The sequence below is a fragment of the Stenotrophomonas nitritireducens genome, from assembly GCF_001431425.1.
GTDB lineage: Bacteria > Pseudomonadota > Gammaproteobacteria > Xanthomonadales > Xanthomonadaceae > Stenotrophomonas > Stenotrophomonas nitritireducens.
In genome coordinates this window covers 170,375-228,045 of record NZ_LDJG01000005.1, presented here as the reverse complement: position 1 = coordinate 228,045, position 57,671 = coordinate 170,375, and the positions used below count along the sequence as shown (strand labels likewise).

The 57,671-nt window shown below is 68.6% G+C and carries 43 protein-coding genes (2 of these 43 running past the window's edge); 28 read left to right on the top strand and 15 right to left on the bottom strand.

Annotation, left to right across the window (positions count from 1 at the left end):
* The 3 genes from ABB22_RS04750 to ABB22_RS04740 form a co-directional block, all read right to left on the bottom strand.
* Positions 1–1,005, bottom strand: the 5' portion of a protein-coding gene (locus ABB22_RS04750) for a dicarboxylate/amino acid:cation symporter (RefSeq protein ID WP_055770908.1). 264 nt of this gene lie to the left of the window's left edge; only the first 1,005 of its 1,269 coding nucleotides appear in the window; the start codon lies at positions 1,003–1,005; the stop codon falls past the left edge of the window.
* Positions 1,006–1,135: 130 nt separating this feature from the next.
* Complete coding sequence (locus tag ABB22_RS04745; RefSeq protein WP_055770906.1) at positions 1,136–1,912, bottom strand: L,D-transpeptidase family protein; 777 nt, start codon at positions 1,910–1,912, stop codon at positions 1,136–1,138.
* 17 nt (positions 1,913–1,929) lie between these two features.
* Complete coding sequence (locus ABB22_RS04740; protein WP_055770904.1) at positions 1,930–2,784, bottom strand: MurR/RpiR family transcriptional regulator; 855 nt, start codon at positions 2,782–2,784, stop codon at positions 1,930–1,932.
* Between the two features lie 201 nt (positions 2,785–2,985).
* Between ABB22_RS04740 and ABB22_RS18075 the strand changes: the two genes are divergently transcribed.
* On the top strand, positions 2,986–3,180 hold the full coding sequence (locus ABB22_RS18075; protein WP_152984035.1) for a hypothetical protein: 195 nt from the start codon (positions 2,986–2,988) through the stop codon (positions 3,178–3,180).
* A gap of 412 nt (positions 3,181–3,592) precedes the next feature.
* Here ABB22_RS18075 and ABB22_RS04735 read toward each other — a convergent pair whose 3' ends face one another.
* Together ABB22_RS04735 and ABB22_RS04730 are read right to left on the bottom strand one after the other, a co-directional pair.
* Positions 3,593–4,690, bottom strand: coding sequence for a dipeptide epimerase (locus ABB22_RS04735; protein ID WP_055770902.1), 1,098 nt, complete (start codon positions 4,688–4,690; stop codon positions 3,593–3,595).
* Positions 4,687–6,135 (bottom strand): C40 family peptidase, encoded by a 1,449-nt coding sequence (locus ABB22_RS04730; RefSeq protein WP_057505065.1) that lies wholly within the window; start codon positions 6,133–6,135, stop codon positions 4,687–4,689. The genes ABB22_RS04735 and ABB22_RS04730 overlap by 4 nt, the downstream gene beginning before the upstream one ends.
* A gap of 126 nt (positions 6,136–6,261) precedes the next feature.
* Here ABB22_RS04730 and ABB22_RS04725 point away from each other — a divergent pair, with 126 nt between their 5' ends.
* The 14 genes from ABB22_RS04725 (at position 6,262) to hglS (ending at position 26,112) form a co-directional block, all read left to right on the top strand.
* Positions 6,262–7,743 (top strand): transglutaminase-like domain-containing protein, encoded by a 1,482-nt coding sequence (locus tag ABB22_RS04725; protein WP_057505064.1) that lies wholly within the window; start codon positions 6,262–6,264, stop codon positions 7,741–7,743.
* A gap of 49 nt (positions 7,744–7,792) precedes the next feature.
* A complete protein-coding gene (locus tag ABB22_RS04720) occupies positions 7,793–10,837 on the top strand; it encodes a TonB-dependent receptor (RefSeq protein WP_055770893.1) in 3,045 nt (1,014 codons plus the stop codon).
* Between the two features lie 165 nt (positions 10,838–11,002).
* On the top strand, positions 11,003–12,211 hold the full coding sequence (gene lysA, locus ABB22_RS04715) for a diaminopimelate decarboxylase (RefSeq protein ID WP_235504329.1): 1,209 nt from the start codon (positions 11,003–11,005) through the stop codon (positions 12,209–12,211).
* The gene (locus tag ABB22_RS04710) at positions 12,208–13,053 is read left to right on the top strand and encodes an N-acetylmuramoyl-L-alanine amidase (protein ID WP_082443687.1); all 846 of its coding nucleotides are present in this window, start codon (positions 12,208–12,210) and stop codon (positions 13,051–13,053) included. The genes lysA and ABB22_RS04710 overlap by 4 nt, the downstream gene beginning before the upstream one ends.
* A gap of 42 nt (positions 13,054–13,095) precedes the next feature.
* Positions 13,096–14,649 (top strand): serine hydrolase domain-containing protein, encoded by a 1,554-nt coding sequence (locus tag ABB22_RS04705; RefSeq protein WP_055770884.1) that lies wholly within the window; start codon positions 13,096–13,098, stop codon positions 14,647–14,649.
* Between the two features lie 548 nt (positions 14,650–15,197).
* Entirely contained in the window at positions 15,198–18,050 is a 2,853-nt protein-coding gene (locus ABB22_RS04700) for a TonB-dependent receptor domain-containing protein (protein WP_235504328.1), read from the top strand.
* 145 nt (positions 18,051–18,195) lie between these two features.
* On the top strand, positions 18,196–18,954 hold the full coding sequence (locus ABB22_RS04695) for an N-acetylmuramoyl-L-alanine amidase (protein WP_152984033.1): 759 nt from the start codon (positions 18,196–18,198) through the stop codon (positions 18,952–18,954).
* A 58-nt stretch (positions 18,955–19,012) separates the two neighbouring features.
* Positions 19,013–21,052, top strand: coding sequence for an N-acetylmuramic acid 6-phosphate etherase family protein (locus tag ABB22_RS04690; protein ID WP_055770878.1), 2,040 nt, complete (start codon positions 19,013–19,015; stop codon positions 21,050–21,052).
* A gap of 155 nt (positions 21,053–21,207) precedes the next feature.
* A complete protein-coding gene (locus ABB22_RS04685; RefSeq protein ID WP_082443685.1) occupies positions 21,208–21,906 on the top strand; it encodes a M15 family metallopeptidase in 699 nt (232 codons plus the stop codon).
* A 272-nt stretch (positions 21,907–22,178) separates the two neighbouring features.
* A complete protein-coding gene (locus ABB22_RS04680) occupies positions 22,179–22,559 on the top strand; it encodes a hypothetical protein (RefSeq protein ID WP_055770874.1) in 381 nt (126 codons plus the stop codon).
* 223 nt (positions 22,560–22,782) lie between these two features.
* On the top strand, positions 22,783–23,121 hold the full coding sequence (locus ABB22_RS04675; protein WP_055770872.1) for a hypothetical protein: 339 nt from the start codon (positions 22,783–22,785) through the stop codon (positions 23,119–23,121).
* 93 nt (positions 23,122–23,214) lie between these two features.
* The gene (locus tag ABB22_RS04670; RefSeq protein WP_057505063.1) at positions 23,215–23,964 is read left to right on the top strand and encodes an HAD family hydrolase; all 750 of its coding nucleotides are present in this window, start codon (positions 23,215–23,217) and stop codon (positions 23,962–23,964) included.
* The gene (locus ABB22_RS04665) at positions 23,964–24,542 is read left to right on the top strand and encodes a hypothetical protein (protein ID WP_055770867.1); all 579 of its coding nucleotides are present in this window, start codon (positions 23,964–23,966) and stop codon (positions 24,540–24,542) included. The genes ABB22_RS04670 and ABB22_RS04665 overlap by 1 nt, the downstream gene beginning before the upstream one ends.
* A 205-nt stretch (positions 24,543–24,747) precedes the next feature.
* Complete coding sequence (gene hglS / locus ABB22_RS04660; protein WP_055770864.1) at positions 24,748–26,112, top strand: 2-oxoadipate dioxygenase/decarboxylase HglS; 1,365 nt, start codon at positions 24,748–24,750, stop codon at positions 26,110–26,112.
* A 228-nt stretch (positions 26,113–26,340) separates the two neighbouring features.
* On the opposite strand, the gene ABB22_RS04655 is transcribed toward hglS, so the two are convergent.
* The 8 genes from ABB22_RS04655 to ABB22_RS04620 all read right to left on the bottom strand — a co-directional run bounded on the left by ABB22_RS04655 (position 26,341) and on the right by ABB22_RS04620 (position 40,082).
* On the bottom strand, positions 26,341–27,591 hold the full coding sequence (locus ABB22_RS04655; RefSeq protein ID WP_057505062.1) for an ABC transporter permease: 1,251 nt from the start codon (positions 27,589–27,591) through the stop codon (positions 26,341–26,343).
* Positions 27,588–28,844: an efflux RND transporter periplasmic adaptor subunit gene (locus ABB22_RS04650; RefSeq protein ID WP_057505061.1), complete on the bottom strand. Its 1,257-nt coding sequence runs from the start codon at positions 28,842–28,844 to the stop codon at positions 27,588–27,590. Before ABB22_RS04650 ends, ABB22_RS04655 begins: the two co-directional genes overlap by 4 nt.
* Complete coding sequence (locus ABB22_RS04645) at positions 28,841–29,827, bottom strand: HlyD family secretion protein (RefSeq protein WP_057505060.1); 987 nt, start codon at positions 29,825–29,827, stop codon at positions 28,841–28,843. Before ABB22_RS04645 ends, ABB22_RS04650 begins: the two co-directional genes overlap by 4 nt.
* A complete protein-coding gene (locus ABB22_RS04640) occupies positions 29,824–30,810 on the bottom strand; it encodes an HlyD family secretion protein (RefSeq protein WP_082592145.1) in 987 nt (328 codons plus the stop codon). The genes ABB22_RS04645 and ABB22_RS04640 overlap by 4 nt, the downstream gene beginning before the upstream one ends.
* Positions 30,791–31,432 carry an ABC transporter ATP-binding protein gene (locus ABB22_RS04635; protein ID WP_055770848.1) on the bottom strand — a complete coding sequence of 214 codons (642 nt, stop codon included), beginning with the start codon at positions 31,430–31,432 and terminating at the stop codon, positions 30,791–30,793. Before ABB22_RS04635 ends, ABB22_RS04640 begins: the two co-directional genes overlap by 20 nt.
* Positions 31,433–32,293: 861 nt before the next feature.
* A complete protein-coding gene (locus tag ABB22_RS04630) occupies positions 32,294–35,416 on the bottom strand; it encodes an efflux RND transporter permease subunit (RefSeq protein WP_055771029.1) in 3,123 nt (1,040 codons plus the stop codon).
* On the bottom strand, positions 35,413–38,649 hold the full coding sequence (locus tag ABB22_RS04625) for an efflux RND transporter permease subunit (RefSeq protein WP_055770845.1): 3,237 nt from the start codon (positions 38,647–38,649) through the stop codon (positions 35,413–35,415). Before ABB22_RS04625 ends, ABB22_RS04630 begins: the two co-directional genes overlap by 4 nt.
* Positions 38,650–38,828: 179 nt before the next feature.
* Positions 38,829–40,082 (bottom strand): efflux RND transporter periplasmic adaptor subunit, encoded by a 1,254-nt coding sequence (locus tag ABB22_RS04620; RefSeq protein ID WP_055770843.1) that lies wholly within the window; start codon positions 40,080–40,082, stop codon positions 38,829–38,831.
* Positions 40,083–40,277: 195 nt separating this feature from the next.
* Between ABB22_RS04620 and ABB22_RS04615 the strand changes: the two genes are divergently transcribed.
* The 7 genes from ABB22_RS04615 to ABB22_RS04585 all read left to right on the top strand — a co-directional run bounded on the left by ABB22_RS04615 (position 40,278) and on the right by ABB22_RS04585 (position 49,165).
* The gene (locus tag ABB22_RS04615; protein WP_200911391.1) at positions 40,278–41,609 is read left to right on the top strand and encodes an amidohydrolase; all 1,332 of its coding nucleotides are present in this window, start codon (positions 40,278–40,280) and stop codon (positions 41,607–41,609) included.
* Between the two features lie 393 nt (positions 41,610–42,002).
* Positions 42,003–42,815, top strand: a complete 813-nt coding sequence (gene queF / locus ABB22_RS04610; RefSeq protein WP_055770837.1) for an NADPH-dependent 7-cyano-7-deazaguanine reductase QueF — start codon at positions 42,003–42,005, stop codon at positions 42,813–42,815.
* 104 nt (positions 42,816–42,919) lie between these two features.
* Positions 42,920–43,219 carry a LysM peptidoglycan-binding domain-containing protein gene (locus ABB22_RS04605; protein WP_055770834.1) on the top strand — a complete coding sequence of 100 codons (300 nt, stop codon included), beginning with the start codon at positions 42,920–42,922 and terminating at the stop codon, positions 43,217–43,219.
* A 52-nt stretch (positions 43,220–43,271) separates the two neighbouring features.
* A complete protein-coding gene (locus ABB22_RS04600; RefSeq protein ID WP_055770830.1) occupies positions 43,272–43,748 on the top strand; it encodes a hypothetical protein in 477 nt (158 codons plus the stop codon).
* A 324-nt stretch (positions 43,749–44,072) separates the two neighbouring features.
* Positions 44,073–46,298 carry an NADP-dependent isocitrate dehydrogenase gene (locus ABB22_RS04595; RefSeq protein ID WP_055770828.1) on the top strand — a complete coding sequence of 742 codons (2,226 nt, stop codon included), beginning with the start codon at positions 44,073–44,075 and terminating at the stop codon, positions 46,296–46,298.
* A gap of 214 nt (positions 46,299–46,512) precedes the next feature.
* Complete coding sequence (gene aceK / locus ABB22_RS04590; RefSeq protein ID WP_055770825.1) at positions 46,513–48,234, top strand: bifunctional isocitrate dehydrogenase kinase/phosphatase; 1,722 nt, start codon at positions 46,513–46,515, stop codon at positions 48,232–48,234.
* A 58-nt stretch (positions 48,235–48,292) separates the two neighbouring features.
* Positions 48,293–49,165, top strand: a complete 873-nt coding sequence (locus ABB22_RS04585; protein ID WP_055771026.1) for a TonB C-terminal domain-containing protein — start codon at positions 48,293–48,295, stop codon at positions 49,163–49,165.
* Between the two features lie 67 nt (positions 49,166–49,232).
* Here ABB22_RS04585 and rho read toward each other — a convergent pair whose 3' ends face one another.
* Positions 49,233–50,951: a transcription termination factor Rho gene (rho, locus tag ABB22_RS04580; RefSeq protein ID WP_055770823.1), complete on the bottom strand. Its 1,719-nt coding sequence runs from the start codon at positions 50,949–50,951 to the stop codon at positions 49,233–49,235.
* 222 nt (positions 50,952–51,173) lie between these two features.
* The gene (gene trxA, locus ABB22_RS04575) at positions 51,174–51,503 is read right to left on the bottom strand and encodes a thioredoxin TrxA (protein WP_055770820.1); all 330 of its coding nucleotides are present in this window, start codon (positions 51,501–51,503) and stop codon (positions 51,174–51,176) included.
* Positions 51,504–51,701: 198 nt separating this feature from the next.
* Between trxA and rhlB the strand changes: the two genes are divergently transcribed.
* The 6 genes from rhlB to rpoH form a co-directional block, all read left to right on the top strand.
* Positions 51,702–53,390: an ATP-dependent RNA helicase RhlB gene (gene rhlB, locus ABB22_RS04570; protein ID WP_055770816.1), complete on the top strand. Its 1,689-nt coding sequence runs from the start codon at positions 51,702–51,704 to the stop codon at positions 53,388–53,390.
* A 129-nt stretch (positions 53,391–53,519) separates the two neighbouring features.
* Positions 53,520–54,206, top strand: coding sequence for a cell division ATP-binding protein FtsE (locus ABB22_RS04565; protein ID WP_055770813.1), 687 nt, complete (start codon positions 53,520–53,522; stop codon positions 54,204–54,206).
* Positions 54,203–55,177 carry a permease-like cell division protein FtsX gene (ftsX, locus tag ABB22_RS04560; RefSeq protein WP_055770810.1) on the top strand — a complete coding sequence of 325 codons (975 nt, stop codon included), beginning with the start codon at positions 54,203–54,205 and terminating at the stop codon, positions 55,175–55,177. Before ABB22_RS04565 ends, ftsX begins: the two co-directional genes overlap by 4 nt.
* 7 nt (positions 55,178–55,184) lie before the next feature.
* Positions 55,185–56,027 carry a response regulator gene (locus ABB22_RS04555; RefSeq protein ID WP_055770807.1) on the top strand — a complete coding sequence of 281 codons (843 nt, stop codon included), beginning with the start codon at positions 55,185–55,187 and terminating at the stop codon, positions 56,025–56,027.
* Positions 56,024–56,758: a uracil-DNA glycosylase gene (ung, locus tag ABB22_RS04550; protein WP_055770804.1), complete on the top strand. Its 735-nt coding sequence runs from the start codon at positions 56,024–56,026 to the stop codon at positions 56,756–56,758. Before ABB22_RS04555 ends, ung begins: the two co-directional genes overlap by 4 nt.
* A 178-nt stretch (positions 56,759–56,936) precedes the next feature.
* Positions 56,937–57,671, top strand: partial view of an RNA polymerase sigma factor RpoH gene (rpoH, locus tag ABB22_RS04545; RefSeq protein WP_055770801.1) — the 5' portion only. Its footprint extends 141 nt past the window's final position; only the first 735 of its 876 coding nucleotides appear in the window; the start codon lies at positions 56,937–56,939; the stop codon falls past the right edge of the window.

Sequence of the window (57,671 nt, the reverse complement as noted above, 5' to 3'; positions counted from 1 at the left end):
GATGCCGTACAGCCAGGCGATGAAGCTGGCCACGGCGATGTACTGCGCGGGGCTGGTCACGCGGAACAGCGAGACCGCCATCGGCAGCACCAGCGAAGTCAGCGCGGCGGGGTAGCCCAGGCGGTTGCGCGCGCTGTCGATCATCGCCGGCAGCGAGGCCAGCGACGACTGTGTGCTGCCGGCGATGACCTGCACCGGCACCAGCGCGGCGGCGAAGCGGCGCAGGCCCTCGCGCGCGGCCAGCATCGCCACCACGTACAGCAGCAGGGTGATCAGGATGTAGACCACGCACATCAGCAGGATGTAGTAGCCGAGGATGCCGAGCACGCTCATGCCGACCTCGGCGCAGACCACCAGCACCAGCGCGAACACGCCCAGCGGTGCGGCCCACAGCACCCAGCGCACGATGGTGATCATGGTGTCGCCGACGATCTTGATGATCTCCAGGATGCGGTCGCGGCGCTCGGTGTCCTGCCGGCTCAGCGCGAAGCCGAAGAACATGGCGAACACCACCAGTGGCAGCATCGCGTTGGCCGAGGCCACGGCCAGCACGTTGCTGGGGATCAGCGAGGAGATCCACTGCGCGGCGCTCGGCGCCTTGGACAGGTTCTCCGGCGCATGCAGGGCGGCGCGGAAGGTCTGCATGGTGGCGCTGTCGTGCGGCACCAGCCCGAGCAGCGCCGGCGTGATCACCGCCGAGAAGCTGGCCGCGGCGACCAGCAGCACGATGAACACCAGGATCGCGTTGCGCGCGGTACGCCCGGACGCGGCGGCGTTGCTGGCGGTGTTGACGCCGACGATCACCAGCGCGGTAACCAGCGGCACCACCGTCATCTGCAGCGCGTTGAGCCACAGGCGGCCGATCGGCCGGGCGAAGTCGGCGACCTGCAGCGCGAGCACCGGGTCGTGATGGGTGAGCGTGAGGCCGACCACCGCGCCGACCAGCAGCGAGATCAGCACTTTGACGGGAGCGGAGAGCCGGAAGCGTCGGGTGGATGTGGTCATGGATGCCAGTAAAGGGGGTGGGAACGCGCCGCGATGCGCGGCGGGGCTTCATGCAGATCGCTCTGCCATGGCCGCACATCCATGCGCGGGGATTGGAACGGGAACACGTCGTCGCCTGGCAGCAGCGCTCCTAGGGCATGCGCGCCGGCAGGTCCCAGCTTTCGTGCAGGCGCGCGTAGTCCGCCTCGGGCAGCAGCACGAACAGCGGATGCGCCGCCGGGTCCAGCCAGCCGAGCAGGGCTTCCATGCGCTCCGGTTCCATCGCGGTGCAGCCGGCGGTCGCCTCGCCGCTCTGCCGCCACAGGTGGGCGAAGATGCAGCTGCCCTGGCCGGGCTCGGCCCTGGGGTTGTGCTCGATCACGAAGCCTTCGCGGTAGCGGCGGTCGCCTTTGTTGTGCAGGTCCAGGCGCATCGGCTCGCTGGAGCCCTCCACGGCGTCGCTGCCCACGGCCTCGGCATCGACGATGCGGTTGTACAGCGGCGAATCGGGGACATCCATGCAGTAGCTGGTGGCCAGCATCGGCTGGTAGGGCATCGCGCTGTCGATGCGCGGCGCGTAGCCGAAGGCCTCGCCGATGCCGAACACGCCGGCCGGGCTGCGGCCATCGCCCTCGCGTTTCTGCGGGCCGTCCTGCTGCGCCGGATGCCGGCCCAGTCCCCAGGCGCTGCCGTTGCGGCCGAGCGCCACGTCGAAGCCGGCGCCATGCGCGCGCCAGCCATCGGCGGTGCGTTCGTAGGCCTGCAGGTGGCCCGACGGCGTGTCCCACGACGGGGTGGTGACGACCACCAACTGGCGCGCGTCGTGCACCGGCGTGTCCGGCGGCGCGGCGGAGGCGGCGCCGATCAGGGCCATGGCGGACAGCGACGGCAGCAGGCGCCGGGCGAAGGAACGTAACAGGGAAGACATGGCGACGGCTCCGGCTATCAGTTGTCGATCAACTGCTGGATGCGTTCCTGGTTCAACGCCAGTTGGCGCTGGCGGTCGGAGTTGGCATGGCACAGCAGCACGAACACGAAATCCAGCAGGTACTGCAGCGAACAACGGTACAGCAGTTGCGCCACCGGCGGCTGCGGGTCGTGCGCGCAGATCGCCAGCGAGGCATCGGCGTGCGCGCGCAGCGGGTTGGCGGTGTGGCGGGTGATCGAGACGACCTTTCCGCCCATTTCCTGGAACTGGCGCGAAAGCTGCCACAGTTGTGGCAGCTTGCCGAATTCGGAGAACACCAGCAGCACGTCGCCGGGACGCGCGGCCGACAGGTTGGCGGTCATCAGGATCGGGTCGGCGTGCTGCACGGTGAGGATGCCCAGCAGCGCCAGGCGCATGGCGAACTCGCGCGCGTACAGGCCGTCGTCGCCCAGGCCGTAGACGAACACCTTGGGCGCGGCGTCGATCAGCGCGATCACCGCCTCGACTTCCTCCTGCGGATTGGCGACGCGGGTCTCCTCCTCGGCCGCGGCCTTGCTGCGGCGCAGGCCGTCGGCGACCTGCAGATAGCCGTGCGGGTCGCTCTCCGGCGGCCATTCGGTGACGTCGCCGTTGCTGTTGTTGGCCAGCGCCACCGCCGCGCCGACCGAGTATTTCAGGTCCGGGTAGCCCTTGAACCCCAGTTTCTGGCTGAACTTGACCACGCTCGACTGGCTGATGCCCAGGGCGTTGGCGAGCTGCTGGGACGAGTAGTCGCGCAGCAGGTGGGCGTTGTCGAGGATGAAGTCGGCGATGCGCCGTTCGATCGCTGACATCTGTTCGCGTTCGGAGCGGATTTTTACCAGGGGTGGCATGGGTGGGATGTCGGCTGTGATGGGGTGACTCTAAAAGGATTTGCTGGGGGTCGTAAGGTCTTTCGGCGCGATGCCGAGAGTGCAGGGAATACTGAGGTTGTTGCTTGTGCTTCGGTTGTTGTTCCGGCTTTTGACTTTCCGGGTTCCCCTCCGCAGCGACGGAGCCGACGGATAAGGCCCCGGGAGGGGCGACGTGCATGGATGCACGTCGTGCTTTCTTTGGGCCACGTTTCTTTGCACGAGCAAAGAGGGGCTTTTTCAACAGCCGAATGGCTGGTCAAGGTGGCTCGCTCCTGCGAAGCAGGAGTGAAAGCTCTGCTTTCAAGCTTCAGCTTTGGCTTTGTGCCGGTGCTTTGGCTGTTGTCGTTTGTATTGAAAAGCTGGAGTAACGGCTGAAGCAGGATCAAGAGCTTTCGCCCCCCTTTCGGGGTGCGAGCTACTTTTCTTTGCTCGTGCAAAGAAAAGGTAGCCCAAAGAAACACGGGCCGGGCCGCGATCCGTCGGGCTGCGCCCGCCGGTCCCCTGCGCTCCTCGCGTGCCGAGGGGACGGCGCACAACTCGCTTCGCTCAGACACGTGCGCCTCTTCGCCCCTCGGCCCGCTGCGGTGCTCGGCTCGCTCTACGGCCGGGAAGGTCAAAAGCCGAAGGGCAAAATCACGGGCAACGGCAACGGCAACGGCAACGGCAAGGGCAAGGGCAAGGGCAAGGGCAGGGGCAGGGGCAGGGGCATTTTTCCTGGCTTCCTCGGGTGCGGTGCACCCGGGAGGAAGGGCGACAGCAACAAGGTGGGTTGCCGTCGCCATGCCGGTCATGCCTTCAGCATCTCCAGCCCGCGTACCTCGGTGATGCCCAGCCCCGGCGCATCGGTGATGCTGATCTCCGATTCGTTGAAGATCACCCCGCCATTGACCGGGTTGAACAGGCTCAGTGATGGTCCGTCCAGGTCCACCTTGGTGATCGCGCCCGCCTTGGCCACCGCCAGGTGCACCGCTGCGGCAACGCTGATGCTCGACTCGAGCATGCAGCCGATCATGCAGGGGATGCCGTACAGCGAAGCGATGTCGGCGACCTTGATCGCGTTGGAGAGGCCGCCGGTCTTCATCAGCTTGATGTTGATGATGTCCGCCGCGCGCTGGTGGATCAGGTCGAACACCTGGTGCGGGCCGAACACGCTCTCGTCGGCCATCACCGGCGTGTTGACCCGCTCGGTGACGTACTTCATGCCGTCGATGTCGGCGGCCTTGACCGGCTGCTCCAGCAGTTCCAGCACCACGCCGGCGTTCTCCAGCGCGTTCATGGCGTAGACCGCCTGCTTGGCGGTCCAGCCCTGGTTGGCGTCCAGGCGCAGCAGGGCGCGCCCTTCGACCGCGGCATGGATCGCCTTGACCCGCTCGATATCCAGGCCGATGTCCTTGCCGACCTTGATCTTCAGCGACTCGAAGCCGCGTTCGATCGCCGACAGCGAGTCGGCCACCATCTTGTCGATGTAGTCCACGCTGATGGTGATGTCGGTGGTGATCACCGGGTCGCCGCCGCCGAGCATCTGGTACAGCGGTGCGCCGTGCAGCTGCGCCCACAGGTCGTAGATGGCGATCTCCACCGCCGCCTTGGCGCTGGTATTGCGCTCCAGCGAGGACTGCACCAGCCCGCAGATGCGGTTGAGGTTGGCGATGTCCTCGCCGATCAGGCGCGGCTTGATGAAGTTGTTGATGGCTTCGATGATCGAGCCGTGTGTGTCGCCGGTGATCACCGCGGTGGCCGGCGCCTCGCCGTAGCCGGTGTGGCCGCTGTCGGTGCGCACCAGTACCACGATGTCCTCGACCGATTCGACGGTGCGCAGCGCGGTCTTGAACGGGGTTTTCAGGGGCACGCGCAGCATGCCCAGTTCGATGTCGGTGATCTTCATTTGGCGGTATGCGGGCGGATACGCTGGATGTTGGTGATGCGGTCGACGTAGCTGGCGGTGTCGCTGGCCATCATCGGCTGCAGCGGCGTCACCGAGACGCCATTGAGGTGGGCGGGAACCCGCTTGCCGTCGGCGGCGAACCAGCTGCCACCGGAGGTATCGTGGATCATCCAGGCCATGCCGTCGGCATGGCCGATGGTCATCATCACATGGCCGGGGATGTAGACCAGGTCGCCGACCTGCAGCGCGTCCACTGCCGCGTCGCGCCGGGCCTTGCCGTCCTTCTCGCCGAAGGCGATGCGGTCCAGCGCCGGGCTCACCGCCTGCGCGCTGGTGTTGCGCGGCAGCAGCACGCCGAAGCTGCGGTAGACCTCGGAGACGAAGCCGCTGCAGTCGCGGGTGTCGTAGGAGTGGCCCCAGCCGTAGCGTTCGCCAAGGAATTTGAAGGCCTGGTCGAGCAGGTTGCGCGGGGTCAGCGCCAGGTAGTCGTCGCTGCTGTCCTGCGAACGCGGCAGCAGCGCCGGCACCAGCGCCAGGCTGCCGTCGTCGTTGCGTACCGGCAACTGGATGACATGCGCGGCATGGCCCTGCTGGCCGTTGACCGGTTCCAGCGCCGGCCAGTCGGCCAGTACCGGCACGCGCACGCCCATGTCCAGCTGCAGGCGCGAGACGCGCGGTTCCTCCGGCGTATAGGCGGTGGTGGCGGTGGCGCCGGTGATCACCCGGTGCGGGCCGCCGGCGCCGTAGCCGAAGACCTGCGCGGCGTCGCCGATGCCGACGAAGCGCTTCTCGACCCAGGCCACATAGCGCTCGCTGGCGACGAACAGCCAGTCGCCGTCCGCGCTTTCGTGCAGTACCGCCACGGCGTCGCCGGGGAACAGCGCCGATTCCTGGAAGCGGTCGATGTCGGTGTCGTCGCTGCTGGAGAACGCGCGCAGGCCGGTGGGGAAGGCGCGCAGCGCGGCGCGGTGCACGACCAGGCCGTACTGCAGCGGGCGCTTGTCGGCGACGCGGCCGAGCGCGAGGTTGTCGGTAATGGCGCGCAGCTGCGCCGCGCCGATTTCCTTGCCCTGCACGTCATACAGCGTGCGGGTCGGCGGACGCGAAATCGCCTCGATCTGCCCGCGCACGAAGCTGCGGGTCACGGTGGCGGGCAGGGCGCGCAGGTCGTGGATGGAGCCGTCGAGCTGGCGCATGCGCGCGTTCTGCGCGGCGATGCCGGCGCGGTCGAGGATCACCCGGTCCGGATCGGACAGCTGGGCGATCCAGTGCGCGGCCGAGAGGTAGTCCTCGCGCAGGCCGATCACGCCGGCGTAGTCCTGCGCCGAAGCGCTGGCCGCGCCGAGCGCGAAGGCCGGCCCCGCGCACAGCGGCGCGGCAAGCAGGAAGGACCAGCAGGCCCGGGCGAGGCGCCGGCGGCGGGGCCGGGCGGGAATGGCGTTCATGGGGACTCCCTCTGGATGCAATGGAATACTTATTCCTTTCTTCCGTGAAATCAAGAATAAATTATTGACCCGCTGTCGCATGCGTGTTACACAACCGTTATCCCGCGTGTTCGTGGAAGTGTTGCCGTGGATCCAGCATTGCGCCAAGTCCCAGTCGCTTTCAGGCCTGCCCGGTATCGGCTCATGGCCGGCCTGCTGTGCCTGTTGCCGGCCATCGCGGGCGCTGCCGACACGCTGGAACAACTGGCCGCGCGCGTGGACCGCGGCGACTTCGCCGGCGCCAGCGCGCAGATCGACGCTGCGTTGCAGCAGCCGGCGCTGGACGACGCGCAGCGCGACGCCTGGCTGTTCCAGCGCGAGCGCATGCGCCGCATGCGGCTGGATTTCAGCCTGGACCGCGAGCGCGCGATGGCAGCGGTGCGCCGCCATATCCCCGATCTGCGCGAAGACGAGTTCCGCGCCTGGGACGAAGCCGGGCTGATCGAACACCTGGACATCGATGGCCAGCGCCGCTGGTTCAACCGCGCGCCTTCGAACCTGTTCCTGGTCAGCGATGCTGCCGTCGCGCGGCGTTCGCCGACGATCAAGCCGCCGGCGCCCGGTCCGTTCGAAGTGGTCACGCCGCATCACCTCGAAGCGCTCAAGGCCGCGCAGGCCGGCGCCACCAGCGTCGCGCCGCGGCGGGTGCGCGTCACCCAGTCGCTCACGGTCAAGGCCGATGCGGTACCGGCGGGCGAGACCGTGCGCGCCTGGATCCCGTATCCGCGCGCCATTCCCGGCCAGCAGGAAGGCATCCGCTGGCTGGGCAGCGTGCCGGCCGGTGCGCAGGTCGCGCCGGAAGCGACGCTGCAGCGCACCGCCTACCTGGAGCGCAAGGCGGTGGCCGGCACGCCGACCGAGTTCTCGGTCAGTTACGAAGTCACGGTGCATGCGCGCCATTTCGCCATCGACCCGGATGCGGTGCGGCCCACCCCCGACGATCCGGCGCTGGCGCCCTACCTGGCCGAGCGTGCGCCGCACATCGTGTTCACCCCGGCGCTGCGCGAGTTCTCGCGGCGCGTGGTGGGCGATGAGACCAATCCGTACCGGATCGCGCGCAGGCTGTTCGATGCGGTCGACCGCATTCCCTGGGGCGGCGCGCGCGAGTACTCGACCATCGGCAACATCAGCGACTACGCGCTGCACTCCAATCACGCCGACTGCGGGCAGCAGACGCTGCTGCTGATGAGCCTGCTGCGCCTGAACGGCATTCCCGCGCGCTGGCAGTCGGGCATGGTGTATTCGGACAACGACACCGGTTACAGCAATCTGCACGACTGGGGCGCGCTGTACCTGGCGCCCTACGGCTGGGTGCCGATGGACGTGACCACCGGCGCGCTCGACAGCCCGGTGCCGGCAGTGCGCGACTTCTACTTCGGCGGCCTGGACGCCTACCGCATCGCCTTCAACGACGACTACGCGCAGCCGCTGGTACCGGCCAAGCGGCACTTCCGTTCCGAAACCGTGGACTCGCAGCGCGGCGAGGCCGAATGGGCCGGTGGCAATCTCTACTTCGATCAATGGAACTACGACTTCCAGTGGCAGGTACTGGCGCCGCCGGAGGGCTGAAAGTCCGTCAAACCGCTGTAATTCACAACACTGCAGGAGAGGGCAGGGGATGAACACGAAAATGCTGAAGAAGGCGGCGCTCAGCGTCGCATTGGGGGCGTGCCTCGGGGCGCTGGCGCCTGCCGTCATGGCGCAGAGCGCTACCGGCGCCATTGCGGGCCGCGCCAACTCCGGTGACCAGATCACCATCACCAACACGGCCACGGGACTGACCCGCACGGTGACCGTCGGCCGCGATGGCGGCTACCGGTTGAGCCAGCTGCCGGTCGGCGACTACAGCCTGACGGTCAAGCGCGACGGACAGAGCGACAAGGAGCCGGTAGCGGTCAACGTATCGCTGGGCGGCACCACCACGGTCAATCTCGGCGGCGGCGACGCCGGAGCGGTGACCCTGGATTCGGTGCAGGTGGTGGGTTCGCGCATCGTCAACCGGGTGGATGTGCACTCCACCGAGTCCTCGTTCAACATCAACCGCGAGGAGCTGGCGCGCATGCCAGTGGCGCAGGACCTGTCGTCGGTCGCCCTGCTCGCGCCGGGGGTGATCAGCGGCAACTCGTCGTTCGGCGGCATCTCCTTCGGTGGTTCGTCGGTGGCCGAGAATTCGGTGTTCATCAACGGCCTGAACGTCACCGATTTCTACAAACGGCAGAGCTTCTCCGCGGCGCCCTTCGCGTTCTTCCAGGAGTTCCAGATCAAGACCGGCGGCTATTCCGCCGAATTCGGCCGCTCCACCGGCGGCGTGATCAACGCGGTCAGCCGCTCGGGCAGCAACGAGTTCAAGGGAGGGGCGACGGTGACGTTCGAACCGTCGGCCTGGCGTTCCAGGGCAGACGATCACTTCTACGACGATGGCCGCGTCAACGTTCTCTCCAGCCACAACACCCGCAGCTTCACCAAGACCAACGTCTGGGGCTCCGGCCCGATCGTGAAGGACAGGCTGTTCCTGTTCGCCATGTACGAGCAGCGCGACAGCAAGGCCGGCAGCAGCAGCTCGGCGGGCAGCAGTTGGACCCAGAGCACGTCCGACAACGGCTTCTGGGGAACCAAGCTGGATTGGAACATCACCGACAACCACCTGCTGGAGCTGATGGCGTTCTCCGACGAGGGTGATAGCGACGCCGAGATATATACCTACGATTTCGCCAGCGGCACCCGCGGCAGTGCGCCGCCCAGCCAGTCCAGTTCCTCCAGTGGCGGCACCAGTGGTTCGGCGACCTATACCGGGCATTTTGGCGAGAACTTTACCGCCAAGGCGATGTACGGCATCAATCGCAGCAGCAGCTACAACCGCTCGCCGGCGGATGCCCAGTGCGACTACGTCAGCTATGAAAACTCCAGCTACGGCGCGATCTACCGGGCGATGGGCAGCCCGGTGCTGGGCTGCCACCCGGGCGGCACGGTCGTCAACCACGAAGATGAGCGGACCGCCAAGCGACTGGATTTCGAATGGGTTCTGGGCGACCACCAGCTGCGCTTCGGCTGGGACCACGAGTTGATGACGACTGACCGCAGGACGGTCTACCCGGGGCCGACCCGCAAGTACTACACCGCTTACGGGACCAAGCCGGGGAATCTGCTCGACAACGGCTCCGTGGTGCCGAACGGCGTGAATGCGATCCTGCGCGCCCGCGAGCGTTCGGACGGAGGTGTGTTCGATATCAAGGCCAGCGCCTTCTACCTGGAAGACAACTGGAACGTCACGCCGTACCTGATGCTGAATCTGGGCGTGCGCATGGACAACTTCGAGAACATGACCACGGTGGGGACGACCTTCACCAAGCAGGACAACCTGTTCTCGCCGCGTCTGGGCTTCTCCTGGGACATGAAGGGTGATGGCAGCACCAAGCTGTTCGGCAACCTCGGGCGCTACTACATGCCGATCCCGAGCATCCTGAGCTACAACTTCGCCGGCGGCCTGCTCGACGAGTACACCTACTACGCGCTGGATGGCTGGCGCCAGGAAACCAACCCGGTTACCGGCGCGCCGTACATGGCACCGGTCATCGGGGCGCAGATCGGTCCGGTCGACAAATCGCAGAACATCCTTGTCCAGGACCTGCGGCAGAGCGTGGACCGCAACCTGGATGCGGTCTACCAGGACGAGGCGATCCTCGGCTTCCAGAGCATGATCAACCAGGCCTGGTCGTGGGGCGTCACCGGTACCTACCGGCGCATGCCGAACGCGATGGACGACATGCTCATCAACGCGCTGTGCGGCACGCGCCATGGCAACCTGTGGCCGATCGCCAACCCGGGCGACAAACTGACACTGTGGGGCACCAAGGCGATGGGTTGCGCCGAGGATGGCTGGGTGACGATCGACACCTCCAAGGAAGGCTATATGACCCTGGGCAGCAACCGGAATATCGGTTACTCCAAGCCCAAGCGCACCTACAAGTCGATGGAGTTCCAGATTGACCGTGCGTGGGACGACAAGTGGGCGTTCAATGCCTCCTACCTGTGGTCCAAGTCCTCGGGCAACCACGAGGGCCCGGTCAACTCGGACACCAACTACGCCGACACCGGCATGGTCCAGCATTGGGACCACCCGGCCAACAACCAGCGCTACGGCGATCTGTTCAACGACCACCGCCACCAGATCAAACTGCGTGGCAGCTTCAAGCTCAACGACATGTGGTCCTTCGGCACCACCTTCACCGCACTGTCCGGCGGCCCGATCACCGCGTTCGGCGTGACCTGGCCGGATGAGGACCGCGCCGTGGCCAGCTACACCAGCACCGGCAGCGGTGGCGGTACCGGTTGGCTGTGCGTGGAAAAATGTAGCGGCAACGATCCGGTTACCAAGCTTCCCTATACCTATAAGGACCGCGTGTACAAGTATTCCGGTCGCGGCGATTTTGGCCGTATGCCGTGGGTCTATAACCTCGGCGCCAACGTGGTATGGACGCTGCCGGTGGAAGGCATCGACCTGAAGGCCACCCTGTCGGTCTACAACCTGCTCAACAAGCAGGAGGTGATCAACGTGGCGGCACGTTACGAAGGCCAGCCGGGTGTCATGCGTGACACTTTCGGCACCGGCACCCGCTGGCAGTCCCCGCGTTACGCACAACTGGTCGTGGCCTGGAACTTCTGATCCGGCCACGGCAATGACGATGCAACTGCGTTACTGAGTTCTCCTCTGGCGGCCCGTGCATGGGGCCGCCATCTTTTTTTCTGGAGCAATGCCTTGGATCAGGGATTCACACGAAACGGCGGGTACGCTTTGCCGGATGCGTTCAGGCAGGCGGATCTGCCGGGTTTGGCTGCCCGTGAGGGCACGCCGTTGTACGTCTATTCCGCACCGGCCATGCGCCAGCGGGTGCGCGCGCTGCGCGACGCGCTCGCGGGCCTGGACGCCGGCATCCGCTACGCGGTGAAGGCCAATGGCAACGGCGCCGTGCTGCGCCTGCTGGCCGAAGAGGGCGCCGGGGCGGACATCGTCTCCGGCGGCGAACTGGAGCGGGCGCTGAGGGCCGGCATCGCGGCGTCCGACATCGTGTTCTCCGGCGTGGGCAAGTCCGACGCGGAGATCGCGCTGGCGCTGGACGTGGGCATCGGCCGCTTCAACATCGAGTCCCGCGCCGAGCTCGATGCCATCCAGCGCATCGCCGCGGCGCGCGGCGTCACCGCCGTCGCCTCGGTACGGATCAATCCGGACGTGGACGCCAAAACCCACGCCAAGATCTCCACCGGCAAGGCCGAGAACAAGTTCGGCGTCTCCATCGCCGAGGCGCGCGCCTGGTTCGATGCGAAGGCGCAATGGCCCGACGTGCGCCTGGACGGGCTGCACATGCACATCGGCTCGCAGCTGTTGAGCCTGGACCCGGTGCGCGAGGCGCTGGCGCGCATGGCCGCGTTCTGGAAGGAACTGGCGGCCGCCGGCCACGCCATCGCCAGCATCGATGTCGGCGGCGGACTGGGCGTGCGCTACCGCGAGGGCGAACAGGCGCCGGATGCGCGCGAGTACGCCGATGCGATCCGCCAGGCGCTGGCCGGCTTCGGCGGGCGCATCCTGGTCGAGCCGGGCCGCTGGCTGGTGGCCGAGGCCGGCATCCTGCTGACCCGCGTGCTGCTGGAGAAGCATGGCCAGGCGCGCAGCTTCCTGGTGCTGGACGCGGCCATGAACGACCTGCTGCGTCCCAGCCTGTACGACGCCTGGCACGACATCGTGCCGGTGGGCGCCGCGGCCGGCCGCGAAACCGCCGTCTACGACGTCGTGGGGCCGGTCTGCGAGACCGGCGACACCTTCGCCACCGCGCGCGAACTGCCGCGCTGCGAAGCCGGCGACCTGGTCGCGATCCTCGGCACCGGCGCCTATGGCGCGTCGATGGGATCGACCTACAACTCGCGTCCGTTGCCGGCCGAGGTGCTGGTGGACGGAGAGCGCTATGCGGTGGTGCGCCGCCGCCAGAGCTTCGACGAGATGCTGGCCGGCGAGCAGCCGGCTGCCGATTGGAGAAAAGCATGAAGAAGCGAGGAACCCGCGTGGAGGAACCAGCAACGAATGGGAGCCGGGTGACAGGCGGGCAGCGGGCTTTCCGCACCCTCTCGTCCCTCGCGCTGCTCCTCTCGTTCCTGCTCCTGTCCGCCTGCGCGCACCACAATCCGCTGGCGAAGTGGGAACGCTCGCCCAACTTCGACACGCGCCGACCGGTGGTGGTGGTGCTGCACTACACCGCCGGCAAGACCGCCGAGGGCAGCCTGCGCACGCTGCAGACCGCCAACAGCAACGGCCCGGTCAGCGCGCATTACCTGCTGGGCAAGGACGGCACGCTGTACCAGCTGGTCGATGAAGACAAGCGTGCCTGGCACGCGGGCGATGGCCGCTGGGGCACCATCACCGATCTCAACTCGGCGTCGATCGGCATCGAGATCGACAACGACGGCTATACGCCCTTTCCGGACGTGCAGATCGAGAAGCTGATCGTGCTGCTGGACGACGTGACCCGGCGCCAGGGCATCCCGCGCGAGCAGGTCATCGGCCACGAGGATCTGGCGCCGGGACGCAAGATCGACCCGGGCCCGTTGTTCCCGTGGAAACGCCTGCACGACGCCGGCTTCGGCATCTGGCCCGACCCGGCCGCGGGCGATCCGCCGCCGGAGTTCGATGGCTGGCTGGCGATGGCGGCGATCGGCTATCCGCTCGACGACCGCGCCAACGCGCTCCAGTCCTTCCGCCATCATTTCCGTGGCATGCGCAGCCAGGGGGCCGAGCTCGACGCCGAGGACCTGCGCATCCTCTACGGCCTGAGCCGTCCGCTGCTGCGATCGCCGGCCGTGCCCGCGGCCGTTCCGGCGAATACGCCGTAGGTGCGAAACGGGAGCGGGCCGCCGGGCACTGGAAACATGTCGATGAAACCAATCCTGCTATGCCTCGCCCTGCTGCCGGGTACCGCCCATGCCGTGGCGGCTTCCGCGGACGCTGCGGCGTTCTACGACAAGGCCGTGCAACAGGCCTTCGAGCACTACCAGCTGCCCGGCATCGCGGTCGGCGTGATCGAGGACGGCAGGATCGTCCACGTCGCCACCCGTGGCGAGCTGGTGGCCGGCGAAGGGAAGGCGGTCGATGCCGGTACGCTTTTCAAGATCGCTTCCAATACCAAGGCGATGACCGCGGCGGTGCTGGCGCGGCTGGTGCAGGCCGGCCGCCTGCGCTGGGACGACCCGGTGACGAAGTACCTGCCGTCGTTCCGCATGTACGACCCGTGGGTGACGCGCAACATGCAGGTGCGCGACCTGCTGATCCACAACAGCGGACTGGGCCTGGGGGCCGGCGACCTGATGCTGTGGCCGGAGCCGAACCATTTCACCCGCCAGGACATCATCGCCGGGCTGGCGCACCTCAAGCCGGCCGGCAGTTTCCGCGCCGACTACGCCTACGACAACCTGCTGTACGTGGTGGCGGGAGAGGTGGCCGCGGTCGCCGGCGGCAAGCCCTACGCGGAGCTGGTGCGGCAGGAGATCTTCGCGCCGCTGGGCATGGACCGCTGCCAGGTCGGCGCGTGGTCGCCCGCGGCGGTGGGCGACGTCGCCCAGCCGCATTACCGCCGGGACGGGCGCAACGTGGTGGGCGGGCGCGATGGCGATGTCGTCGCGGATTTCCCGTCGATGGCCGCCGGCGGGGTGCGCTGCAGCCTCGACGACATGCTGCGCTGGATGCAGGCGCTGCTCGACCCGGCGCGGGTGCCAGGCTGGCTGGACGCCACCCAGCGCCGCGCGCTGTGGACCGCGCACATGCCGATGCCCATCGGCCAGCGCCTGCGCGATTGGGACGGCACCCACTTCCTCGCCTACGGCTACGGCTGGCGTCTGTCGGACATGGACGGACAGTGGAAGGTGGCGCATACCGGCACGCTGTCGGGCATGTACTCGTCGCTGGCGCTGCTGCCGGACCGGCGCAGCGGGGCGGTCATCCTGATCAACGGCGAAGGCGAGGACGCGCGCACCGCGCTGATGCAGGCCCTGCTCAAGCGCCAGACCGCGCCTGCCGCGGGCCACGACGTCCTCCATTACGCCGGCCTGCTGGAACGGGAAAAGGCGCAGCGTCGTTCCGACGGCCATGGTCGCCCGGCCATGGCGCCGGCCATCGCGGTCGCGGCGCGGAATTTCGGCGCCGATGCCGGCGTATGGGCCGATCCCTGGTTCGGTCAGGTCACGCTATGCGCCGTTGGGAAGGGCATCGCTTTGACCGCGTTGAAGTCGCCGGCCATGCGCGGCCGGGTCATGTCGTCCGCTGGCCGCCCCTGGGTGCAGTGGCAGGGGCTGGGCGAGGACGCGGAGGCGTGGCTGGAGTTTTCCGGGGACGGAGCGCAACGCACCCTGCGCCTGCGCGCCATCGATCCGGACATCGACTTCAGCTACGACTACCAGGACCTGGAATTCCACCGGGTCGGTGATTGTCCGTGAATGCGGCCGCGAAGCACGGCCGGCCGGCCATCCGCACCGGTCATGCGTGATGGCAATGGAGGATGTGGCCTCTATTGTGCGGCGCATCACGAAAATATTTTATTTCCATAGCCTTGGGGTATGGGGAATAGTTTATTGACCACCGGATTCGGCACGTGTTAAACAGCTGTGAAGCCGGGTTGAACCGGGCGCGGATGCGCGGCCGGTGCTTCTTTCCAAGGGTCCGCACGATGCGACCGGCGGAGGAGGGAATCCCGGCGGACAGGCCTGCAGTCGGGCTTGGCATGGTGCAGGCCGGCGGACAGGGAGTCTCCCCGGTGCAGTGAAACCACGGAAGGAAAGGTGCGGCTGCCGGGGAGGTGGCGCGCATCCTGGTTGGATTGGCGGAATCGTGCCGCCCTTGAGGTTGGACCGATGGATGGTCGCCGTACCCCGCCGACGCGGGGATGGAAATGGGCCGGCATCGTTCCCGAAGCATCCCCCGTTACGCGTTCCCTTTGGAGAGAGAGAGCATGTCCGCCTTGTCACGTACCCCGCGGCTTCACCACTTGAGCGCGGCCCTGCTGCTGGCGCTCGGCAGCCCGTTGGCCGCCTTCGCCCAGACCCAGCCCGCAGCCGGCAATACCTCGCCGGAGGCGCGCACCCTCGACCGCGTTTCGGTCACCGGCTCGCGCATCCAGCGCACCGACGTCGAAGCCGCATTGCCGGTCACCATCATCCAGAAGGCCGAGATCGAGGCCCAGGGCATCACCTCGGCCGAACAGCTGCTGCAGCAGCTGAACATCGCCAGCAGCGGCCCGGACAGCCTGGCCGCCAACAGCGGCATCGCGCCTCCCGGCACGCGCGGCAACAACGGCGTCTCCGGCGCCAACCTGCGCGGCCAAGGCGCCGATGCGACCCTGGTGCTGCTCAATGGCCGCCGCGTCGCCGCGCACGGCCTGGCCGGCCAGGTGGTGGACCTGAACTCGATTCCGTTCGCCGCGATCGAGCGCGTGGAAGTGCTGCGCGACGGCGCCTCGGCCGTGTACGGCACCGACGCCATCGGCGGTGTGATCAACTTCATCACCCGCAACAACTACCAGGGCATCACCCTCAGCGCCGGCGCCGACGTGACCCAGGAAGGCGGCGGCAACATCTACCACAGCAGCCTGCTCGGCGGCTGGGGCGACCTGGACAGCGACCGCTGGAACGTGTGGGCGGCGCTGAACGTCAAGAAGAACAAGATCCTGCGCGGCAACCAGCGCGACTTCGTCAACAGCTTCCAGCCCGATCGCGGCCTGTCGCCGGATACGCGCGGCACGCCGTTCGCCAACATCGTCAGCGGCACCGGCAGCATCATCGGTGGCGGCCTGAAGGATCCTGGCAGCGGCCTGACCAAGACCACCATCAATACGCTGCGCCTGCCCGGCGGCGCCGGTTGCGAGAACGGCGGCGACATGATGGGCGACTACGGCGACAAGATCTGGGCCAGCCCGGGCGCCAGCTTCGGTTGCGCCTGGGACTACGGCCGCGCGCGCACCATCCAGCAGCCGGTGGATACCGTGCAGGGCATCGGCCGGGCCACGTTCAAGGTCGGCGACAACCATGAATTCTTCGCCGAGTTCATGGGCTCCAAGGTGACTTCCAAGCGCCAGTTCGAGGCGCAGCAGATCACCACCAGCATCAATGCCACCGGAACCCAGCTCGACGCGTACGAACTGAACGCCAACACCAAGGCGACCTACGACGCGATCTACAACCAGCTGCACACCTACTTCGGCGACCAGGCCAACCTGGTCTACGGCAGCCCGATCGCCTACCGCTGGCGCTGCGAGATCTGCGGCCCGCGCCAGCTGGAAACCGAGACCAAGGCCTACCGCATGCTGTTCGGCATGACCGGCACCGTGGGCAGCTGGGACTACAACATCGGCCTGTCGCGCGCCGAAAGCCGCGCCCAGTCGGTGCTGGCCGGCGGCTACTACTACACGCCGCAGCTGAAGGCGGCGCTGAAGAACGGCGTGCTCAACCCGTTCCTGATGCCCGGCCAGGACCAGTCCAAGGCGGCCTACGACGCGATGGCCGCGGCCGACGCCAGCGGCCTGCTGCTGTACAAGGGCGTGTCCAGCACGACGACGTTCGACGCCAGCTTCAGCGGCAGCCTCGGCTTCAAGCTGTGGGGCGCGGAAGACGTGCAGGCCGCGGCCGGCGTGGACATCCGCCGCGAGGAATACGAGTTCAGCGGCCCGTCGGAATGGGCGGCCGGCAACGCGTTCGTGTTCGGCGCGCCGGGCGATGCGGCCAACTACATGTCGCCCAAGCAGCGCAACGTCAAGGCGGTGTTCGCCGAGTTCAACCTGCCGGTGGTCGACAGCCTCGAGCTCAACCTGGCCGTGCGCCACGACCGTTACGACGGCTTCGGCGGCACCACCAATCCGAAGTACTCGTTCAAGTGGCAGCCGATCGACTGGCTGGTGTTCCGCGGCTCCTACAGCACCGGCTTCAAGGTGCCTGACTTCGCCAAGCTGTTCCGCGGCGTCACCGAGAGCCAGTACACCGGCCTGGACCTGGCCGACCCGGCGACCTGCCCGAAGGGCCAGTACAACCCGGACGTGGCCAACTGCAGCGAACAGATCCGCCCGGACATCATCACCGGCGGCAACCCGAACCTGAAGCCGGAAGAGGCCAAGCAGCGCAGCGTCGGCTTCGTGCTGGCGCCGAACGGCAACTTCAACGTCAGCGTCGACTGGTGGGAGATCGAGCGCCTCAACACGATCCGCAGCGGCTTCAACCTGTCGACGATGACCGCGAACTACCCGCTGTATGCGTCCAACTTCATCCGCGACAGCAGCGGCAAGATCATCGCCATCGACCAGCGCTACATCAACACCGGCGGCACGCTGACCCGCGGCATCGAGCTGGACTCCAACCTGCGCGGCGACCTGGCCGGCGGCACCTGGAACGTCCACCTCAACGGCAACTACCTGGACACCTTCAAGACCAAGACCTTCGACAGCCTGCCCTACAGCGACAACCTGGTCGGCGAGTACGAGCGTTACTACAACCTGCCGATCAAGTGGAAGCACACGGTCAGCCTCGGCTGGGCCAAGGGCGACTGGGCGCAGACGCTGACCCAGGTCTACCGTGGCGGCTACAAGGACTGGAAGCCGGGCGGCATCGTCAACGGCTACACCCCGCCGGCGTGGGACGGCAACGTCGATGCCTACGTCACCTACAACTACAGCCTGACCTGGTCCGGCATGGAGAACCTGAAGGCGACCTTCGGCATCCGCAACCTGCTCAACACCGATCCGCCGTTCACCGTCCGCTACCTGGACGATGGCGACGGTGCCGGCTGGGAAGCGCGCGTGGCCGACCCGCGCGGCCGTTCCTTCAACCTGCTGCTGGAGTACCGCTTCCAGTGACGTACCCCGGGGCCCGGTTTCCGGGCCCCTTTCGTCGCCGCCCGGCAACCGGCGGCGACGGAAGCGTTTCCTCCGCGTTGTCGGCAGGCCGCGCGCCGGTCCTGCCTCGATCCACGCACCACACCGTTGTGCAAGCGAGGCGTTGATGAAGATGTCCACCAAGCTGTTGCTCCCGGCCGCGCTGCTGGCCCTGCTCACCGCCTGCGGCCACACGCCCCCGCGCAACCCGATGGCGACCTGGGTGCCTTCACCCAACCAGGACGTGCGCCGGCCCAACCTGATCGTCATCCACTTCACCGAGCAGCATTCGGTGCAACAGAGCCTGGACACACTGCGCAGCCGCAACAGCGGCGGCCCGGTCAGCGCGCACTACCTGATCGGCGCCGACGGCAGGAATTACCAGCTGGTCAGCGACGAGCGCCGCGCCTGGCATGCCGGCTCCGGCAGCTGGGGATCGTTCACCGACCTCAATTCCGCTTCCATCGGCATCGAACTGGACAACGACGGCAAGTCGCCGTTCGCCGAGGCGCAGATCCAGAGCCTGCTGGTGCTGCTGGAAGACCTGTGCACGCGCCTGCGCATCCCGCGCAGCCAGATCATCGGCCACCAGGACCTGGCGCCGACGCGCAAGCCCGATCCGGGCCCGCTGTTCCCGTGGAAGCGCCTGGCCGAGGCCGGCTTCGGCCGCTGGCCGGCCGCCGACGCGCCGCCGGCGCCGGACGGATTCGATCCGTGGACCGCGCTGCGCCTGATCGGCTATCCGCTGGACGACCGCGCCGCCACGGTGCGCGCCTTCCGCAACCATTTCCGCGGCCAGGGCGGCAGCGAACTGGATGCCGAGGACCTGCGCATCCTGCATGCGCTGGCCTCGCGCGACCCCGCTGCTTCCACCGCGAACCAATGAGGCCGGCCGCATGATCCGACCGAACCGCGCACTCCCCCCCCGTACCGGACGCATCGCCATGACGTTCGCCCTGAGCCTGGCGGCGATCAGCCCGGCCGCTCTCGCCGCCGATGCCGGCGACCGGCTGGGCCTGCCGCCGTCGCCGGCATCGACCGAGTTCGTGCAGCAGCGCACCCAGTTCCAGCTGCACACGCTGCTGACCGAGCAGCGCCACCCCAAGACCTGGAACCTGAGCGAAGCGGCGGCGACCGATCCGGCGCAGGCGCTGTCGCAGCTGTTCTCGGTGGACGAGGATGTGGCCCGCGCCTTCGCCGCGCTGGCCGACGATCCGCAGCGCATGGCGAAACTGCACGCGGCATCAGGCGCGGTGCAGCGCGCGCTGCGCGATGGCCACCGCATCTATTTCTACGGCACCGGCTCCACCGGACGCCTCGCCGAGACGCTGGAAAGCGGCATATGGCGCCCGTTCTGGAACCGCATGCAGGCCGATCCGGCGTGGCCGCGCATCGCCGCCAGGCTGCCGGCCAACCTCGGCGAGCGCGTACGCGGCGAGATCACCGGCGGCGACCGCGCGCTGATCAGTTCGCTGGAAGGCTTCGAGGACCTGCAGCTGATCGGCGCGCTGCAGATGCGCGACGACGGCATCGGCGTCGACGACGTGGTGTTCGCGGTGACCGAAGGCGGCGAGACATCGGCGGTGATCGGTACCGCGCTGGCCGCCGCCGAGGAGCGCGGCCAGGGCACCGACCGCGTCTGGTTCGTCTACAACAACCCGGACGAGGTGCTGCGCCCGTTCGAGCGCAGCCGGCGCGTGCTCGACGACGCGCGCATCCACAAGATCGCGCTGCCGACCGGCCCGCAGGCGATCACCGGCTCCACCCGCATGCAGGCCACCACCACCAGCCTGTACGCGCTGGGGCTGGTGCTGGAGGACGCCCTGCGTGCGCTGCTGCTGCCGCACCTGCCGGCGGCCGACGCGCAGCGCCTGGGGCTGGACGCGAAGGACAGCATCGAAAGCCGCCTGCGCGGCTTTGCCGGACTGCAGCGCAGCGTGGCCGCCAGCGCGCCGCAGCTGGCGCCATGGACCGTGCGCGAAGCGCAGGCCTATACCGACGGCCGCCACGCCACCTACCTGGCCGGCGAAACGCTGATGCCGGTGTTCGTGGACGTGACCGAGCGCGCGCCGACCTTCCGGTTGGCGCCGCTGGACCGCACCGACACCGCGCCGCCGGCGTCGTGGATCCGCGTGTGGGCGCCGGTGGCGACGCCGCAGGCCGCGTGGGATGCCCTGCTGCACCGTCCGTTCCACGGGCTGGATGCAACGCAGTACCGCCCGCAGTTCGAGCAGAAGGTGGACGACCCGGCGCTGCGCGGCACCGCCCTGCGCAGCCTGGAGCGCGCCGGCGCCGAGCAGCAGGCCCTGTACGACCTGTCCTGGTCGCCGGCCAACCGCGAGCGCCTGCCGCCGCAACCGGGCGACCTGGGCGTGCTGCTGTGTTATGCCGGCGAACCGGTGGACGCGCTCGCGCGGCAGTGGTGGCAGGCGTTCGGCGATGCCGGTGCTGGCCTGCTCACCGTCACCGTGGGGCATGGCGCGGCTTCGGGCGATGCCTTGAAGGGCCTGGACGGCGCGGCGCAGGGCATCGCGCTGGAGCTGCCGCAGCGGCGCGACCCGCTTGGCCTTGACCGCACGCTGGCGTTGAAGATGCTGCTCAACGCGCATTCGACCGCGGTGATGGCGCGGCTCGGGCGCACGGTCGGCAACACCATGACCGCGGTGCAGCCGGGCAATCTCAAGCTGATCGGCCGCGCCACCTACCTGATCCAGTCGCACGTCAACGCCGTGCTCGATGGCAAGCGCTGGAGCGCCCGGCACGGCGCCACCGCGCCGCTGAGCTATGCCGAGGCCAACGCCGTGCTGTACGAGGCGATCGAGCAGCGCGCGCGCCTGCCCGAGGCGGCGCAGCTGCCCGAGGTGGAACTGGCGATCGTCGCCGTGCTCGAGCGCCTGGACAGCGGCAAGCCGCTGGACTGGGCCGGTGCCGCACGGCAACTGCGCGACAAGGGCCTCAACGGTTATCTGCGCGAGCGGAATTGACCGGCGAGGCCACGCGGAGCGAGGCGGGTCGCGACCCGGTACTGATGCGGATTCCTCGGCTTGTGCGTGGATCCGGGCATCGGCAAACCCGGCCGCGACTCCTCGCTCCTGGCCATCCAGCGCCGCCCCGGCAAGCGAGTCCACAGGAGATCTCCATGCATCCCCGAGCCCATGCACTGCTTCTGCTGCTGGCCTGCGCAAGCGCGCAGGCGGCACCGGCGGTATCACCGGCCACCACGCCGGCACAGGCCGGCATGCTCGATGTCGCCACGCTGGCGCCGGGCTTCTCGCTGGACATGCGCTATGCCGGCAGCGACAACTTCACCGGCCGCCCGGTACCCGGCTACGACGCGCCGCGCTGCTATCTGCTCGAACCCGCCGCGCAGGCGCTGGCGCGCGTGCAGCGCACGCTGCAGGCGCAGGGCCGCGCATTGCGCCTGTACGACTGCTATCGCCCGGTGCGGTCGGTGCAGTCGTTCGTCGCCTGGGCGCACGATCCGGCCGACCAGCAGGCCAAGCCCCGCTACTACCCGAACATCGACAAGAGTCGATTGCTGGACGGCTATATCGCCGAACACTCCGGCCACAGCCGCGGCGCCACCGTCGACCTGGGCCTGCTCGACTGCCGTGAGGACGGCTGCGTGGAAGTGGACATGGGCACCGGCTTCGACCGCTTCGATCCGCTGGCCCATACCGACAGCCCGGACATCACCCCGCAGCAGCGCCGCAACCGCCAGCTGCTGCTGGACGCGATGCGCGCCGAGGGCTTTGCCAACTATCCGATGGAATGGTGGCACTACACCTTCCGGCCCGAGCCGACGCCCGATACCGCCTACGATTTCCCGGTACGGTAGCGCCCAGCCAGGCGTCACGCCTCCTGTAGAGCGGGGCAACGCCCCGCTGGGGCTTCACCGGGAAGGTCCCGCCGGGCGTTGTCCAGCACCGCAGCGCCGCAGCGCCACGGCGATCCATCCGCCTTGTAGAGCGGGGCAACGCCCCGCCGAGGCATTCCGGCAATGCCCGCCCGGCACCGCAGGATCTTCATCGCCCGGTCGCGGCTCGCGCGTTCCTGCAGACATCGCGCAGCCGGCTACACTGCGGCTCCCTGTGACCGCGACCGACACCGATGAACCTGGAACTGCACTACGGCCTGCCGGGCTCGCTCGAAGCCGCGCTGATCGCGCTGGCGATCGGCTTCGTGGTGTTCTTCCTGTGGTGGCAGGTCTGTCGCCGTGCCGGCCTGTCGCAAGGGCACGCGATTGCGTGGGCCAGCCTGGCCGCGGTCGCCATCGGCGCCGGCGTGGACTGCTGGAACCTGTTCTACCTGGGCATGGTGCAGCTGGAGTCGCCGCTCTACGCGCGGTTGGCGCTGGCCGGCATCCACGACCCGGACCAGCTGGGCACGCGCGTGGTGCTGGAAGTGGCTGGCGCGCTGGTCGGCGTGGGGCTGGGATGGCGGGCGTTCAGTCCGCACGCCGCGTCGGAAGACGACAAACCCGGCGGGTAATCGTGCCCGGACAGGCCTGCGCGTACCGTGGATGGAACGCCCGAATGCGCGCCTTACCTGCGGCTCACGGCGCGCTAACCAGGGCGGTAGCCGCTTGTCGGCATGCGTTGGTTAACGGCATGTTTTCCGCGCCTCCGCAGGGTGCATGCGATTCAGGACGGGCCTGCAAGGGTGGCGGCGTGCGGAATCACCGCGCTTTCCAGACCGCAGGAGGAAACACCCGATGACCGTTCGCAACCGCAATCCGCTGTTCGCCCTCGTCGCCGCCGTCGGTGCCGCACTGGCCCTTCCGGCCATGGCCCAGGACACCCGGGCCGAGCAGGAGCGCCAGGCGCAGGAACAGGCGGCGCAGGCACGGCAGGACACCGCCGCCGACGCATCGGCCAGTGGCAACGACCAGTCGTGGGCCAGCCTGGATGCCGACGGCGATGGCAGCATCAGCCGCACCGAGGCGCAGGCCCATGCCGGGCTGGCGCGGATCTTCGATGCCGCCGATGCCGACAAGGACGGCAAGCTGACCCCGGATGAATACCGGGCCTATACCGCCTCGCAGCAGAAGTAACGCACCGGCGGCGACGCCGCCATGCACCGGAAGAGCGGCCCGCGGGCCGCTCTTCCATGTCCGCCGTACGAGGCGGTTGCTATCCTGTGGCGCATGACTTCTCCCTCCCCCGCAAACGCACATTCCCCCTCCATCGGCCTGGTCGGCTTCGACGGCGACGACACGCTCTGGAAGAGCGAGGATTATTACCGCCAGGCCGAGCAGGATTTCGAATCCGTCCTCGGTCACTACATCGACCTGCACGATGCCGGCACCGCGCAGCATCTGCTCAAGGTGGAGCGGCGCAACCTGGCGGTGTTCGGCTACGGCGCCAAGGGCATGACCCTGTCGATGATCGAAGCCGCCATAGAACTGACCGACGAACGCATCTCCGCCGCGCACCTGCGCCAGATCGTGGAGATCGGCCGGCGCACCCTGCAGCATCCGGTCGACGTGATCGACGGCGTGCGCGAGGCGGTGACCGCCATCGCCGCGCGCTGGCCGGTGGTGCTGATCACCAAGGGCGATCTGTTCCACCAGGAGCAGAAGATCGAACGCTCCGGGCTGCGCGACCTGTTCCCGCGCATCGAGATCGTCTCGGAGAAGGACCCGTCCACCTACGCGCGGGTGCTGGCCGAATTCGACCTGCCGGCCGACCGCTTCGTGATGGTCGGCAACTCGCTGCGCTCGGACATCGAGCCGGTGCTGGCGCTCGGTGGCTGGGGCGTGCACACCCCGTATGCGGTCACCTGGGCGCACGAGGCCGAGCACGGCGTCTCCAGCGACGAGCCACGCCTGCGCCTGGCCGATACCGCCTGGCAGTGGCCGGACGCGGTGGCGGCGATTGAAGCCGGGAACGAGTGATGGGCAGCGGGGGGCGGGCAAAGGCAAGGGCGAAGTGGCTGCGTTGCTGCTTTTCTTTCCTCCTCGTCCCTCTCCACGCGTTCCTCGCCCTTTCCGCTGCGGCATGGGCACAGGAGCCCGCCGCCCGTCCAGCCGCTGCCGCCTATGAGCCGGGCACCGGCGATGCCTGGCTCGACCGGCAGCTGGCCGACGTCAACCTGTACGCGGCGCGCTATCCCGACGCCTTCATCGACGAAGTGGTGCGTTACGGCGGTGCGCGGCGCGGTTATGTCGAGGCGCTGATGCAGCAGCACGGCTGGGCCGCCGGGGACATCTGGTTCGCCTGTTTCTGGGGCCAGGCCATCGGCGCCAGTTGCCGCGAACCGGTGCAGGCGCGCACCCGGCTCCCGGGCGAGGGCTGGAAGACCGTGGTGGAAAGCCTGCCGGTGGCGCCGGACAACCTGCATTGGCGCGCCGTGCGCCAGGCGTTGGTCGCCAGCTACGACCACTGGGACCGGCCGGTCCGGCTGGACGCGCTGTTGCAGCGCCAGCTCGGTGATCGCGCGCAGCGCGACGCGGCGGCCCGCGGGCGCGATTGAGCGGCTGATCCGCGGCCCGGCCGCGGAAGCGGGACGAGCGGCCACGGCGGTTGCGCGGAGAAGTCCCGGGCCGTGGAGCGCCGGCTCCGGCCATGGTTCCGTTCCTCCTCGCGGTGGAGGACGGAAGTAACGAATGCAATGGATGACCCCATGCCCCCATCCGGGCGAAAATGGCGGCTTTCCCCTGCCATTCCGTGCGCCCGCCATGACCGCCGACCGTTTCGTTTCGACCGATCACATCCGCAGCCTGTTCTCGCAGGCGATGTCGCACATGTACCGCACCGAAGTGCCGTTGTACGGCACCCTCGTGGAACTGGTGGGCGAGGTCAACGCCGGCGTGCTGGCCGCCCAGCCGGAACTGGCCGCGCAGATGGAGCGCAGCGGCGAGCGCGAGCGCCTGGACGTGGAACGCCACGGCGCGATCCGCGTCGGCACCGCGCAGGAGCTGTCCACGCTGCGGCGTCTGTTCGCGGTGATGGGCATGCAGCCGGTGGGGTACTACGACCTGTCGGTGGCCGGCGTGCCGGTGCATTCCACCGCGTTCCGCCCGGTCGATGGCGAATCGTTGAACCGCAATCCGTTCCGCGTGTTCACCTCGCTGCTGCGGTTGGAGCTGATCGAAGACGAAGCGCTGCGTGCGCAGGCCGCGGACATCCTGTCGCGCCGCGATATCTTCACCCCGGGCGTGCTGCAGCTGATCGAACAGTGCGAACGCGACGGCGGCCTGTCCGATGGGGACGCCTGGCGCTTCGTGGTCGAGGCGCTGGAGACCTTCCGCTGGCACAACGAGGCCACCGTGTCGCTGGCCACCTACCACGCGCTGCACGGCGCGCACCGGCTGGTGGCCGACGTGGTCAGTTTCCGCGGCCCGCACATCAACCACCTGACCCCGCGCACGCTCGACATCGATGCCGCGCAGGCGTCGATGCATGCGCGCGGCCTGGCTGCCAAGGCGGTGATCGAAGGCCCGCCGCGCCGCGCCTGCCCGATCCTGCTGCGCCAGACCAGCTTCAAGGCGCTGGAGGAACTGGTGCATTTCCCCTCGGGCGAAGACAACGCCGCCGGCACGCACACGGCACGCTTCGGCGAGATCGAGCAGCGAGGCCTGGCGCTGACCCCGAAGGGCCGCGCGCTGTACGACACCCTGCTGGCGCAGGCGCGCGACAATGGCGGTGCGGGCAGCACCGGCGGCGACTACGCGCAGCGCCTGCAGGCTGCGTTCGCCGGCTTCCCCGACGACCACGCCACCCTGCGCCGCGAAGGCCTGGGCTACTACCGTTACCTGCTGACCGATGCGGGCCGCACGACGCCGGCGGCCGAGCGCGCGTTGCCGGCCGAGGTGTTGATCGAGCGTGGATTGGCCAGCGCCGAACCCATCATCTACGAGGACTTCCTGCCGGTCAGTGCGGCGGGCATCTTCCAGTCCAACCTCGGCGGCGAGGAGCAGCGCGCCTATGCGGCGCGCGCCAACCGCGATGCGTTCGAGCAGGCGCTGGGGGCGACGGTGGCGGATGAGTTCGCGATCTACGAGCGCCTGCAGGCGGAGTCGCTGGCGCAGTTGGCGGCCTGATCCGCATGTAGGGCGAGCCCGGCGCCCGCAGCGCGTAGCAGCGGGACTTGCCGCGCCGGCTCCTGCTGTTGTCTTGGCTTTTGCTCTTCTGGAGACCCCTTCCGTCGCTGCGGAAGGGAGCCCGGAGGGCAACAGCCAACAGCAACAGCCAACAGCGCAATCACGGCAAAGGGTAGTTGCGTGTGTCGTACCGCTGCCGCAAGCGACCAGCCGTGCGGCTGGCCGTCCTTATTCCTGCCGCAACGCCGCGATCGGATCCAGCTGCGCAGCCTGGCGGGCCGGATAGACGCCGAAGGCCAGGCCGACCAGGGCGCAGAATCCAGCCGAGAGCAGCACCGGCAGCAGCGCCCAGGCCACCTGCCAGCCGGCAAAGGCGGCGATCAGGTAGGCCAGTGCCGCGCCGAACAACAGGCCCAGCAGTGCGCCTGCAATGCAGATCACGCTGGCCTCGCGCAGGAACTGCGCCACCACGTCGTTGCGGCGCGCGCCGAGCGCGCGCAGCAGACCGATCTCGCGCCGCCGCTCCAGCACGTTGGCGAGCATGATGTTCATGATGCCGATACCGCCGACCAGCAGGCTGACGCCGGCGATGGCGCCCATCACCACCTGGAAGATGCGCTGCGTCTTCTGGTGCTGCTGGAACAACTGCTGCGGCACCACCAGCTGGTAGTCGGCGACGCCGGCATGGCGCTGGTCGAGCACCGCCGACAGCACGCCGGCGCCGGCGGCCAGTTTGTCGGGCGTGTCCAGGCGCAGCAGGAAACGGTCGATGGGGTCTTCGCGCGGCTGGAAACGGAAGCGCGCCTGCGCGCTGGCCAGCGGCACGAATACCCGGTTGCTTTCCGAACCGAGCTGCACGCCTTCGAAATCGCGCTTGCCCAGGTCGCGGTCGGCGAGCACGCCGACCACTTCCAGCCAGACATGATTGACCTTGAGCAGCTGGCCGACCGGGTCGCGGCCGGGAAACAGGCTGGCAGCGGCCTGGTGGCCCAGCACCGCCACCGATGCCAGCGCGGCATCGTCCTCCGCGCTCAACGCGCGTCCCCCGGCGAGCTGCAGGGAAGACAGCTCGAACCAGTCGGGACTCACGCCGCTGGCCTGCGCGTCGCTGCCGGCGTGGTCGCTGAACACCGAGTAGGTGCGGATGCGCTTCTCCGCGGCGAACCGGTCGGCGCCGGGCACCACCTGCAGCGCCGCCTGCGCGTCGGAGACGGTAAGGCCCAGGCTGCGGGCGCGGTTCTCGCGCAGGGTCGCATCATCCTGCGGCCGTGCCTCGGCAATCAGGTTGCGCAGGCCCAGTCCTTCGACCAGCTTCAACGCTTCGCGGCGGCTGCCTTCGCCGACTGCCTGCATCGCCACGATCGCGCCGACCCCGAAGATCAGCCCGAGCAGGGTCAGCAGGGTACGCAGGCGTCGCCGCCAGAGTTCCTCGACCGCCTCGCGCCACACCTGCGGCAGTTGTGGAAGCCGTGCCTTCATCCTGCGTCCTTGTCCTTGGCTTGGTCGGTTGTCTCGTCCGGCAGCGCATCGGCCGGCTGCGCCGGGCCGCCCGCCGACAGCAGGACCTCCTCGCCCGCGGCCAGGCCCTTGAGCACCCGCGACCGCGCGCTGCCGCGCACGCCCAGCTCGATCTCGCGGCGCACGAAACCACGGCCTTCGCGCACCTTTACCCAGTGCTTGCCGTCCTGCTGCTCGATGGCGACATTGGCCACGCCGATGGCATCGGCCTCGCGCGCCAGCACGATCTTCGCGGTGAAGCGCTGTCCGGGAACGAAGCCATGCCGGGCGATCACCTCCGCAGGCACCGGTGCGCGCACCGACAGGTATTTCACCGGGCTCTCGCGCCCCAGCGTCTTTGCCGCGCTGGCGACCCACGACAAGCGGCTGGTGAAGCGCTGGTCGGGGCGGCCGAGCGGATGCAGCTCGACGCTGTTGCCGGTGGCCACGCCCTGCGCCTCGATCTGCGGCAGGTCGATCTGCACTTCCATCGCCGAGGTATCGGGAAGGCTGCCGAACTCGGTGCCGGCGTACATCGCCGCGCCGAGGGCCGGCTTGTCGCCGGACCAGCTGGGCGTCAGCAGCAGCACGCCGTCGTTGGGCGCGCGCAGTTCCAGCGCGTCCAGGTCGGCCTGGCGATCCTTGGCGGTGAGGTCGAAGGTGGCGCGCTGCGCGTCCAGCAACGCCAGTTCGGCGCCGCCGCGGGTGCCGGCCTGGCCGCGGCGCCATTGCAGCGTGTCCTGCTTCTCGCCGAGATAGCGGCTGTCCTCGATCGCGTCGAGCACGTCGTTGCGCGCCAGCGCCGAGAAATCGGCGCCGGCATAGCGCTGGGCGATGCCGAGCTGGACCGCGACCTGCGCCAGGTCCACCGAGACCCGGCCCTGGGTGGCTTCCAGGTCGCCCTCCTTGGACAGGCGCGCCAGCGCGTTGCGCTGCAGGTCAAGCTGGGCCTGGTCCAGCTGCTGCTTGCCGTCGGGCGCGATGAAGCGGGCCAGCAGGTCGCCCTTCTTCACCACGCTGCCTTCGGGCAGCATCCATTCGACCTGGCGCGAGGACCAGTTCCGGCCCGGGACGTTCAGCGGCATCGGCTTGCTCGAACGCAGTTCGCCTTCGCCGTCGATGCTGAGCAGCAATTCGCCGGCGGACACGATCTCCGATGCCGGCGGCACCGCATCGGCCGCGCAACCGGACAGCGCCAGGGCGAGGGGCAGCAGCAATGGCAGGCGAGGCTTCATGCGCCACGCTCCTTCGCCGGCGGCGCCGCGGCCAGTTCGACCCGGACGGCCTGCCCGGGTCGCAGCTGGGCGGCGGCCCCGTCGAACTGGATCACGATGTCGATCACCGGGATCGGCTGCACCTGCGACTTGCTGCGCACCGCGCGGCCCACGCTGGCGATCCGCCCGTGATGGGCGCTGCCGCCGCCGCCTTCGACCACGATCCGCGCCGGCGTCCCGACCGCCACGCGCAGCAGGTCGCGTTCTGGCAGCTGCGCGCGCACCGCCAGCGCGCTCGAGTCCGGGATCTCGGCTACGGTCTGGCCCAGCCAGACCTGCGAGCCGACGTCGAACTTCTCGCCGTTCCAGCTGCTCTTGTGCGCCATCACGCCATCGCGCGGCGCCAGGACGGTCATCCGCGCCACGGAGGCCTGCAGCCGTTCGACATCGGCCTGCAGCTGGGCGAGCTCGGAAGCGACCAGGCGCTGTTCCTGCAGGCGCTGGCCGGCGGCCAGCCGTTCGCGCTCCTGGGCCAGGGCCATGCGCTGTTCGGCCCGGCGCCGTTCCTCGATCAGTTTGTCGTACTGCATGGCGGCGATCAGCTCGCGCGGCTGCTCGGTCTTGCGCTGCGCCTTCTCCAGCGCGGCGCGGGCCTCGGCGGTGGTCAGCCGTTCGGTGCGCTGGCGCTCGGCCAGGTCGAGCAGCAGCTTCTCGCGCTCGCGCTGTTTTTCCTGCAGCTTGCTCTGCTTCTCGCCGAGGTCGCGCAGCAGCTGGCTGCTGTCGAAGGCCAGTACCGGTTGATCCTTGCGGACCGGCGAGCCGTCGGCGGCGAGCTGGGTGATCTTGAACTGCCACATGCGGTCCACCGATGGCGACATCAGCTGCGCCGCGCGCTGCGCGTAGACCTCGCCATCGACGCGCAGCGTGCCGCCGCCGGCGGCCGATGCCGCCAGCGCCAGGACGGGCAGGAAGCACAGGCACAGGCGTGCATGGCGGATTTTCATCGCGGCGTCCCTTCCTTGCCGGCCGGCGCATCGGCGATCACGCGCACGCTCATGCCCGGCAACAGCGTCAGCTTGCCGGGGTCGAACGCGATGTCGATCGGGAAATACAGCCCATTGCCCCATTCGGGGCGGCGCTCGGGCGCCCCGCCGATGGTGGTGATGCGCCCGGACACATCGGTGCCGGGCACTGCGTCGAAGCCCAGGCGCACCGCCTGCTCGACCCGCAGCGCCTGGCGGTCGGGCTGCAGCGCCCAGGCGCGCACCGAGAACCGGCTGGGGCTGGCGACCACCTCGCCGGCGCGGCTGCCGGGCATCGTCGAAGAGCCCTCGTCGATGCGGCCGCCGATCCAGTTGTTGTTGAAGCCGTGCACGACGATGCCGTCGCGGTCGGCGCGCACTTCGACGGTACGGACCAGCGCGGCGTGGTAGTCGCGCTGGACTTCCAGCTTGCGGATCTCGAGCCGGTTGTCCTCGCGGCGCCGGCGTACCGCCTCGCGCGCCTCGCCCAGCAGGCGGCGCTGCAGTTCCACCTCGCGCGTGGCGCTGCCGAGTTCGCCCTGGTAGCGGTCGTAATCGAGGTCCGAGACCAGTCCCTTGGGGATCTTCGCGTCGATCTTCGCCGTGGCGAGCTTGGCCTGCGCATCGACCAGCGCCAGTTCGGCATCGACCGCCTTGACCTCCAGCTCGGCGATCTCCTTGTCGCCCTTGGCCGCGGACTGTTCGATCTGCGCCTCGAGATCGGGAATCATCGCCGCCGACTGGCCGGGATCGATGCGCAGGACCACGTCGCCCTTCTTCACCGCCTCGCCTTCGGGCACGAAATAGCGGATCACCACCGGCGAACTGTTCGATTGCGGGGTGAGGATGACCTGGCTGTCGATCGCGCGGACCTCGCCGGTCAGCACCACCCTGGCCGCCGCGGGCAGGGCGGCCGCGATGCACAGCGCCGCCACCGCCAGCCGCTCAGTGCAGCGCCGAATCATGCTCGATCCTGCCGTCGTGCAGCCGAACCCGGCGCGGCGCGCGTGCGGCGATGTCGTTGTCGTGGGTCACCAGCACCACGGTCTGGCCGTCGCGGTGCACCTCGTCAATCAGCGCCAGCACGTCGGCCGCGCTGCGCGAATCGAGGTTGCCGGTGGGTTCGTCGGCCAGCAGCAGGGCCGGGCGCAGCAGCAGGGCGCGGGCGATGGCGGCGCGCTGCATCTGTCCGCCGGAAAGCTCGTTGGGCCGGTGATGGCGGCGTTCGGCCAGGCCGACCCGTTCCAGCAGCGCATCGGCGCGCTCGTGCGCTTCGGCCGGCGGCTGGCGGTGGAAGCGCAGCGGCAGCAGCACGTTCTCGCGCACGGTCAGCCGCGGCAGCAGGTGGAAGCTCTGGAAAACGAAGCCGATGCGGCGGTTGCGGATGTCGCTGCTGGCCTCGTCGTCGAGCGTGGCGACGTCGCGCTCCTCGATCAGGTAGTGACCGCTGGTCGGGTGGTCGAGGCAACCGAGGATGTTGAGCAGGCTGGACTTGCCCGAGCCGGACTGGCCGGTGATGGCGACGAATTCGCCTGCGCCGATCTTCAAGTTCACGTCGGCCAGCGCCCGCACGGTCTGTCCGCTCATGGCGTAGTGCCGGTGTACGTTGCGCAGTTCTATCACTGTCCGGTCATCCTGACTGCCCCTTTGGTCCTGTACCCGATGCTAGCCGAAGACGCGGCGGCAAGGCCATGGTGGAGCAGCTGGATCGAGATGCGCCGGGATGTTGATGGCCCGGCTTACTTGTCGGCTGGCCACCAGCGCGATCATGCGGAAATTTTGCTGTTGCTCGTGATCCTGCTCTGTCCTTGCTTCTGCCGCTGTCTGGGTCTTTGCTCTGGAAAGAAGCAACAACCAGGGCAGAAACTTGAAAGCAGAGCTTTCGCCCCTGCTTCGCAGGAGCGAGCTACTTTGACCAGCCATTCGGCTGTTGAAAAGGCTCCTCTTTGCTCGTGCAAAGAAAAGATAGACAAAAGAAGAGCTTTTCAACAGCCGAATGGCTGGTCAAGCACGCCCTGCCTCCGCGCCCGACGCGCTACGCGCGTCGGGTCCACTCCGCCGCCGGGATTTTTCGACGAGACATCCCTGTCTCGTCGAAAAACGACGTGCTCGCCCGCTTCACGGTCGAGTCCGGGGCAGCCGCCGCACGGCGGCTGCCCGTCCGGCGGAGCGAAGCAATGCTTCGCCTATCTCCGCCGAACCCATGCACGTCGCCCCTCCCGGGGTCTTATCCGTCGGCTCCGTCGCTGCGGAAGGGGGCCGGAAATCAAAAGCCAGAGGCAGCAGCAAAATCACTGGCAACGGCAACGGCAACGGCAACGGCAACGGCAACGGCAACGGCAACGGCAACGGCAACGCGTCGCGAATTTCCGTAGCGCCGGGCAACGCCCGGCAGGGACTTTATTGGAAATGCTTCAGCGGGGCGTTGCCCCGCTCTACGGGAGACGATCAGGCCCGCGCGATCCGCCGCTGCCGTTTGCGCTCCCGGCGCCGTGCGCGCCAGTTGCGCCAGTGCTGCTGCAGGCAGGAGAAGATCACATACAGCGCCGGGGTGCTGAGCAGGGTCAGGCTCTGCGAGATCAGCAGGCCGCCGATCATCGCGATACCGAGCGGGCGGCGCAGTTCCGAGCCTTCGCCCAGGCCGATCGCCAGCGGCAGTGCCGCCAGGATCGCCACCATCGTGGTCATCATGATCGGGCGGAAGCGCACGATGCTGGCCTCGCGCACGGCCTCGGCCGGCGACTTGCCGTGCTCGCGCTGCGCCACCAGGGCGAAGTCGATCATCATGATCGCGTTCTTCTTGACGATGCCGATCAGCAGCACCAGTGCGATGGTCGAGATCACCGAAAGATCGGTATTGGTCGCCCACAGCGCCAGCAGCGCGCCCATGCCGGCGGCCGGCAGGGTGGACAGGATCGTCACCGGGTGCACCAGGTTCTCGTACAGCATGCCCAGCACGATGTAGACCGTGGCGATGGCGGCGATGATCAGCATCAGCATCGCGGTCGGGTCCAGCGCCTGGCGGAAGCCGCCGGGTTCGGCCTGGCGGATGTCGCCGGGCATGCGCAGGCCGTCGATGGCGGCCTTGACGATGGCGTCGCCTTCGCCGCTGCTCACGCCGGGGGCCAGGTTGTAGCTCAGGTCCATCACCGTGTACTGGTTCTGGTGGGTCACCTGCGACGGCGCCAGGCCCGGCTCCTGGTGGGCGAAGGCGCTCAGCGGGATCATCTGCCCGCTGCTGGAGCGTACGTACACATCGTTGATCGCGGCCGGGCTGCCGGTCTGTTCCGGCAGCGCGTTGACCACCACGCCGTACTGGTTGAGGTCGGCGTAGATGGTGGAGATCTGGCGCTGGCCGAAGGCGCCATACAGCGCGCCGTCGATGGAGCCGATGCCCACGCCCAGGCGCGAAGCCTTCTCGCGGTCGATGACGATCCGCTGCATCAGCCCGCCCTTGTCCACGTCCGAACCGACGTCGCGCAGCTTCGGGTTCTGCTTCAGCGCTTCCACCAGCTTCGGCAGCCATTCGGCCAGCTGCGCGGCGTCGTTGCCCTGCAGGGTGACGCGGTTCTGCGCGCCCTGTCCGCCGCCACCGCCGCCGCCATCGGAGGGCAGGTCCTGGATGGCGCGCAGGCGCACGTCCAGGTCGGGGAACTGCGCGGCCTTGGCGCTCAGCCGCGCGACCACCAGGCTGGTGGCCTCGTGCCGGCCCTCGGCCATGGTCTTCAGCTCGATGTTGAACTGCGCGCTGCTGCCCTGGCGGCTGGAACCCAGCCGCGCGCCGACCATCTTCACCGCCGGGTCGGCAAGGAACATGTCGCTCAGGCGTCGCTGGCGCGCGGTCATTTCATTGAAGGACACCGTGGCGCTGGAGCTGGCGCGGCCCCAGATCAGGCCGGTGTCCTGTTCGGGGAAGTTGCCCTTGCCGACCGCGCCGGCGAGGTAGAAGGTGGCCACGATCAGCAGCAGCGGGGTAAGCGCCAGCAGCAGCGCGTGGCGCAGCGAGAAGTCCAGCGCGACCGTATAGACCTTCAGCATGCCGCCGTGCACGTTGTCGAGCAGGCGGTGCATGCGCGACTGGCGCACGTGCGCCTCGTGCGGCTGCAGGAAGCGCGCGCACAGCGCCGGGGTCAGGGTCAGCGACACCAGCGCCGAGACCATGATCGCCGCCACCAGGGTCAGGGTGAACTCGCGGAAGAACGCGCCGAGCATGCCCTGGGCGAAGATGATCGGCAGGAACACCGCGACCAGCGATGCGGTGATCGAGACGATGGTGAAGCCGATCTCGCGCGCGCCGGCCATCGCTGCCTGCATCCGCGGCATGCCGTCGTCCAGGTGGCGCATGATGTTCTCGATCACCACGATGGCGTCGTCGACGACAAAACCAATCGCGATCACCAGCGCCAGCAGGGTCAGGTTGTTGAGGGTGAAGCCCAGCACCATCATCACCACCGCCGCGCCGGCCAGCGACAGCGGCACGGTCACCGCGGCGATCAGGGTCGGCGCCAGCCGGCGCAGGAACAGCGCCATGGTCAGCACCACCATCGCCAGGCTGATCATCAGGGTGATCTGCACTTCGGCCAGCGAGGCGCGGATGGTCGGGGTGCGGTCGAAATACGGCGTGAGCGTGGTGCCGGCGTCGAGGTAGCCGGACAGTGCCGGCATTTCCGATTTCACCCTGTCCACGGTCGCCACCAGGTTGGCGCCGCTGCGCAGGTACACGTACATCAGCACGCCGCGCTTGCCGTTGAACCAGGCCGCCTGGAAGGCGTCCTGCTGGCCATCGTAGACGGTGGCGATGTCCTTCAGCCGCACCACGGCGCCGTCCTGGGTGGCGATGGCGACGTTGGCGAAGTCGGCGGCCTTGCGCACCTGGTCGTTGAGGACGATGGCGGTCTGGCTGCTGCCGTCGCTGAGAAAGCCCAGCGGCGAGGCCACGTTGGCCGCGCGCATGGCATTGCGCAGGTCGTCCGGGCTCAGGCCCAGCGCGTTCATCGCGCGCAGGTTGAGGTCCACGCGCACCGCCGGGGTGGAGGCGCCGGCGATGTCCACCTGGGAGACGCCCGGCAGCTGGCGCAGGCGCTGCGCCAGCAGCGAGTCGGCCAGGTTGTAGAGTTCGGCGACGGACTGCGTTTCCGAGGTCAGCGACAGCGCGATCACCGGATCGTCGTTGGGGTTCGCCTTCTGGTAGGTCGGCGTGCCGATGCCGGCCGGCAGATCGGCCATGGCGGCGTTGATCGCCGCCTGCACGTCCTGCGCCGCGGCGTCGATGTCGCGGCTGGTGTCGAACATCAGGAACACCATGCTGCGGCCGTCGCTGCTGCTCGAGCGCATGGTACTGATGCCCGGCACCTGGCCGAGGTGGCGTTCCAGCGGCGCGGTGACGGTGGCGGCCATGGTGTCGGCGTCGGCGCCGATGTTGCTGGCCTGCACGAAGATCACCGGGATCGACAGGTTCGGCAACGCCGCCACGCCCAATCGCAGGTAGCAGAGCAGGCCGGCGAAGAACAGGCCGATGGCCAGCAGGCTGATGCCGATCGGGCGCTTGATGAAGGGCGCGGAAATGTTCATCCGGCGCGCTTGCCGGCGGCCTGCAGGCGCGCGGCGGCGCGTTGCTCGCGGCGCCGCGCGGCCCATTCGGACAGGCGCTCGAAGTACAGGTAGATCACCGGCGTGGTGTACAGCGTGACCAGCTGCGACAGCAGCAGGCCGCCGACGATGGCCACGCCCAGCGGGCGCCGCAGTTCCGAGCCGATGCCGGTGCCCAGCGCCAGCGGCAGCGCGCCGAGCATGGCCGCCGCGGTGGTCATCATGATCGGGCGGAAGCGCAGCAGGCAGGCGCGGCGGATCGCGTCGAAGGCGTTCATGCCGGCGCGCTGCGCGTCCAGCGCGAAGTCGATCATCATGATCGCGTTCTTCTTGACGATGCCGATCAGCAGCACGATGCCGACGATGCCGTCCACCGACAGGCTCATGCCGCACAGGTACAGCGCCAGCAGCGCGCCGACGCCGGCCGGGGGCAGGGTGGAGATGATGGTCAGCGGGTGGATCCAGCTCTCGTAGAGCACGCCCAGCACGATGTAGATCACCGCGATGGCGGCCAGCAGCAGCATCACCACGTCGGTCTGGCTGCTGGAGAACTCGGCGGCGGTGCCGACGAACTGCGCCTGCATCTGCTGCGGCAGCTGCAGGTCCGCCACGGCCTTGTTGATCGCCGCCACGCCCTCGGACAGTGAGTAGCCCGGCGCCAGGTTGAAGGAGATCGTCGCCGACGGCAGCTGCTGCTGGTGGCTGACGATCAGCGGCGCGGTGCCCGGCGTGGCGGTGGCGATCGCCGACAGCGGGATGGTGCCGCCGGCGCCCAGCGCGATGCCGGTGTTGCTGTTGCCGATGCCGGTGGCGGTGGAGGAGTTGCTGGAACTGACCTGGCCCAGGGTGGTGGCGTTGCTGCCGGTCAGCGCGCCGCTGCCGTTGCTGCCGATCGCCAGCTGGTTCATCAGCGCGTCGGAGGTACGGAATTCCGGCGCCACTTCCAGCACCACGCGGTACTGGTTGAGCTGGGTGAAGATGGTGGAGATCTGGCGCTGGCCGTAGGCGTCGTACAGCGTGTCGTCGATGGTCTGCATCGGCACGCCGTAGCGGCTGGCCTTGTCGCGGTCCACCTCCACGTGCAGGGCGCGGCCGTTGTTGGCCAGGTTGTTGTCCACGTCGGCCAGCTCGGGCAGGCGGCGCAGCGCGTCGGTGACGCGCGCGGCCTGTTCGGCCAGTTCCCTGCTGTCCATGTCCGACAGCGAGAACTGGTAAGCGGTGGCGGCCACGCGAGTGTCCAGGGTCACGTCCTGCACCGGCTTGAGGTACAGCGCCACGCCGGGGATGTGCGCGGTGGCGGCCTGCAGCCGCGGCAGGATGGCGTCAAGGCTGCCGCGTTCGCTGCGGTCCTTGAGCACGATGTTCAGCTGGCCCTGGTTGAGCGTGGGATTCATCGAGCCGGCGCCGATATAGGCGGCCACGCCGGTCACCGCTTCGTCCTGGCGCAAGGCTTCGGCCACGGCGCGGGTGCGCTGCTGCATCTGCTCGAAGGCCACGTTCTGGTCGGCGATCACCACGCCGGTGACCATGCCGGTGTCCTGGTCGGGCAGCAGGCCTTTGGGTATCGCGATGTACAGCAGCACGGTCAATGCCACCGAGCCCAGCGCGATGCCCAGCGTCATGCGCTGGTGGCGCAGTACCCAGTCCAGGCTGGACCCGTACAGGTGCACCAGCTTCGACCATGCCGTCGTCCTGCCCTGCGCGGCGGCGCGTTCGTGGGCGTCGTCGCCCTCGGGCAGCGCGTCGGGCTTGAGCAGGTAGGCGCACATCATCGGGGTGAGCGTCAGCGAGATCAGCATCGAGATCGCCACCGCGATCGTCAGCACCCAGGCGAATTCGTGGAACAGGCGGCCCGTCACGCCCGGCATCAGGATCAGCGGCAGGAACACCGCGATCAGCGACACGGTCAGCGACAGCACGGTGAAGCCGATCTCCCGGGCGCCGGTCTCGGCCGCATCCTGGCCTTCCTTGCCCTGCTCGATGTAGCGCACGATGTTCTCGATCATCACGATCGCATCGTCGACCACGAAGCCGGTGGCCACGGTCAGCGCCATCAGCGACAGGTTGTCCAGCGACATGCCGGCGAAGGCCATCACCCCGAAGGTGCCCAGCAGCGACAGCGGCACCGCCACCGACGGGATCACGGTGGCCCACAGCCGGCGCAGGAACACGAAGATCACCGCCACCACGAGGCAGATGGTGAGGATCAGGGTGAACTGCACGTCGTGCACCGAGGCGCGGATGGTCACCGTGCGGTCGGAGAACACGTCCAGCTTCACGTCCGCCGGCAGCATGTTCTGCAGGCCGGGAAGGATCTGGCGGATGTTCTGTACGGTCTTGACGATGTTGGCGCCGGGCTGGCGCCGCACTTCCAGCAGCACCGCCGGCTTGCCGTCGGCCCAGGCGGCGATCTGGTCGTTCTCCACGCCGTCGACCACGCTGGCCACGTCGCGCAGACGCACCGGCGCGCCGTTCTTGTAGCGCACGATGATGTCGTTGTAGTCCGAGGCGTCGCTGAGCTGGTCGTTGGTGGACAGCGTGTAGCTCTGGGTCTTGCCGTTGAGCGAGCCCTTGGGCGCGTTGACGTTGGCCTGGGTCAGCGCGCTGCGCAGGTCTTCCAGGGTCATGCCCATGTTGGCCAGCTGCGCCGGGTTGGCCTGGATGCGCACGGCCGGGCGCACGTTGCCGGCGATCGACACCAGGCCGACGCCGTCCACCTGCGACAGGCGCTGCGCCAGCACCGAGTCGGCCAGGTCGTTGACCTCGCGCAGCGGGCGCGTGTCCGAGGCCAGCTTGAGGGTCAGGATCGGCGCGTCGGCCGGGTTCACCCGGTTGTAGACCGGCTGGTACGGCAGCGAGCCGGGCAGGGTGGCCTGGCGGATCGCCGCCTGCACGTCCTGCGCGGCGGTGTCGATGTCGCGCTCCATCGAGAACTGCAGCACGATCGTCGACAGGCCGGCCGAGGAGTCGGAGGTCATCAGGTCCAGGCCGGAGATCTGGCCCAGCTGCCGCTCCAGCGGCGTGGTCACCAGCGAGGCCATGGTCTGCGCGCTGGCGCCGGGGTATTGCGTGGTCACCACCAGGCTGGGCGCCTCGATCTCGGGCAGTGCCGAAACCGGCAGGCGCTGGTAGCCGAGGATGCCGAGCAGCATCAGGCCGACCATCAGCAGCGAGGTGGCGATGGGGCGGCGGATGAAGAGAGTCGAGAAGCCCACGGTCGGTTCCTGTGGTGTGAGTGTGCGCGGCGCAGGGCGGTCAGGGCCGGCCCATGCTCCCGCCGCGCGCGTCGCGTGGCCCGCAAGGGGCGCTCACGCATGCGTACATGCCCGTTGGTGCCTGCATCGCGCCGTCGCGCGCCACCGGCAGTGGCGCGCGGACGGCCGCGCGTGTGGCTTCAGCGCGGGCCACGACCGCCCCGGTTGCCGCCGGCGGCGCGTTTCTGGCTGGCGGCCTTCAGCTGCTCCTCGGTCGGCGCCGGCGGCGCCTGGCCCGGTTGCAGCGGATTGACCTTGACCCCTTCCTTGAGCCGGAACTGGCCTTCGGTCACCACGTTGTCGCCCGGCTCCAGCCCCTTGCTGATGACGACATGGCTGTCGTCGACCTGGCCGCCCTGCACTACATCGCGCAGGGTGACGGTGTTGTCCGGCTTGATCAGGTAGACGAAATCGCCGGTGCTGCTGCGCTGCACGGCCTCGGCCGGCACCACCACCGCATCGGGCAGCTCGTCGAGTTTCATGCGCACGTTGACGAACTGGCCCGGCCACAGCGCCTTGTCGGCATTGGCGAACTCGGCGCGCAGGCGGAAGGTGCCGCTGGTGGCGCTGATCTGGTTGTCCACCACCTGCAGCTTGCCGTCGGCGTTGACCACCGCGCCGCCGGCGCGGTCCAGCGTCGCCGCTTCCAGCGGCCCCTTGCCCTGCGCCGCGCGCACCGCGTCCAGCTGCTGTTCGGGCAGGTTGAACAGCACGTAGATCGGCTGCAGCTGGGTCAGCGTGACCAGCGCGGTGCCGGCGCCGACCACGTTGCCCGGGTCGACCGCGCGGATGCCGGCCACGCCGTCGATGGGCGAGACGATGCGGGTATAGCCCAGCTGCACCCTGCTCTGGCTCGCCGTGGCCTGGGCTGCGGCCACCGCCGCCTGGTACTGGGCGACCTGGTTGCGCAGGGTGGTCAGGTCGGTCTGCGCCACGTACTGGCGGTAAGCGTCGGAATTGGAACGCTCATAGTTGGACTGGGCGGTGGCCAGCAGGGCCTGGTTCTGGCGCTGGCTGGCGATGGCCTGATCGTACTGGGCCTGGAAGGTACGCGGGTCGATGCGGGCCAGCAGGTCGCCCTTCTTCACCGCCTGCCCTTCCTTGAAATCGACGCTCAGCAGTTCGCCGCCGACCTGCGGGCTGACCGTGACCGTGTTGTAGGCGGCCACCGTGCCCTGCGCGGTGACGTAGACCGGCACGTTCCTGCGCTCGGCCGGCACCGCCGTGACCGGCACTGGATCGCGGTCCTTGCCGCCGCCGCCCCAGCCGCCCGGCGCGCCCCCGGCCATGGCCGTTCCGCCGGCCTTCTTGCCGCCTCCCATCACCCGGTAGCCGATTCCTGCGACGAGCAGGATGGCGACGACGAGCAGCACGATCTTCCAGAAACGCGACATGCGGAAAACTCCCGAGGAACCGATTGGCGAAGGGGCTGGCGGAACGGCGCAGAGCATAACGCCGGCCCGTGACGGCTGGCGCATGACCGATGGGCCACGCGCTCAGACCCGTATTGATGGTGAACGGTTCCGCAACCTGTCCGTTGACACTCCTTTCCCCGCTCCGTTTGCCCTACATTCACCTCTCGATTGCCGATGAGGAAAGCCCGGATGATCCGCAACACCGTTCTGTTGGCCGCGCTGACGTGCGCCCTGGCCCCCGTTTCCGCCCTGGCCGCCGAGGGCCAGCGCCCGGAGGTGGAGGCCGCCGCCGCGCGCCTGCAGCGGCAGGTGGTAGAGTGGCGCCGCGATTTCCATCAGCACCCGGAACTGTCCAACCGGGAGGTGCGTACCGCCGCCAAGGTCGCCGAACGCCTGCGGGCGATGGGCCTGAAGCCGCAGACCGGCGTGGCCGTGAACGGCGTGGTGGCGATCATCAAGGGCGCCCTGCCGGGCCCGAGGATCGCCCTGCGCGCGGACATGGACGCGCTGCCGGTGACCGAGCAGACCGGGCTGCCGTTCGCCTCCACCGCCACTTCCGAATACCGCGGGGAGAAGGTCGGGGTGATGCACGCCTGCGGCCATGATGCGCATACCGCCACCCTGCTTGGCGTGGCCGACGCGCTGGTGGCGATGCGCGACAGGCTGCCGGGCGAGGTGATGCTGATCTTCCAGCCGGCCGAGGAAGGCGCGCCGCCGCCGGAGCAGGGCGGTGCCGAACTGATGCTCAAGGAAGGACTGTTCAAGGACTTCAAGCCGGAAGCGGTGTTCGGCCTGCATGTGTTCTCCAGCGTCCAGGCCGGGCAGATCGCCGTGCGCGGCGGCCCGCTGATGGCCGCGTCCGACCGCTTCGGCATCACCGTCAACGGCCGCCAGACCCACGGCTCGGCGCCGTGGAACGGCATCGACCCGATCGTCGCTGCTTCCGACCTGATCGGCACCGCGCAGACCATCGTCAGCCGCCGCGCCAACCTGTCCAAGCAGCCGGCGGTGCTTACCTTCGGCGCGATCAAGGGCGGCATCCGCTACAACATCATCCCAGACTCGGTGGAGATGGTCGGCACCATCCGCACCTTCGACCCGGAGATGCGCCAGCAGATCTTCGCCGACCTGCGCAATGTCGCCGAACACACCGCCGCCGCCCACGGCGCCACCGCCGTCACCGACATCTACGAGAAGGATGGCAACCCGGCCACGGTCAACGACCCGGGGCTGACCGCGCGGATGCTGCCCAGCCTGCAGGCGGTGGTCGGCAAGGCCAATGTCTACGAACCGCCGCTGCAGATGGGGTCGGAGGACTTCTCGCTGTACGCGCAGCAGGTGCCGGCGATGTTCTTCTTCGTCGGCTCCACCAGCGAGGGCATCGACCCGGCCACCGCGCCCAGCAACCACTCGCCGAAGTTCCTGCTCGACGAGAAGGCGCTGGACGTGGGGCTGCGTGCGCTGCTGCAGGTCTCGCTGGACTACCTGCACGGCGCGCAGGGCTGATCCCCGGCGGACGTTGACCCGGTTCCGGCGCTGTGCGCGGCCGGTCCGCCGCGCTCCCGGGGCCGCCCGTACTCCCGCCGCCGGAGCGCCTGCCCGGGTCGCCCGGCGCGGAACCACCGGCGTCGCGGCACACGACCGCCGGGCCGGCGCCGTAGGGGCGGCATCGCCCCCGCCCCTGGCAGGCGGTGCCGGCGTTGCCTTCCATGGAGATCCCGATGCCGGGCGGGTTCGCGGCGGCCGGCCTGGACCTGGACGATCACGGGCATGGCCCGCGACGGTTGCCAAAGGCGGGCGGCCAGGCCCAGCAGCAGGAGCAACGCCGTGGCACGCCGGATCATGGCGGCTGGCTCCCGGTGCAGGCGCGGCTAACGCAACAGCTCCTACAATCCCCGCATGAACACCCCCCAAGATTCCAGCCTCGGCCGCGAGGTCGCTTATCCCTCCCAGTACGACCCGGGCCTGCTGTTCCCGATTCCGCGCGCCGCCGCCCGCGCCGAGATCGGCCTCGCGGCCGCGCTGCCCTTCGTTGGCCAGGATCGCTGGCATGTCTACGAACTGGGCTGGCTGGACACGCGCGGCAAGCCCTGCGTGGCCACCGCCACACTGTGGGTGCCGGCCACTTCGCCCAACCTGGTGGAATCGAAGTCGCTCAAGCTCTACCTGAACTCCCTCAACGCCGCGCGTTTCGACAGCGCCGCCGACGTGCGTGCGCGCATCGCCGCCGACCTGTCCGCCTGCGCCGGTGCCGAGGTCGTGGTCGAATTCGGCCTGCCGCCCGTGGCCGATGCCGAAGGCGACTCCATCGACGGCCTGGATCTGGAGATCGACCACTACGGTCCGCCGCAGGCCGGCTTCCTGCGCGCCGATGCCGGCGACGTGGCCGCCGAAACCCTGGTCTCGGCCCTGCTCAAGTCCAATTGCCCGGTGACCGGCCAGCCCGACTGGGCCAGCGTGAGCATCCGCTATGCCGGCCCGCGCATCGATCGCGGTGGTCTGCTGCGCTACCTGTCCAGCTATCGTGACCATGCCGAATTCCACGAACAGTGCGTGGAGCGCCTCTTCCTCGACCTGGTGCGCCAGTGCGGCTGCCGCTCGCTGGACGTGGAGGCGCGCTACACCCGCCGCGGCGGCCTGGACATCAACCCGCGCCGTTCGACTGCCGACTTCGCTGCCGGCCACCGTCCCTTCCGCGATCCCCGCCAGTAATCCGGCCGGACCGTTTTCCGGGTATACGCCGGCTTTACGCCGGCGCGATGGTTCCTTAACGCGGGCGGTGCAATCGTTGCACCCAGCCGAGGAGGAACGACCCGATGAGCAGCGACAACAAGGCCAATTTTTCCGGCGTGACCGGTACCGTCACCAGCACCGAGCAGATCGTGCCGAAGGCGGATTTCTCCGGTGTCACCGGCACGGTGACCAGTACCGAGGAAATCGTCGGCGAACAGCAATACACCGTGCAGAAGGGCGACAGTCTTTCCAGGATCGCCAAGAACCTGCTGGGCGACGCCAATGCATGGAAGCGGATCTTCGAGGCCAACCGCGATGTCCTCGACAACCCGGACAAGATATTCCCCGGACAGGTACTGAAGGTCCCGCCACGCGAAGGCTGATGGTTGAGCCGCGTCATCCCTTTGCCTTGCAACCCATTACCCGGAGCAACCCATGAAGAAGATTTCGCTGACCACCACCCTGATGATCGCCTTGGCCGGCACCGCTGCCTTGGCCGGCTGCAAGAAGAACGAACCGACCCCGGCGCCAGCGCCGGAGATGAGCGCTCCGGCGCCGATGAGCGAGCCCGCCCCGGCCGCCCCGGCGGTCAGCGTCACCTCCGTGACCGTGGGCAACACCATCGGCGCGGACCAGTCGGTGGCTCCGATGGCGACCCTTGGCACCAAGGACAAGATCGTGATTTCGGTAAAGACCAACGGCACCGCCGCCAATGTCAATCTCGCCGCCAAGCTGACCTATCAGGACGGCCAGGTCGCCGGTGAGCAGAGCCGTACGCTCAATACCACCGATACCGGCACTACCAACATCGAATTCGCCAACACCAACGCATGGCCCGCCGGTAAATACCGCGCGGACGTGACCCTGGACGGCCAGCCGGCCGGCATGACCCAGGAGTTCGAAGTGAAGTAGCGGAAGGGCTTTCACCTATCGTCCCTCTCTCCCGACAGGTGTGAGCCATGGGCGCAGTCGCAGGACTGCGCCCTTTTTTTTCCTGTCCCGGAAGCGCCTGCTGGTTGCCGGCAAGCGACAGCGGGGCCCTTGTCGGCGATCTCCCTGCCGCTTCCCCGCCGCGGTGCGCTGCAGCGCTGATGCCTGCCTCATGAGCAGACGCCATGAATGCCGGCCGCCGCCGCGCAGGCGAAACCGTACCCGTCCGTTTTGCCCGAACCGCCGCGACGCGCGACAATGCGCCGCTGACTTTCCAGCTTTTACTTCCGACGGAAACCATCCCCCATGTCCGATACGCCGAAGATCATCTACACGCTCACCGACGAAGCCCCGTACCTGGCGACGCAGTCGCTGCTGCCGATCATCGATGCGTATGCCACCACCGCCGGCATCGCGGTGGAGACCCGTGACATCTCGCTCTCCGGCCGCATCCTGTCGCAGTTCCCGGACTACCTGCAGGACGGGCAGAAGATCAGCGACGACCTGGCCGAGCTGGGTGAACTGGCGACCCAGCCGGAAGCCAACATCATCAAGCTGCCCAACATCAGCGCCTCGGTGCCGCAGCTCAAGGCCGCGATCAAGGAACTGCAGGACCAGGGTTACGCGCTGCCGAACTACCCGGACGCGCCGGCCGACGACGTTTCGCGCGACATCAAGGCGCGCTACGACAAGGTCAAGGGCAGTGCGGTGAACCCGGTGCTGCGCGAGGGCAACTCGGACCGCCGCGCGCCGCTGTCGGTCAAGAACTACGCGCGCAAGCACCCGCACCGCATGGGCGCGTGGAGCGGCGACTCGAAGTCGCACGTCGCGCACATGGACGCCGGCGATTTCTACGGCAGCGAGCAGTCGGCCACCCTGGCCAGCGCCGGCAGCCTGAAGATCGAGCTGGTGCAGGACGACGGCAGGACCGTGGTGCTGAAGGACAAGACCGCGGTCAAGGCCGGCGAGATCGTCGATGCCTCGGTGATGTCGCGCCGCGCGCTGGCCGCCTTCGTCGCCGCGCAGATCGAAGATGCCCGCACGCAGGGCGTGCTGTTCTCGCTGCACCTGAAGGCGACCATGATGAAGGTCTCCGACCCGATCATGTTCGGCGTGGTGGTCGAGGAGTTCTACAAGGACGTGCTGGGCAAGTACGCCACCGAACTCAAGCAGGCCGGCTTCGACCCGAACAACGGCATCGGCGACCTGTACGCGCGCCTGCCGTCGCTGCCGGAAGCCACCCAGGAAGCGATCAAGGCCGACATCGCCGCCGAGTACGCAAAGCGTCCGGCCGTGGCGATGGTCAATTCCGACAAGGGCATCACCAACCTGCACGTGCCCAGCGACGTGATCGTCGACGCTTCGATGCCGGCGATGATCCGCGACAGTGGCCGCATGTGGAATGCCGAAGGCAAGCTGCAGGACACCAAGGCGCTGATCCCGGACCGCTGCTACGCCGGCGTCTACCAGGCGGTGATCGAGGACTGCAAGGCGCACGGCGCGTTCGACCCGGCCACCATGGGCTCGGTGCCGAACGTCGGCCTGATGGCGCAGAAGGCCGAGGAATACGGCAGCCACGACAAGACCTTCCAGATCCCGGCCGCGGGCGTGGTGCGTGTCAGCGATGACGCCGGCAACGTGGTGTTCGAGCACACCGTGGAAGCCGGCGACATCTGGCGCATGTGCCAGGCCAAGGACGCGCCGATCCAGGACTGGGTGAAGCTGGCCGTCAGCCGCGCGCGCCTGAGCAACACCCCGGCCGTGTTCTGGCTGGACGGCAACCGCGCGCATGACGCGCAGATGATCGCCAAGGTCGAGCAGTACCTGAAGGACCACGACACCCGCGGCCTGGACATCCGCATCCTGTCGCCGGTGGAAGCGACGAAGTTCTCGCTGGAGCGCATCCGCAAGGGCCAGGACACCATCTCGGTGACCGGCAACGTGCTGCGCGACTACCTGACCGACCTGTTCCCGATCCTGGAGCTGGGCACCAGCGCCAAGATGCTGTCGATCGTGCCGCTGATGGCCGGTGGCGGCCTGTTCGAGACCGGCGCCGGCGGTTCGGCGCCGAAGCACGTGCAGCAGTTCGTCGAGGAGGACTACCTGCGCTGGGATTCGCTGGGTGAATTCCTGGCCCTGGCCGCTTCGCTGGAACACCTTGCGCAGCGCTACGGCAACACCGCCGCAGGAGTGCTGGCCAAGGCGCTGGACGAGGCCAACGGCAAGTTCCTGGACAACGACCGTTCGCCGGGCCGCAAGCTGGGCACCATCGACAACCGCGGCAGCCACTTCTACCTGGCCATGTACTGGGCGCAGGCGCTGGCCGCGCAGGACGAGGACGCCGCGCTGAAGGCGAAGTTCGCCCCGCTGGCCAAGGCGCTGACCGACAACGAGCAGAAGATCGTCGAGGAACTGGTCGCGGTGCAGGGCAAGGCCGTGGACATCGGCGGCTACTACCGCCCGGACCTGGGCAAGACCCGCAAGGCGATGCGCCCGAGCGCGACCCTCGACGCGGCGCTGGCCGCACTCTGATCGCACCCGTCGCGGTTGTTTGACCCGGAACCCGCATCGCTTCGGCGATGCGGGTTTTTCGTTTGCGGATGGCGTCACCGCCTTTCGTAGGAGCGACTTCAGTCGCGAAAGGGCTTCACCGGTAAAGCCCCATCGCGACTGAAGTCGCTCCTACGGGGGGCGGCACGCGTCACCCTGGTGCGGTAGGGTGAAGCCCGGCGCCCCGACTCCCGCAATGCCGATGCCTGCCACTGAATCCACCCACGCCATCGCCGCCTGCATCCGCGACGGTTTCGAGGACTACCATGCGCGCTTTTCCGCCATCACCCGGCGCGCGCGGCTGCGCTTCGAGCAGCGCGACTGGGCGGCGGCGCGCATCGACGCGGTCGAGCGCATCGCGCTGTACGACCGGTGCATCGGCGAGTGCATGGCCCGCCTGCAGGCCATCGCAGGCAGTACGCCCGCCCGCGGGTCGTGGATGCAGGTACGCGTGGCCTTCGCCGTGCTGGTCGAAGGGCTGATCGACGGCGAGCTGTACAAGACCTTCTACAACACCCTGACCCGGCGGCTGTTCGCCACCCACGGCGTGGACGATGCCATCGAGTTCATGGCGATCGACATCGAACCGTCCGATGCCATCACCCATCCGGTCGCGCGCCACGTCTATACCGTTTCCGAGGCGCGCCCGGCCGATGCCTTCGAGCGCATGCTGGCCGACTACCGCTTCGACGTGCCGTACCGGCACCGCCTGCGCTGCGCCGCCGCCATCGCCGTGCGGCTGCAGGACGACCTCGCGCACTGGGGGCCGGACCCGGTGCGCGCCATCGAACTGCTGGAAACCGTGTTCTACCGCGAGCGCCGCGCGTACCTCGTCGGCCGCGTGTTCGGCGAGCACCGCTTCTCGCCGTGCGTGATCGCGCTGGTCAACGACGGCGAGGGCCTGCGCGCGGAGGCGGTGCTGAGCCGGCGCCGCGACGTGGCGCACCTGTTCGGCGTCTCGCGCAGCTATTTCCAGGCCGACCTGCCCACCGTCGCCGACGCGGTGGTGTTCCTGCGCAGCCTGCTGCCGGGCAAGCCGGTGGACGAGATCTATACCGTGCTCGGCCGCGCCAAGCAGGGCAAGACCGAGCGCTACCGCACCTTCTTCCGCCATTTCCAGCAGCATGCGAACGAGCGGCTGGTGCAGGCCGAGGGCACGCCGGGCATGGTGATGGCGGTGTTCACCCTGCCCAGCTACCCGCTGGTGTTCAAGCTGATCCGCGACCGCTTCGCCTGGCCCAAGACCATGAGCAGGCAGGACGTGGAGGACCGCTACGCGCTGGTGTTCAATCTGGACCGCATCGGTCGCCTGCTCGACGCGCAGCCTTACCGCCACCTGCGCTTCCCGCTGGCGCGCTTCGCCCCGGAACTGCGCGACGAGTTGCTGGACAGCTGCGCGCGCAGCGTGCGCGTGGAGGGCGACGACCTGGTGATCTCGCTGTGCTACGTGCAGCGGCGCTTCCGTCCGCTCAACCTGTACCTGCGCGAACAGGCCGCCGAGGCCGCGCGCGCGGCGGCGCTGGACTATGCCCAGGCCATCGCCGACATGGCGCGCAACGACATCTTCCCCGGCGACATGCTGCTGAAGAACTTCGGCGTCTCCCGCCACGGCCGCGCCGTGTTCTACGACTACGACGAACTGTGCCGGGTGGGCGACTGCAATTTCCGCGACTGGCCGCAGCCGCGCAACGCCGAAGAGGCCATGGCCGCCGAGCCCTGGTTCCACATCGCGCCCAACGACGTGTTTCCCGAGCGCTTCCCGTTGTTCATGGGGCTGCCGCATCCATTGATGGAGGCGGTACGCGAGGCGCACGGCGAGCTGTTCGATCCGCAATGGTGGCGAGGCCTGCAGGCCGCCTTCGCCCGTGGCGAGTTTCCCGACAATCCGCCGTATCCGCGTGGGCTGCGGCTGGCGTGAACGCCGGCCCCGGAAACGGTACAGTCGTTGCCGGACCATGATCGACAGGGAGAGCCTCATGTTGAAGTCGTTGCATCGTTGGGGAGCACTGGCCGTGCTGCTGCTGGCGGCCGGTGCCGCATCCGCCGTCGGGCCGGGCGGTGTGCGCAAGCAGGCCGAGATGGGCATGCAGTTGTCGGGACAGATCGATATCGCGCCCGATGGCAGCGTGGAAGCGGTGCGGCTGGATCAGCAGGATCGACTGAGCGAAGGATTGGCGCGTTTCGTCCAGTCGTCGGTGATGGCCTGGGCCTTCGAGCCGGTGGTCCGCGACGGCAAGCCCGTCGCCGCGCGCTCGCCGCTGATGCTACGCCTGGTCGGCAAACGGCTGGAAGACGGCAATACGCAGGTGTCCATCCGCAGTGCAGGCTTCGAGACCTACGACCCTGAAAGCAGGACGTCGGTCACTGCGTCGAACATGTCGCCGCCGACCTATCCGCGCCCGATGTACGAGATGGGCGCGCAGGGCGATGTCTACCTGATCCTCAAGGTCGGGCGCGACGGCCGTGTCGCGGACCTCTACGTGGAACAGGTCAACATGACCGTGGTGGCCAGCGAGAGCCAGATGCGGAAGTTCCGTCAGGTGCTGGGCAGCAACGCGATGGCCGCCGCACGCAGATGGGAATTCCGCGTGCCGGCGGCGGGCGCGGAGGCGGACCAGCCGCACTGGAACATACGCGTGCCGGTGCGCTATGCGATCGTCGACAAGGGACGATCGTTGCCGGACGACGAGTACGGCGTGTGGCGCGCCTACATCCCCGGGCCGCGCGAGCGCGCGCCGTGGATCAGCGACGAGGACTGGGAAAACGGCTCGGACGCGCTGGCCGATGGCGGCATCTACATGGCGGGCCGCGGCAAGGGACCGAGACTGTTGACGCCGCTGGAAGGCTGAGCGCGCCGGCGGCTGGCAGCGGAAACGAAAGAGCCCCGCATTGCGGGGCTCTTCGATACATCGGGAATCAGCGCTTCATCGAACCGAAGAACTCGTCGTTGGACTTGGTGTTCTTCATCTTGTCGAGCAGGAATTCCATCGCCGCGATCTCGTCCATCGGGTGCAGCAGCTTGCGCAGGATCCAGATCTTCTGCAGCAGCTCCGGCTCGATCAGCAGATCCTCGCGGCGGGTGCCGGAGCGGTTGATGTCGATGGCCGGGTAGACGCGCTTCTCGGTGATGCGGCGGTTCAGGTGCACTTCGCTGTTGCCGGTGCCCTTGAATTCCTCGTAGATCACCTCGTCCATCTTCGAGCCGGTCTCGACCAGCGCGGTGGCGATGATGGTTAGCGAGCCGCCTTCTTCAACGTTACGTGCGGCACCGAAGAAACGCTTCGGGCGGTGCAGGGCGTTGGCGTCCACGCCGCCGGTCAGCACCTTGCCGGAACTGGGCACGACGTTGTTGTAGGCGCGGGCCAGGCGGGTGATCGAGTCGAGCAGGATCACCACGTCCTTCTTGTGCTCGACCAGGCGCTTGGCGCGCTCGATCACCATCTCGGCGACCTGCACGTGGCGCGCGGCCGGCTCGTCGAAGGTCGAAGAGACGACTTCGCCGCGCACGGTGCGCTGCATTTCGGTCACTTCTTCCGGACGCTCGTCCACCAGCAGCACGATCAGGTGCACTTCCGGGTGATTGGTGGTGATGGCCGTGGCGATCTGCTGCATCATCATCGTCTTGCCCGCCTTGGGCGGGGAGACGATGAGCGCGCGCTGGCCCTTGCCCTGCGGCGCCATCAGGTCGAGGATGCGGCCGGTGATGTCTTCCGAGGAACCATTGCCGCGTTCCAGGGTGAAGCGCTTGCGCGGGAACAGCGGGGTCAGGTTCTCGAACAGCACCTTGTTCTTCGACGCTTCGATCGGCTCGCCGTTGATGGTGTCGACGATGTTCAGCGCGAAATAGCGCTCGCCGTCCTTCGGGAAGCGGATGCGGCCGGCGATGTGGTCGCCGGTGCGCAGGTTGAAGCGGCGGATCTGGCTGGGCGAGATGTAGGTGTCGTCCGGGCCGGCCAGGTAGCTGGCCTCGGCCGCGCGCAGGAAGCCGAAGCCGTCGGGCAGGATTTCCAGCACGCCGTCGGCGGCGACGCCGTCGCCGTGGCGGGTCAGCACCTTCAGCAGGGCGAAGATCACGTCCTGCTTGCGCGCGCGCGCCACGCCGTCGTGGATGCTGAGCTGCTCGGCGATCTCCAGCAGCTTGTGCGCCGGCATCCGCTTCAGGTCGCTCAGCGAATAGGCCGGGAAGCCTTCGGGCACGTTCGGGTGCGGGCGCGGCACGAAGGTCTCGTTGCCGCCGTCCTGCGGCATGCCGCCGTCGTCGCGGAAACGGTCGCGGTTGCGCTCGCGGCGGTTGCGGAAGCGGTCGCGGCGGTTGCCCTGGCCCTGTTGGTTCTGCTGGTTCTGCTGGCCGTGGCGCGACTGATTGCCGTCGCCATTGCGCGGCTCGCCGCCGTCCTGGCCCCCCTGGGGGTTGCCGGCCGGCGCGGACGCCTGGCCTTCATTGCCTGGGGCAGGAGCGGCGGGAGCGGGGGAAGTGTCGCCAGCCGGCAGCGGCAGGGCGGACTGGGCGGGAGCGGTGGGGGCGGAGCTGCTGCTGTCGCCGGCCTCGGTGGCCTTGGCGACGCGCGGCTTGCGCACGCGCTTCTCGACGGGCGCGTCGGCGCTCCCGGTTTCGGAAGGAGTGTTCTCGGACAAGTGCTTGATTCCTCTCGCTGACGTGCGAGCGCCCGATGGGGCGGCGAACTGGTTGGGAATGATCCGGACGAGAACCCGGCCGGAGGGTGCGGCAGGCGAACGCTGCCGGATGTCGCGACACTAACACCGCCGCGCGCGGCGGTGCAAGGTGGCGGGAAACGCCCGTTGGGCCTGCGGCAAGGCTGGCCCGGAGCCGGCGGCCGTGGCCGCCGGCGGGGAAGATCAGACCAGCGCCTTGTCGATCATCTGGCTCAGCTGGCCCTTGCCGACGGCGCCGATCTGGGTGGCCTGGATCTGGCCGTCCTTGAACAGCAGCAGCATCGGGATCGAGCGCACGTGGTACTTGACCGCGGTGGCGCGGTTCTCGTCGACGTTGAGCTTGGCGATCTTCAGCTTGCCGTCGTAGGCGTCGGCCAGTTCGTCCAGCACCGGCGAGATCATCTTGCACGGGCCGCACCATTCGGCCCAGAAGTCCACCAGCACGGGGGTGTCGGACTGCAGCACGGCGGCGTCGAAATCGGCATCGCCGACGTGTAGAACCTTATCGCTCACTTGAGGAGTCTCCTGGGGCAATGCGACGGCCCATGCCGGGTTGGCTGCCGCATTGCGCTAAACTGGGGCATTGCGCGGACATAAAGGCTTGGCCTTGGCGTCGCGCGACCCGGCGCAGGGGCCGCAGTGTGCGACGGTGCCCGATACGATGCAAGCCGCCTGGCCAACCTGGCCGGATGGCACTACCAAGACCGAATAATGAGCGACAAACCGCTGACCGATGTGACTTTTTCCTCCTTCGAGCTGCAACCGGCCCTGCTGGCCGGGCTGGAAGGAGCCGGATTCACCCGCTGTACCCCGATCCAGGCGCTGACCCTGCCGGTGGCCCTGCCTGGCGGCGACGTCGCCGGCCAGGCGCAGACCGGCACCGGCAAGACGCTGGCCTTCCTGGTGGCGGTCATCAACCGGCTGCTGAGCCGGCCGGCGCTGGCCGACCGCAAGCCGGAAGACCCGCGCGCGCTGATCCTGGCGCCGACCCGCGAGCTTGCGATCCAGATCCACAAGGACGCGATGAAGTTCGCCTCCGACTCGGGCCTGCGCTTCGCCCTGGTCTACGGCGGCGTCGACTACGACAAGCAGCGCGAACTGCTGCAGAAGGGCGTGGACGTGATCATCGCCACCCCGGGCCGCCTGATCGACTACGTCAAGCAGCACAAGGTGGTCTCGCTGCATGCCTGCGAGATCTGCGTGCTGGACGAAGCCGACCGCATGTTCGACCTGGGCTTCATCAAGGACATCCGCTTCCTGCTGCGGCGCATGCCCGAGCGCACCACCCGGCAGACGCTGCTGTTCTCGGCCACCCTCAGCCATCGCGTGCTGGAGCTGGCCTACGAGCACATGAACGAGCCGCAGAAGCTGGTGGTGGAAACCGACAACATCACCGCCGACCGCGTGCGCCAGCGCATCTACTTCCCGTCCGACGAGGAGAAGCTGCCGCTGCTGCTGGGCCTGCTCTCGCGCAGCGAGGGCGCGCGTACCATGGTGTTCGTCAACACCAAGGTATTCGTCGAGCGCGTGGCGCGTGCGCTGGAACGGGCGGGCTACCGCGTCGGCGTGCTGTCCGGCGACGTGCCGCAGAAGAAGCGCGAGAGCCTGCTCAACCGTTTCCAGAAGGGCCAGCTGGAAATTCTCGTCGCCACCGACGTGGCGGCGCGTGGCCTGCACATCGACGGCATCAAGTACGTCTACAACTACGACCTGCCGTTCGATGCCGAGGATTACGTGCACCGTATCGGCCGCACCGCGCGGCTGGGCGAGGAAGGCGACGCGATCAGCTTCGCCTGCGAGCGCTATGCGATGAGCCTGCCGGACATCGAGGCCTACATCGAGCAGAAGATTCCCTCCGAGCCGGTCACCAAGGAATTGCTGACCGCGCTGCCGCGCCCGGAGCGCGCGGCGCCGGCCGAGGGCGAGGGTGAGGGCGAGGAAAACGAGAGCGTCGGCACGATCTTCCGCGAGGCGCGCGAAGCCCGCGCCGCCGAGGAAGAGCGTCGGGGCGGCGGCCGCAGCGGCGGTGGTCGTTCCGGCGGTGGCCGCGGCGAGCGTCGCGACGGCGAGCGCCGTCCGCGTGGCCCGCGCAAGCCGCGCGTGGAAGGAGAGCAGGTGGCGGCTTCCGCCGAAGCCGCGCCGGCACCGCGTCCGCCCCGCCCGCCGCGTGCCGAAGGTGCGCCGGAAGCTGCGGTCGAGGGCGAGCGCGCGCCGCGCAAGCGTCGCCGTCGTCGTCACGGCCGTCCGGTCGAGGGCGTCGAAACCGCAGCCGCAGCGGCGGCCGTCGGCAATGGCCCGGTGCAGGTGCCGGCCACGCCGATGCGCCAGTCCGGCAACGACAGCGATTCGTTCCTGACCCGGCTGGGCCGCAAGATCCGCCGGATGCTGTCGGGCGACTGATCGCGATGGTGCCGGCCGACGGCCGGCCGCCTTGCCGACCGCAGGAGCGCACCCCCGTGCGCTCCTGTTTCGTTTCCGCCGTCGCCCCGCGCGATGCACGCCGCGCTTCGCCTCCGGCATAATCGGCGCATGAGCGTCCTGCGTTTCGACAATGTCAGCAAACACTATGCGGGCGGCCACCAGGCGCTGGTGGACGTCAGCTTCGAAGTGGCGGCTGGCGAGATGCTGTTCGTCACCGGTCATTCCGGTGCCGGCAAGAGCACCCTGCTGAAACTGATCCACCTGAGCGAACGCCCGACCCGTGGCGCGGTGCTGTTCGGCGAACGCAACCTGCTCAAGGTGCGCGGCGGCAAGGTGGCCCTGCACCGGCGCGAGGTCGGCGCGGTTCACCAGGACCATCGCCTGCTGACCGACCGCACCATCGGCGAGAACGTGGCGCTGCCGCTGATCCTGCGCGGCGACCGCCGCGCCGATACCGGCAAGCGGGTGCGTTTGGTGCTCGAGCGCATGGGCCTGGGGCATCGCGAGAAGGCGCTGCCCACGCAGTTGTCGGCCGGCGAGCAGCAGCGCGTGGGCATCGCCCGCGCGATCGTCGCCGAGCCGAAGCTGCTGGTGGCCGACGAGCCGACCGGCAACCTCGACCCCACCCTCGCCGCGGAAATCATGTCGCTGTTCGCCGAACTGCCCGGCCGCGGCACCAGCGTGCTGGTGGTCAGCCATGACCTGGCGCTGCTCAAGCACATGCGCAAGCGCGTGCTGATCCTGGACCACGGCCGCCTGGTCGACGACATCTCGCCGCAGGACCTGGCCGAATGAGCAAGGGTGCGAAGAAGGAGGCGGCGAACAAGGCCGCCAATACCGGAGCCGCGGCGCCGTCGCGGCTGGGCGTGTGGTTCGCCCATCACCTGCACAGCGTCGTCTTCAGCCTCGGCCGCGCATTGCGCAAGCCCTGGGCGACGGCGTTGACCGTGGCGGTGATGGCGCTGGCGCTGGCCCTGCCGCTGGGCCTGTCGATCGCGTTGGACAACCTCAAGGTTTTTTCCGGCAGCGTGCAGCAGTCGCGCGACATCAACCTGTTCCTCAAGCCCGAGATCGATGGCGCCACCGCGCAGGAAGTGGCCGCGAGCCTGCGCGCGCGCGCCGACGTCGCCGGCGTGGTGCTGCGCACGCCCGACGAGGGCCTGGCCGAACTGCGCGAGAGCGCCGGGCTGGGCGAGGCGATCGACGCGCTGGGCGGGAACCCGCTGCCGACGCTGTTGATCGTCACCCCGGCAGGCGGCGAGGACGTGGCGCTGGCCAGGTCGCTGGAGGCGCTGCCGCAGGCCGACCTGGTCCAGCACGATGCGCTGTGGCGCCAGCGCCTGGACGCCTGGCTCGGTTTCGGCGCGCGGCTGGTGCAGGTGCTGTCGCTGCTGCTGGGGCTGGGCGCGGTGCTGGTGGTCGGCAATACCGTGCGCCTGGACATCCAGGCGCGGCGCGAGGAGATCGGCGTACTGCAGCTGCTCGGCGCCAGCGACGGTTTCATCCGGCGTCCCTTCATCTACCTGGGTGCCTGGTACGGCCTGGGCGCAGGTGCGCTGGCGCTGGCGCTGGTCGGCGCCTGCGGCCTGGCCCTGCGCCCGCCGCTGGCGGCGCTGTCGGGCAGTTACGGCAGCCCGTTCGCCCTGCACGGGCTCGATGCCCTGCATTCGGGGCTGGTGCTGCTGGGCACGGTGATTCTTGGCTGGCTGGGGGCGTGGCTGGTGACCGGGCACTTCCTCAGGCAGACTCGCCCGACCGACACCTGACACGCGCATGTCCACGCACGAACTCAAGCATCTGATCAGCGACGCCCCCCGGGTGATGGTGGTCGATGGCTCCAAACTGGTGCGCAAACTGATCTCCGACGTGCTGCAGCGCGAGTTGCCGGACGTGGAGGTGGTGGGCTGTGCCGGTCTCGACGAGGCGCGCAAGGCGTTGGAAGCCGGGCCGGTGCACCTGGTCACCACCTCGCTGGCGCTGCCCGACGGCGATGGCCTGGCGCTGGCGCGCAGCGTGCGTGAAGCGGCCGGGCAGGCCTACGTGCCGGTGATCGTGGTGTCCGGCGATGCGCAGCGCCACCTGGAGCAGCGCCGCTTCAACGAGTTCGTCACCGATTATTTCGACAAGGCGCTGGGCCACGAGGCGCTGGCGACCTTCATCCGCGGCTATGTGCAGCCCGAGCCGGTGCCCGGCGCCACGGTGCTGTACGTCGAGGACAGCCGGGTGGTGGCCGAGGCCACCAAGCGCATGCTCGAACGCCACGACCTGCACGTGGTGCACGTGCTCACCGCCGAGGACGCGTTCTCGCTGCTCACTGCCGAATCGCTGGGCCGCACCACGCGGCGCATCGACCTGGTGCTGACCGACGTCACCCTCAAGGGCGAGCTCAACGGCCGCGATGTGGTCGAGCGCGTGCGCATCGATTTCGGCTACGGCAAGCGGCGCCTGCCGGTGCTGGTGATGACCGGCGACAGCAACCCGCACAACCAGTCCGCGCTGCTGCAGGCCGGCGCCAACGACCTGGTGCAGAAGCCGATCGAGGAACGCCTGCTGGTGACCAAGGTGCTGTTCCAGCTGCGCCTGACCCGGCTGGCGCAGCCGACGGTGGTGCTGTGAGCGCAGCCCCGAACGTCCAGCTCGAACCGAGCTGGAAGGCGCGCATCGGCGATTGGCTGCTGCGCCCGGAAATGCGCGAACTGTCGGCCTTCCTGCGCCAGCGCAAGGCCGCTGGCGCGCGGGTGTTCCCGCCGGGGCCGCAGATATTCGCCGCGTTCGACGCCACGCCGTTCGAGCAGGTGAAGGTGGTCGTGCTCGGCCAGGACCCGTACCACGGCTTCGGCCAGGCGCACGGCCTGTGTTTTTCGGTGATGCCCGGCGTGCCGGTGCCGCCGTCGCTGCTGAACATCTACAAGGAACTGGAGGACGACAGCAACGTCGTTCCGCCGTTCCGGCGCCCGGACCACGGCTGCCTGCTGCCCTGGGCATGGCAGGGCGTGCTGCTGCTCAACGCCGTGCTGACGGTCGAGGAAGGCCGCGCCGGCGCCCACCAGGGCAAGGGCTGGGAAGGGTTCACCGATCACGTGGTCGATGTACTCAACCGCGAGCGCGAGGGGCTGGTGTTCCTGCTCTGGGGCAGCTACGCCCAGGCCAAGGGCAAGGTCATCGACACCCGCCGCCACCGCGTGCTGAAAGCGCCGCACCCCTCGCCGCTGTCGGCCCACCGCGGCTTCCTCGGTTGCCGGCATTTCTCCCAGACCAACGACTATCTGGCCCGTCGCGGCCAGGCCCCGATCGACTGGCGCCTGCCGCCCAGGACGGAGCTGGAAGCCCGGCTCGCCGGCGGCTGAACGCCGTGGTGTCCTGTCATACGCCGGTGACAGGCTTGCTGCTAGCCTGCGCAGGCTTTCCATTGATCCGAATGGGGAGGTTTCAAGGTGTTTCCGGGGATTTTAACGACAGATCTGGAACGCTGGAACTTTTTCTGTACCGAGCAGTCCAATAGTTCGACTGCTAAGATGAGGTCCTATGAGCCCGAACACCTCTACTGCCCTTGTGGCGAACAATCTTCCGATTCCCAGCGCGCTGGGTTCGCTGGATGCCTACATCGGTGCCGTGCACCAGATCCCGGTGCTGTCGGTCGATGAGGAACAGGAACTGGCGCGCCGCTTCCGCGACGGTCAGGATCTGGACGCCGCGCGCGAGCTGGTGCATTCACACCTGCGCTTCGTCGTGCACGTGGCCCGCGGCTACAACGGCTATGGCCTGCAGCTGGGCGACCTGATCCAGGAAGGCAACATCGGCCTGATGAAGGCGGTCAAGCGCTTCGACCCGGACATGGGCGTGCGCCTGGTGTCCTTCGCGGTGCACTGGATCCGTGCCGAGATGCACGAGTTCATCCTCAAGAACTGGCGCATCGTCAAGGTCGCCACGACCAAGGCGCAGCGCAAGCTGTTCTTCAACCTGCGCAAGTCCAAGACGCGTCTGGGCTGGATGAACGCCGCCGAGGTCAGCGCGGTGGCCAGGGACCTGAACGTCTCCGAGCGCGAAGTGATGGAGATGGAGTCGCGCCTGTCCGGCCGCGACGTCGGTTTCGACGCGCCGGCGGACGAGGACGACGACCACGCGCCGCCGTCGCCGGCAGCGTATCTGGTCGCGCGCGACGAGGACCCGTCGCAGGCCTACGAGCGCGAGGACAGCGAGGAGAACCAGATGCAGCTGCTGCGCGAGGGCCTGGCCAACCTGGACCAGCGTTCGCGCGAC

What these genes read in the sequence shown, in the direction of transcription:
- ABB22_RS04665 (WP_055770867.1), top strand. Translation starts at nt 23,964, where the DNA reads ATGGGCAGCGGGGGGCGGGCAAAGGCAAGGGCGAAGTGGCTGCGTTGC.
- rhlB (WP_055770816.1), top strand. Translation starts at nt 51,702, where the DNA reads ATGAGCGACAAACCGCTGACCGATGTGACTTTTTCCTCCTTCGAGCTG.
- ABB22_RS04740 (WP_055770904.1), bottom strand. Translation starts at nt 2,784, where the DNA reads ATGCCACCCCTGGTAAAAATCCGCTCCGAACGCGAACAGATGTCAGCG.
- ABB22_RS04600 (WP_055770830.1), top strand. Translation starts at nt 43,272, where the DNA reads ATGAAGAAGATTTCGCTGACCACCACCCTGATGATCGCCTTGGCCGGC.
- ABB22_RS04655 (WP_057505062.1), bottom strand. Translation starts at nt 27,591, where the DNA reads ATGAAGGCACGGCTTCCACAACTGCCGCAGGTGTGGCGCGAGGCGGTC.
- ABB22_RS04730 (WP_057505065.1), bottom strand. Translation starts at nt 6,135, where the DNA reads ATGAACGCCATTCCCGCCCGGCCCCGCCGCCGGCGCCTCGCCCGGGCC.
- ABB22_RS04710 (WP_082443687.1), top strand. Translation starts at nt 12,208, where the DNA reads ATGAAGAAGCGAGGAACCCGCGTGGAGGAACCAGCAACGAATGGGAGC.
- ABB22_RS04565 (WP_055770813.1), top strand. Translation starts at nt 53,520, where the DNA reads ATGAGCGTCCTGCGTTTCGACAATGTCAGCAAACACTATGCGGGCGGC.
- ABB22_RS04735 (WP_055770902.1), bottom strand. Translation starts at nt 4,690, where the DNA reads ATGAAGATCACCGACATCGAACTGGGCATGCTGCGCGTGCCCCTGAAA.
- ABB22_RS04680 (WP_055770874.1), top strand. Translation starts at nt 22,179, where the DNA reads ATGAACCTGGAACTGCACTACGGCCTGCCGGGCTCGCTCGAAGCCGCG.
- ABB22_RS04640 (WP_082592145.1), bottom strand. Translation starts at nt 30,810, where the DNA reads ATGATTCGGCGCTGCACTGAGCGGCTGGCGGTGGCGGCGCTGTGCATC.
- ABB22_RS04630 (WP_055771029.1), bottom strand. Translation starts at nt 35,416, where the DNA reads ATGAACATTTCCGCGCCCTTCATCAAGCGCCCGATCGGCATCAGCCTG.
- ABB22_RS04650 (WP_057505061.1), bottom strand. Translation starts at nt 28,844, where the DNA reads ATGAAGCCTCGCCTGCCATTGCTGCTGCCCCTCGCCCTGGCGCTGTCC.
- ABB22_RS04695 (WP_152984033.1), top strand. Translation starts at nt 18,196, where the DNA reads ATGAAGATGTCCACCAAGCTGTTGCTCCCGGCCGCGCTGCTGGCCCTG.
- ABB22_RS04635 (WP_055770848.1), bottom strand. Translation starts at nt 31,432, where the DNA reads ATGAGCGGACAGACCGTGCGGGCGCTGGCCGACGTGAACTTGAAGATC.
- ABB22_RS04605 (WP_055770834.1), top strand. Translation starts at nt 42,920, where the DNA reads ATGAGCAGCGACAACAAGGCCAATTTTTCCGGCGTGACCGGTACCGTC.
- ABB22_RS04620 (WP_055770843.1), bottom strand. Translation starts at nt 40,082, where the DNA reads ATGTCGCGTTTCTGGAAGATCGTGCTGCTCGTCGTCGCCATCCTGCTC.
- ABB22_RS04595 (WP_055770828.1), top strand. Translation starts at nt 44,073, where the DNA reads ATGTCCGATACGCCGAAGATCATCTACACGCTCACCGACGAAGCCCCG.
- ABB22_RS04675 (WP_055770872.1), top strand. Translation starts at nt 22,783, where the DNA reads ATGACCGTTCGCAACCGCAATCCGCTGTTCGCCCTCGTCGCCGCCGTC.
- ABB22_RS04645 (WP_057505060.1), bottom strand. Translation starts at nt 29,827, where the DNA reads ATGAAAATCCGCCATGCACGCCTGTGCCTGTGCTTCCTGCCCGTCCTG.
- ABB22_RS04670 (WP_057505063.1), top strand. Translation starts at nt 23,215, where the DNA reads ATGACTTCTCCCTCCCCCGCAAACGCACATTCCCCCTCCATCGGCCTG.
- ABB22_RS04615 (WP_200911391.1), top strand. Translation starts at nt 40,278, where the DNA reads ATGAGGAAAGCCCGGATGATCCGCAACACCGTTCTGTTGGCCGCGCTG.
- ftsX (WP_055770810.1), top strand. Translation starts at nt 54,203, where the DNA reads ATGAGCAAGGGTGCGAAGAAGGAGGCGGCGAACAAGGCCGCCAATACC.
- ABB22_RS04745 (WP_055770906.1), bottom strand. Translation starts at nt 1,912, where the DNA reads ATGTCTTCCCTGTTACGTTCCTTCGCCCGGCGCCTGCTGCCGTCGCTG.
- queF (WP_055770837.1), top strand. Translation starts at nt 42,003, where the DNA reads ATGAACACCCCCCAAGATTCCAGCCTCGGCCGCGAGGTCGCTTATCCC.
- ABB22_RS04685 (WP_082443685.1), top strand. Translation starts at nt 21,208, where the DNA reads ATGCATCCCCGAGCCCATGCACTGCTTCTGCTGCTGGCCTGCGCAAGC.
- ABB22_RS04705 (WP_055770884.1), top strand. Translation starts at nt 13,096, where the DNA reads ATGAAACCAATCCTGCTATGCCTCGCCCTGCTGCCGGGTACCGCCCAT.
- ABB22_RS04720 (WP_055770893.1), top strand. Translation starts at nt 7,793, where the DNA reads ATGAACACGAAAATGCTGAAGAAGGCGGCGCTCAGCGTCGCATTGGGG.
- hglS (WP_055770864.1), top strand. Translation starts at nt 24,748, where the DNA reads ATGACCGCCGACCGTTTCGTTTCGACCGATCACATCCGCAGCCTGTTC.
- ABB22_RS04555 (WP_055770807.1), top strand. Translation starts at nt 55,185, where the DNA reads ATGTCCACGCACGAACTCAAGCATCTGATCAGCGACGCCCCCCGGGTG.
- ABB22_RS04585 (WP_055771026.1), top strand. Translation starts at nt 48,293, where the DNA reads ATGTTGAAGTCGTTGCATCGTTGGGGAGCACTGGCCGTGCTGCTGCTG.
- ABB22_RS18075 (WP_152984035.1), top strand. Translation starts at nt 2,986, where the DNA reads ATGCACGTCGTGCTTTCTTTGGGCCACGTTTCTTTGCACGAGCAAAGA.
- aceK (WP_055770825.1), top strand. Translation starts at nt 46,513, where the DNA reads ATGCCGATGCCTGCCACTGAATCCACCCACGCCATCGCCGCCTGCATC.
- ABB22_RS04690 (WP_055770878.1), top strand. Translation starts at nt 19,013, where the DNA reads ATGACGTTCGCCCTGAGCCTGGCGGCGATCAGCCCGGCCGCTCTCGCC.